General features: G+C 63.2%; 53 protein-coding genes and 1 riboswitch (2 of these 54 cut by a window edge). Of the genes, 19 read left to right on the top strand and 34 right to left on the bottom strand.

Annotated elements, in window-relative coordinates:
- Positions 1-733, bottom strand: the 5' portion of a protein-coding gene (locus LB513_RS07730; protein WP_224662867.1) for a citrate synthase/methylcitrate synthase. The gene continues 356 nt to the left of window position 1, outside the view; 733 of the gene's 1,089 nt are visible here — the first part of the coding sequence; the start codon lies at positions 731-733; the stop codon falls past the left edge of the window.
- Between the two features lie 79 nt (positions 734-812).
- On the opposite strand from LB513_RS07730, the gene LB513_RS07725 reads away from it, so the two are divergent.
- The gene (locus LB513_RS07725) at positions 813-1,949 is read left to right on the top strand and encodes a citrate synthase (protein ID WP_224662866.1); all 1,137 of its coding nucleotides are present in this window, start codon (positions 813-815) and stop codon (positions 1,947-1,949) included.
- A 50-nt stretch (positions 1,950-1,999) separates the two neighbouring features.
- On the opposite strand, the gene phaR is transcribed toward LB513_RS07725, so the two are convergent.
- Positions 2,000-2,608, bottom strand: a complete 609-nt coding sequence (gene phaR, locus LB513_RS07720) for a polyhydroxyalkanoate synthesis repressor PhaR (RefSeq protein WP_224662865.1) — start codon at positions 2,606-2,608, stop codon at positions 2,000-2,002.
- Between the two features lie 295 nt (positions 2,609-2,903).
- Between phaR and LB513_RS07715 the strand changes: the two genes are divergently transcribed.
- The 6 genes from LB513_RS07715 to LB513_RS07690 all read left to right on the top strand — a co-directional run bounded on the left by LB513_RS07715 (position 2,904) and on the right by LB513_RS07690 (position 10,891).
- The gene (locus LB513_RS07715) at positions 2,904-4,082 is read left to right on the top strand and encodes an acetyl-CoA C-acetyltransferase (RefSeq protein WP_224662864.1); all 1,179 of its coding nucleotides are present in this window, start codon (positions 2,904-2,906) and stop codon (positions 4,080-4,082) included.
- A gap of 117 nt (positions 4,083-4,199) precedes the next feature.
- Positions 4,200-4,925: an acetoacetyl-CoA reductase gene (gene phbB / locus LB513_RS07710; protein WP_224662863.1), complete on the top strand. Its 726-nt coding sequence runs from the start codon at positions 4,200-4,202 to the stop codon at positions 4,923-4,925.
- A 640-nt stretch (positions 4,926-5,565) separates the two neighbouring features.
- A complete protein-coding gene (locus LB513_RS07705) occupies positions 5,566-8,982 on the top strand; it encodes a helicase-related protein (protein ID WP_224662862.1) in 3,417 nt (1,138 codons plus the stop codon).
- A gap of 27 nt (positions 8,983-9,009) precedes the next feature.
- On the top strand, positions 9,010-9,396 hold the full coding sequence (locus LB513_RS07700) for an RNA-binding S4 domain-containing protein (protein WP_224662861.1): 387 nt from the start codon (positions 9,010-9,012) through the stop codon (positions 9,394-9,396).
- 206 nt (positions 9,397-9,602) lie between these two features.
- A complete protein-coding gene (gene fdxA, locus LB513_RS07695) occupies positions 9,603-9,941 on the top strand; it encodes a ferredoxin FdxA (protein WP_224662860.1) in 339 nt (112 codons plus the stop codon).
- Between the two features lie 368 nt (positions 9,942-10,309).
- Positions 10,310-10,891 (top strand): CarD family transcriptional regulator, encoded by a 582-nt coding sequence (locus tag LB513_RS07690; protein ID WP_224662859.1) that lies wholly within the window; start codon positions 10,310-10,312, stop codon positions 10,889-10,891.
- Between the two features lie 79 nt (positions 10,892-10,970).
- On the opposite strand, the gene LB513_RS07685 is transcribed toward LB513_RS07690, so the two are convergent.
- The 3 genes from LB513_RS07685 to LB513_RS07675 form a co-directional block, all read right to left on the bottom strand.
- A complete protein-coding gene (locus LB513_RS07685; RefSeq protein ID WP_224662858.1) occupies positions 10,971-11,744 on the bottom strand; it encodes an amino acid ABC transporter ATP-binding protein in 774 nt (257 codons plus the stop codon).
- A complete protein-coding gene (locus LB513_RS07680) occupies positions 11,741-12,421 on the bottom strand; it encodes an amino acid ABC transporter permease (protein ID WP_224662857.1) in 681 nt (226 codons plus the stop codon). The genes LB513_RS07685 and LB513_RS07680 overlap by 4 nt, the downstream gene beginning before the upstream one ends.
- A gap of 140 nt (positions 12,422-12,561) precedes the next feature.
- A complete protein-coding gene (locus LB513_RS07675) occupies positions 12,562-13,335 on the bottom strand; it encodes an amino acid ABC transporter substrate-binding protein (RefSeq protein ID WP_224662856.1) in 774 nt (257 codons plus the stop codon).
- Between the two features lie 311 nt (positions 13,336-13,646).
- Here LB513_RS07675 and LB513_RS07670 point away from each other — a divergent pair, with 311 nt between their 5' ends.
- Positions 13,647-14,510 (top strand): RNA polymerase factor sigma-32, encoded by an 864-nt coding sequence (locus LB513_RS07670; RefSeq protein ID WP_224662855.1) that lies wholly within the window; start codon positions 13,647-13,649, stop codon positions 14,508-14,510.
- A gap of 7 nt (positions 14,511-14,517) precedes the next feature.
- On the opposite strand, the gene LB513_RS07665 is transcribed toward LB513_RS07670, so the two are convergent.
- From LB513_RS07665 to thiB, 4 genes are all read right to left on the bottom strand, one after another.
- Positions 14,518-15,987, bottom strand: a complete 1,470-nt coding sequence (locus LB513_RS07665; RefSeq protein WP_224662902.1) for a M48 family metalloprotease — start codon at positions 15,985-15,987, stop codon at positions 14,518-14,520.
- 253 nt (positions 15,988-16,240) lie between these two features.
- Positions 16,241-17,017 carry a thiamine ABC transporter ATP-binding protein gene (gene thiQ / locus LB513_RS07660; RefSeq protein WP_224662854.1) on the bottom strand — a complete coding sequence of 259 codons (777 nt, stop codon included), beginning with the start codon at positions 17,015-17,017 and terminating at the stop codon, positions 16,241-16,243.
- Positions 17,007-18,632: a thiamine/thiamine pyrophosphate ABC transporter permease gene (gene thiP / locus LB513_RS07655; protein WP_224662853.1), complete on the bottom strand. Its 1,626-nt coding sequence runs from the start codon at positions 18,630-18,632 to the stop codon at positions 17,007-17,009. Before thiP ends, thiQ begins: the two co-directional genes overlap by 11 nt.
- A 246-nt stretch (positions 18,633-18,878) precedes the next feature.
- Complete coding sequence (gene thiB, locus LB513_RS07650; RefSeq protein WP_224662852.1) at positions 18,879-19,877, bottom strand: thiamine ABC transporter substrate binding subunit; 999 nt, start codon at positions 19,875-19,877, stop codon at positions 18,879-18,881.
- Between the two features lie 43 nt (positions 19,878-19,920).
- Positions 19,921-20,035: riboswitch (TPP riboswitch) on the bottom strand.
- Between the two features lie 88 nt (positions 20,036-20,123).
- On the opposite strand from thiB, the gene LB513_RS07645 reads away from it, so the two are divergent.
- The 4 genes from LB513_RS07645 to LB513_RS07630 are packed head-to-tail and all read left to right on the top strand — an operon-like array spanning position 20,124 to position 23,188.
- Positions 20,124-20,768: a thiamine diphosphokinase gene (locus tag LB513_RS07645; RefSeq protein ID WP_224662851.1), complete on the top strand. Its 645-nt coding sequence runs from the start codon at positions 20,124-20,126 to the stop codon at positions 20,766-20,768.
- Position 20,769: 1 nt separating this feature from the next.
- A complete protein-coding gene (locus tag LB513_RS07640; protein WP_224662850.1) occupies positions 20,770-22,590 on the top strand; it encodes an ABC-F family ATP-binding cassette domain-containing protein in 1,821 nt (606 codons plus the stop codon).
- A 59-nt stretch (positions 22,591-22,649) separates the two neighbouring features.
- Positions 22,650-22,889, top strand: a complete 240-nt coding sequence (locus LB513_RS07635; RefSeq protein WP_263481994.1) for a type II toxin-antitoxin system CcdA family antitoxin — start codon at positions 22,650-22,652, stop codon at positions 22,887-22,889.
- A complete protein-coding gene (locus tag LB513_RS07630) occupies positions 22,889-23,188 on the top strand; it encodes a CcdB family protein (RefSeq protein WP_224662849.1) in 300 nt (99 codons plus the stop codon). Before LB513_RS07635 ends, LB513_RS07630 begins: the two co-directional genes overlap by 1 nt.
- A gap of 27 nt (positions 23,189-23,215) precedes the next feature.
- On the opposite strand, the gene LB513_RS07625 is transcribed toward LB513_RS07630, so the two are convergent.
- Together LB513_RS07625 and LB513_RS07620 are read right to left on the bottom strand one after the other, a co-directional pair.
- Positions 23,216-24,913: a hypothetical protein gene (locus tag LB513_RS07625; RefSeq protein ID WP_224662848.1), complete on the bottom strand. Its 1,698-nt coding sequence runs from the start codon at positions 24,911-24,913 to the stop codon at positions 23,216-23,218.
- 75 nt (positions 24,914-24,988) lie between these two features.
- Positions 24,989-26,287 (bottom strand): adenylosuccinate synthase, encoded by a 1,299-nt coding sequence (locus LB513_RS07620; RefSeq protein WP_224662847.1) that lies wholly within the window; start codon positions 26,285-26,287, stop codon positions 24,989-24,991.
- A 214-nt stretch (positions 26,288-26,501) separates the two neighbouring features.
- Between LB513_RS07620 and LB513_RS07615 the strand changes: the two genes are divergently transcribed.
- Positions 26,502-27,413, top strand: a complete 912-nt coding sequence (locus LB513_RS07615) for a DMT family transporter (protein WP_224662846.1) — start codon at positions 26,502-26,504, stop codon at positions 27,411-27,413.
- A 51-nt stretch (positions 27,414-27,464) separates the two neighbouring features.
- Here the strand turns inward: LB513_RS07615 and serA are convergent, their stop codons facing one another.
- From serA to glmM, 5 genes are all read right to left on the bottom strand, one after another.
- The gene (gene serA / locus LB513_RS07610) at positions 27,465-29,066 is read right to left on the bottom strand and encodes a phosphoglycerate dehydrogenase (RefSeq protein WP_224662845.1); all 1,602 of its coding nucleotides are present in this window, start codon (positions 29,064-29,066) and stop codon (positions 27,465-27,467) included.
- Between the two features lie 63 nt (positions 29,067-29,129).
- Positions 29,130-30,305, bottom strand: coding sequence for a phosphoserine transaminase (locus LB513_RS07605; protein WP_224662844.1), 1,176 nt, complete (start codon positions 30,303-30,305; stop codon positions 29,130-29,132).
- Positions 30,306-30,464: 159 nt separating this feature from the next.
- Positions 30,465-31,229: an outer membrane protein gene (locus tag LB513_RS07600; protein ID WP_224662843.1), complete on the bottom strand. Its 765-nt coding sequence runs from the start codon at positions 31,227-31,229 to the stop codon at positions 30,465-30,467.
- Between the two features lie 206 nt (positions 31,230-31,435).
- Positions 31,436-32,254: an outer membrane protein gene (locus LB513_RS07595; protein WP_224662842.1), complete on the bottom strand. Its 819-nt coding sequence runs from the start codon at positions 32,252-32,254 to the stop codon at positions 31,436-31,438.
- A 229-nt stretch (positions 32,255-32,483) separates the two neighbouring features.
- A complete protein-coding gene (glmM, locus tag LB513_RS07590; protein WP_224662841.1) occupies positions 32,484-33,836 on the bottom strand; it encodes a phosphoglucosamine mutase in 1,353 nt (450 codons plus the stop codon).
- Positions 33,837-34,196: 360 nt separating this feature from the next.
- Between glmM and LB513_RS07585 the strand changes: the two genes are divergently transcribed.
- Positions 34,197-35,069, top strand: coding sequence for a hypothetical protein (locus LB513_RS07585; protein ID WP_224662840.1), 873 nt, complete (start codon positions 34,197-34,199; stop codon positions 35,067-35,069).
- Between the two features lie 507 nt (positions 35,070-35,576).
- On the opposite strand, the gene ftsH is transcribed toward LB513_RS07585, so the two are convergent.
- From ftsH to ybgC, 9 genes are all read right to left on the bottom strand, one after another.
- Complete coding sequence (ftsH, locus tag LB513_RS07580) at positions 35,577-37,502, bottom strand: ATP-dependent zinc metalloprotease FtsH (protein ID WP_224662839.1); 1,926 nt, start codon at positions 37,500-37,502, stop codon at positions 35,577-35,579.
- A 104-nt stretch (positions 37,503-37,606) separates the two neighbouring features.
- Positions 37,607-39,019 (bottom strand): tRNA lysidine(34) synthetase TilS, encoded by a 1,413-nt coding sequence (gene tilS, locus LB513_RS07575; protein ID WP_224662838.1) that lies wholly within the window; start codon positions 39,017-39,019, stop codon positions 37,607-37,609.
- Between the two features lie 43 nt (positions 39,020-39,062).
- Positions 39,063-40,136 (bottom strand): tol-pal system protein YbgF, encoded by a 1,074-nt coding sequence (gene ybgF, locus LB513_RS07570; RefSeq protein ID WP_224662837.1) that lies wholly within the window; start codon positions 40,134-40,136, stop codon positions 39,063-39,065.
- 225 nt (positions 40,137-40,361) lie between these two features.
- Positions 40,362-40,868 carry a peptidoglycan-associated lipoprotein Pal gene (gene pal / locus LB513_RS07565; protein WP_224662836.1) on the bottom strand — a complete coding sequence of 169 codons (507 nt, stop codon included), beginning with the start codon at positions 40,866-40,868 and terminating at the stop codon, positions 40,362-40,364.
- Positions 40,869-41,103: 235 nt separating this feature from the next.
- Entirely contained in the window at positions 41,104-42,408 is a 1,305-nt protein-coding gene (gene tolB, locus LB513_RS07560; RefSeq protein ID WP_224662835.1) for a Tol-Pal system beta propeller repeat protein TolB, read from the bottom strand.
- A gap of 40 nt (positions 42,409-42,448) precedes the next feature.
- The gene (locus LB513_RS07555) at positions 42,449-43,600 is read right to left on the bottom strand and encodes an energy transducer TonB (RefSeq protein ID WP_224662834.1); all 1,152 of its coding nucleotides are present in this window, start codon (positions 43,598-43,600) and stop codon (positions 42,449-42,451) included.
- 7 nt (positions 43,601-43,607) lie between these two features.
- Complete coding sequence (gene tolR, locus LB513_RS07550) at positions 43,608-44,060, bottom strand: protein TolR (protein WP_224662833.1); 453 nt, start codon at positions 44,058-44,060, stop codon at positions 43,608-43,610.
- A gap of 11 nt (positions 44,061-44,071) precedes the next feature.
- Positions 44,072-44,782, bottom strand: a complete 711-nt coding sequence (gene tolQ, locus LB513_RS07545; protein ID WP_224662832.1) for a protein TolQ — start codon at positions 44,780-44,782, stop codon at positions 44,072-44,074.
- 339 nt (positions 44,783-45,121) lie between these two features.
- Positions 45,122-45,589: a tol-pal system-associated acyl-CoA thioesterase gene (ybgC, locus tag LB513_RS07540; RefSeq protein WP_224662831.1), complete on the bottom strand. Its 468-nt coding sequence runs from the start codon at positions 45,587-45,589 to the stop codon at positions 45,122-45,124.
- A gap of 132 nt (positions 45,590-45,721) precedes the next feature.
- Between ybgC and LB513_RS07535 the strand changes: the two genes are divergently transcribed.
- Positions 45,722-46,972 carry a glycoside hydrolase family 5 protein gene (locus tag LB513_RS07535; protein ID WP_224662900.1) on the top strand — a complete coding sequence of 417 codons (1,251 nt, stop codon included), beginning with the start codon at positions 45,722-45,724 and terminating at the stop codon, positions 46,970-46,972.
- A 16-nt stretch (positions 46,973-46,988) separates the two neighbouring features.
- On the opposite strand, the gene LB513_RS07530 is transcribed toward LB513_RS07535, so the two are convergent.
- From LB513_RS07530 to LB513_RS07495, 8 genes are all read right to left on the bottom strand, one after another.
- Positions 46,989-47,888: a metallophosphoesterase gene (locus LB513_RS07530; protein WP_224662830.1), complete on the bottom strand. Its 900-nt coding sequence runs from the start codon at positions 47,886-47,888 to the stop codon at positions 46,989-46,991.
- A gap of 143 nt (positions 47,889-48,031) precedes the next feature.
- Positions 48,032-49,069: a Holliday junction branch migration DNA helicase RuvB gene (gene ruvB, locus LB513_RS07525; protein WP_224662829.1), complete on the bottom strand. Its 1,038-nt coding sequence runs from the start codon at positions 49,067-49,069 to the stop codon at positions 48,032-48,034.
- Between the two features lie 43 nt (positions 49,070-49,112).
- On the bottom strand, positions 49,113-49,733 hold the full coding sequence (gene ruvA / locus LB513_RS07520; protein ID WP_224662828.1) for a Holliday junction branch migration protein RuvA: 621 nt from the start codon (positions 49,731-49,733) through the stop codon (positions 49,113-49,115).
- Between the two features lie 27 nt (positions 49,734-49,760).
- Positions 49,761-50,180 (bottom strand): type II toxin-antitoxin system VapC family toxin, encoded by a 420-nt coding sequence (locus tag LB513_RS07515; protein WP_224662827.1) that lies wholly within the window; start codon positions 50,178-50,180, stop codon positions 49,761-49,763.
- The gene (locus LB513_RS07510; protein ID WP_224662826.1) at positions 50,158-50,427 is read right to left on the bottom strand and encodes an AbrB/MazE/SpoVT family DNA-binding domain-containing protein; all 270 of its coding nucleotides are present in this window, start codon (positions 50,425-50,427) and stop codon (positions 50,158-50,160) included. The genes LB513_RS07515 and LB513_RS07510 overlap by 23 nt, the downstream gene beginning before the upstream one ends.
- 56 nt (positions 50,428-50,483) lie before the next feature.
- A complete protein-coding gene (ruvC, locus tag LB513_RS07505; RefSeq protein ID WP_224662825.1) occupies positions 50,484-50,993 on the bottom strand; it encodes a crossover junction endodeoxyribonuclease RuvC in 510 nt (169 codons plus the stop codon).
- Positions 50,994-51,067: 74 nt separating this feature from the next.
- Complete coding sequence (locus tag LB513_RS07500; protein WP_224662824.1) at positions 51,068-51,601, bottom strand: DUF1465 family protein; 534 nt, start codon at positions 51,599-51,601, stop codon at positions 51,068-51,070.
- Positions 51,602-52,017: 416 nt separating this feature from the next.
- Positions 52,018-52,398, bottom strand: coding sequence for a hypothetical protein (locus tag LB513_RS07495; RefSeq protein WP_224662823.1), 381 nt, complete (start codon positions 52,396-52,398; stop codon positions 52,018-52,020).
- A gap of 328 nt (positions 52,399-52,726) precedes the next feature.
- On the opposite strand from LB513_RS07495, the gene LB513_RS07490 reads away from it, so the two are divergent.
- The gene (locus LB513_RS07490) at positions 52,727-53,278 is read left to right on the top strand and encodes a hypothetical protein (RefSeq protein ID WP_224662822.1); all 552 of its coding nucleotides are present in this window, start codon (positions 52,727-52,729) and stop codon (positions 53,276-53,278) included.
- 29 nt (positions 53,279-53,307) lie between these two features.
- Here the strand turns inward: LB513_RS07490 and LB513_RS07485 are convergent, their stop codons facing one another.
- Entirely contained in the window at positions 53,308-54,078 is a 771-nt protein-coding gene (locus tag LB513_RS07485) for a sulfite exporter TauE/SafE family protein (protein ID WP_224662821.1), read from the bottom strand.
- 223 nt (positions 54,079-54,301) lie between these two features.
- Here LB513_RS07485 and LB513_RS07480 point away from each other — a divergent pair, with 223 nt between their 5' ends.
- The 3 genes from LB513_RS07480 to efp form a co-directional block, all read left to right on the top strand.
- Positions 54,302-54,949: a thiamine phosphate synthase gene (locus LB513_RS07480; RefSeq protein WP_224662820.1), complete on the top strand. Its 648-nt coding sequence runs from the start codon at positions 54,302-54,304 to the stop codon at positions 54,947-54,949.
- Between the two features lies 1 nt (position 54,950).
- Positions 54,951-55,994, top strand: coding sequence for a tetratricopeptide repeat protein (locus LB513_RS07475; protein WP_224662819.1), 1,044 nt, complete (start codon positions 54,951-54,953; stop codon positions 55,992-55,994).
- Positions 55,995-56,133: 139 nt separating this feature from the next.
- On the top strand, positions 56,134-56,497 hold the 5' portion of the coding sequence (gene efp, locus LB513_RS07470) for an elongation factor P (protein ID WP_224662818.1). 203 nt of this gene lie beyond the right edge of the window; only the first 364 of its 567 coding nucleotides appear in the window; the start codon lies at positions 56,134-56,136; the stop codon falls past the right edge of the window.

Here is a 56,497-nt window from a genome sequence, read left to right as displayed (position 1 = left end):
CGAACCCCATGATGCGTTCGCCACGCGCGAGCTCGGCGCGCAGCCAGCCGGCGGCATCGCCGTGCGCCTCGATCGCATCCAGCATCTCGATCACCGGGCCGGGCGCGCCGCCATGCAGCGGCCCTTTGAGCGCGCCGAGCCCGGCCAGCACGCAGGATGCCAGGCCGGCCTGCGTCGAAGCGACCACGCGGGTGGCGAAGGTCGACGCGTTGAGGCCGTGATCGGCAACGGTCACCAGATAGGTATCGAGCGCACGCGCCAGCGCCGGCGACGCAACCGCGCCCTCAAGCATCCGCAACATGTCGGCGGCATGATCGGCCCGGCCCTCCGGCGCGAGCGGCCGCTCGTCGCGCCGTTGCCGGAGCAAGGCCGGGGTCAGCACGGCGGGTGCCGCGATCAGCCGCAGTCCATCCGTCAGCGTGTCGCCGTCCGGCAGCATCGCCATGCCGGCGCGCATGGCACTGTAGATATCGAGCGGCGCCAGCAGGGGCAGCGACGGCAGAAGCCGCTCGAACACCTCTTCGCGCGCCGCGCCAAGTGCCTGCTTCAGCTCCGCTTCGCCGGGAAGGTCATCGAAGAACCCATCGAGCAGCAGCCGAACCACCCGCGCGAAGGTCCAGCGGCCAGCCAGTTCCGAGAGCGCATGGCCGCGGATCGTCAACCGACCGCCAAGGCCATCGACATCCGACAGGACGGTCTCGGCTGCCACCACATCGTCGAGCCCATTCGCCATTGCCTGTCTCCTTGAACCGCTTCCGGATGCGAGATAAGGCTTGATGGAATGCTCATCAATCTTGATCAAGTGAATCAATATGTCGGAATGGCTTTCCCGGGAAGAAGCGTTGGAGCGGCTGAAGGTACGGGCACAGACGCTGTACGCCTATGTCAGCCGTGGACGCATCGCCATGCGGCCCGACCGGGCGGACCCGAGACGAAGCCAGTACCGCGCCGATGACATCGCCGCTCTGGCGGTCCGCCGGGCACGGGGACGCAGCCCCTCAGCCATCGCCGAAAGCGCCATTGCCTGGGGCGAGCCGTCGATCGTCACAGCAATCTCGACCGTATCGCACGGACGTCTCATCTATCGTGGCCAGGATGCCGTCGAGCTGTGCGAGCATGCCACGCTGGAAGACACGGCCGCCGTTCTCTGGGACTTGCCTGAACCGCCGGCTTTCGACGTGCCGTCGCCGGATGAAGCGCTCGCAGACGGCCGCGCCTTAGCCTTCGCGCGGCTTGCTGCGCTGGCGGGCCAGGGGCGTCCATCGCTGGGGCGCGGCGCCGCCGCCTTGCATGCCGATGCGGCACAGGCGGTGGGCGTGCTGGCTGGAGCGGTGGGCGCATCGGGACCAGGGCGCGTTCATGAGCGATTGGCGCACGGTTGGTCGGTGGACGCGCGTGGCGCCGAAGAGATCCGCCATGCGCTCGTGCTGCTTGCCGACCACGAACTGAACGCATCGACATTCGCCGCCCGCGTCGCTGCTTCGACAGGCGCATCGCTGGCCGCCTGTCTCCTCGCCGGCCTCGCCACATTGTCGGGGCCGCGCCATGGCGGCGCCGGCGAGGCGGTGATGCGACTGGCCGACGATGCGGCTAGGCAAGGCGCGGATGCAACGATCGGCCTTTGGCTCGATCATGACCGTCCCTTGCCCGGGTTTGGCCATCCGCTTTACCCTGAAGGCGATCCACGGGCAGCGGCGCTGCTGAGCGGTGTCGAGGTCGATGACACGATGTCATTACTGCGCGACGCTGCCCTTGCCGCGACCGGGGAGCGCCCGAACGTAGACTTTGCGCTGGCCGCCCTGACGCGCAGGCTGAACCTGCCGCCCGATGCGCCCTTCCGGCTGTTCGCACTCGGCCGCAGCGTCGGCTGGGCCGCGCATGCCGTGGAGCAGATAACGAGCGGAAGTCTCATCAGGCCGCGCGGTCGCTATGCGGGGCCGCTACCCTAGATCACAGTGAACAAGGCGAGGCTGGCTGTCGGATCATTGGATCCGGAACGTCACGACATTGTGTCGAGCTTCCGCTGCATGGCGGCGATCTGCTCTTTGAGTTCCTGCAAATCATCAGGCTTTTCCGGCGCATCCTTCCGCGCCGGCTCGGCCTGGGCGGCGGCAGGCGCGGCGCCCCCGGGCGGAAACGGGGTGAACAGCCGCATCGCATTCTGGAACATCTCCATATTGCGGCGCGTCTGCTCCTCCAGCGCCTTGATCGGCGTGGTGATCTTCATCATGTCGAGCGGCGACTTGCCGATCGCGCCCTTCATCTGCTCGCGAAAGCGCTCCTGCTCCTTGGAGAAAGCGAGCATGGACTGTTCGAGGAAGCTCGGCACGATCATCTGCATCTGGTCGCCATAATAGGCAATCAACTGGCGCAGGAACGGGATCGGCAGCATGTTCTGCCCATCCTTGTTCTCGAGTTCGAAGATGATCTGGGTCAGAACCGGATGCGTGATGTCGTCGCCGGTCTTGGCGTCCTGAACGGTGAAGTCCTCGCCCTTCTTGACCATCTCGGCCAGGTCTTCGAGGGTCACATAGGTGCTGGTACCGGTATTGTAGAGGCGGCGATTGGCGTATTTCTTGATGATGATCGGATCGTCTTTCGCGGCCATCTGTATCCTCCCGGGACACCGGCGCGCCTGTTGTAAGGTGCCGGTAACGATTGTGCCTTTTTTGAGGATATGCCCAAAACCCGCGCAATTCCAAGCGGTTTGTGCAGTGCGGGATCATTAAATGCTGCACGGCGGCCAAAATTTGCTGCGCAGCATTGGACTGGCTGCTGCGATCGCGTCCCCCGCCCTGCCCGCAGCACACGGGACCCATGCCCAATTCAGGTTTGACTCGGGTTCTGGAAAGGGCAAGAAAAGTCCTTACACGCAGCTAACAGCCTGAAGTCTGGAGAAGAACATGTCCGCTTCCATCGTTATTGCCAGTGCCGCGCGCACGCCGGTCGGATCCTTCAACGGAGCGTTCGCGGCCACCCCGGCGCATGAACTCGGCGCCGTCGTCATCAGGGAGTTGCTGTCGCGCGCCGGTGTGGAAGCCGCCGAGGTCGACGAGGTCATTTTGGGCCAGGTGTTGACCGCCGCGCAGGGCCAGAACCCGGCCCGGCAGGCATCGATCAATGCCGGCCTGCCGAAGGAAACCACAGCCTGGGGCCTCAACCAGGTCTGCGGCTCGGGCTTGCGCGCGATTGCGCTCGGCATGCAGCAGATCGCCGGCGGCGACGCCAAGGTGATTATCGCCGGCGGACAGGAATCGATGTCGCTTTCAGCGCACGCCCAGCACCTGCGCGCCGGCGTCAAGATGGGCGACTTCAAGCTGATCGACACCATGATCAAGGACGGATTGTGGGATGCCTTCAACGGCTATCACATGGGCAACACGGCCGAGAATGTCGCCCGCCAGTTCCAGATCACCCGCGATGACCAGGACCAGTTCGCGCTCGCTTCCCAGAACAAGGCCGAGGCAGCGCAGAAGGCCGGCAAATTCAACGACGAGATCGTCGCCGTCACGCTCAAGGGCAAGAAAGGCGACACCATTGTCGACCAGGACGAGTATATCCGCCATGGCGCGACCCTCGACGCCATGACCAGGCTCAAGCCGGCCTTCGACAAGGACGGCACGGTAACCGCCGCCAACGCATCGGGCATCAATGACGGGGCCGCCGGCGTGGTGCTCATGAGCGAAGCGGAGACGCAGCGGCGCGGCATCACGCCGCTGGCGCGCATTGCCTCCTGGGCGACCGCCGGCGTCGATCCGGCGATTATGGGAACAGGACCCATTCCAGCGTCGCGCAAGGCTTTGGAAAAGGCGGGCTGGTCGGTAGGCGATCTTGACCTCATCGAGGCCAACGAAGCCTTTGCCGCCCAAGCCTGCGCCGTCAATAAGGACATGGGTTGGGATCCCGCGATCGTCAATGTCAATGGCGGCGCCATCGCAATCGGCCATCCGATCGGCGCGTCGGGCGCCCGCATCTTCAACACGCTGGTCTACGAAATGCGCCGTCGTGGGGCGAAGAAGGGCCTCGCCACACTGTGCATCGGCGGCGGCATGGGTGTCGCCATGTGCGTCGAGGCGCTCTGAGATGGAAGTGAACAGGGGGTAGCGAACGGGGAAGAACTGCGTCGGCGAAGGGACATTGGATCCCGACCTGCTATTCGCTACTCCCTGTTCGCGCCCCAACCAAAGGGAGGGAGCACTATGACCAAGGTTGCAATCGTCACAGGCGGGTCGCGCGGTATCGGCGCGGCGATATCGATGGCGCTGAAGAACGCCGGCTATTCGGTTGCCGCGAACTATGCCGGCAACGATGAGGCGGCGGCCAAGTTCAAGGATGTCACCGGCATTCCGGTCTACAAATGGTCGGTCGCCGACTATGATGCCTGCGCCACCGGCATCAAACAGGTCGAGGCCGATCTAGGCCCGGTCTCGGTGCTGGTCAACAATGCCGGCATCACCCGCGACGCCATGTTCCACAAGATCACCCGCGACCAGTGGAAAGAGGTCATCGACACCAACCTTTCCGGCGTATTTAACATGACGCATCCGCTGTGGGCCGGCATGCGCGAGCGCAAGTTCGGCCGCGTCATCACCATTTCGTCGATCAACGGCCAGAAGGGCCAGGCCGGCCAGGTCAACTATTCCGCCGCCAAAGCCGGCGACATCGGCTTTACCAAGGCGCTTGCCCAGGAGGGTGCGCGCGCCGGTATCACCGTCAATGTCATCTGCCCCGGCTACATCGCCACCGAAATGGTAAAGGCGATCGACGAGAAGGTCCTCAACGAGCGGATTATCCCGCAGATTCCGGTGGGTCGCATGGGCGAACCGGAAGAGATCGCCCGCTGCGTCGTTTTCCTGGCCTCCGAGGATGCCGGCTTTATAACGGGCTCAACGCTGACCGCCAATGGCGGCCAGTATATAGCCTGAAAATATTGCCGGAGTTTCGCGCAGTTTCGATACCGGCCGGTCTGCCGACCGGCCGATAGCGGCATCCGTGCCGGCTGTGCGAAACTTCGCTGCAACTTTGTGGGTTGCCGGTGGACAAGCTGTGGACAACACGAGATGTCGGGGTGGACAACACGCGGAGACACCAACATCGCCGACAGTCGCAGATTGGTTCGAGCTTTGGCTGAAACGTAAATCACGGCCGCTGGAATGTGGCTTCGCAGCCGTGATGCGACGAGCAAAGATCAACAATTCCATAAGCTTGCGCCGCGGCAATACGTTGGTGTGATCGCCGGCGGCAAAGGTTAATGCAGTTTGGGTCTCAGCATGAAACGGGCCACGTCGCCGATTCATCATGTGGTGAGTCTCACGACCGCGAATTCCACATATAGCCGTGAACAAAAGCTGAATCCGCAGGAGTCACTGATTCGTCGCCGATTCGTTCCAGACTCGTTCCATCCGTTAATCGCCAGCGCTCGAGACGTCCCACATGCCTCTCAAAGCAGTCGGTTGAACATTCCGCTTTCGCTTGGCGCTCTAAATCCCTATGTGTCGGCTGTCATACGCGCCATCCAGGGGCCGGTCCCGACAAACAGAGGCCAGAAGCCTTATTTCCAGGTCGATGAACATCCAGCCGAAACCCGCCGAGCCGCTGATCCTGTCGGGCCGCGACGTGACCGCCGTGCTTGGGCCAACCAACACCGGCAAGACCCATCTCGCCATCGAGCGCATGGTCGCGCATGAGAGCGGCATCATCGGCCTGCCGCTCAGGCTGCTGGCGCGGGAGGTTTACAGCCGCGTCTGCGAGAAGGTCGGAGCGCACAAGGTCTCGCTCATTACCGGCGAAGAGAAGATCCAGCCGGCCGGCGCGAAATATTCCGTCTGCACGGTCGAGGCCATGCCCCGAACGACCGAGGCTGCGTTCGTCGCCATCGACGAGGTGCAGCTGGCCGGCGACCTCGAGCGCGGCCACATCTTCACCGATCGCATCCTGCATCTTCGCGGTCGCCAGGAAACCCTGCTGCTGGGTGCGGCCACCATGCAGGGCATCCTCCAGCGCCTGCTGAGGGGCGTCTCAGTGGTGACGCGGCCGAGGCTGTCGCATCTGGCCTATGCCGGATCGAAGAAGCTGACCCGCCTGCCGCGGCGCACGGCGATCGTCGCCTTCTCCGCCGACGAGGTCTATGCCATCGCCGAACTGATCCGCCGCCAACAGGGCGGGGCGGCGGTCGTGCTTGGCGCGCTCAGCCCGCGCACCCGCAACGCCCAGGTCGCGCTATTCCAATCGGGCGATGTCGACTATCTCATTGCCACCGACGCCATCGGCATGGGCCTCAACCTCGATCTCGACCATGTCGCCTTTGCCCAGAACCGCAAGTTCGACGGGTTCCAGTACCGCAATCTGACCGCGGCGGAGCTTGGCCAGATCGCCGGACGCGCCGGCCGCCATCTGCGTGACGGCACTTTTGGCGTGACCGGCCAGGTCGACCCCCTGGACGAGGAGTTGATCACGAAGATCGAGGGCCATGATTTCGAGCCGGTGAAGGTGCTGCAATGGCGCACCGCGCAGTTCGACTTCGCCAGCCTCGACGCGCTGAAACGTTCTATCGAAACCAACGCCCCGGTCGAAGGCTTGACCCGCGCGCTGCCGGCGGTGGACGCCCAGGCCCTCGAATATTTATCGCGCGACGAGGACATCCGCGCGCTGGCCACCAACGCCAAACGCGTCGCGCTGCTTTGGGAGGCCTGTGCGCTGCCGGACTATCGCAAGATCGCGCCGGCCCAGCATGCGGATCTCATCGCGTCCATCTATACGGACCTCGCCCGGCATGGCCATGTCGACGAGAACTATATGGCCGAGCAGGTGCGCCGCGCCGACACCACGGAGGGCGACATCGATACACTGTCGCACCGCATCGCTCAGATCCGTACCTGGACGTTCGTGTCGAACCGGCCCGGCTGGCTGGCCGATCAGGCACACTGGCAGGAAAAGACGCGCGAAATCGAAGACAGATTGTCCGATGCGCTGCATGAGCGGTTGACGAAACGCTTCGTAGACCGCAGGACTTCCGTCCTCATGCGGCGCCTTAGAGAAAATACCATGCCTGAAGCCGAAATCAGCCCTACCGGAACCGTCCTCGTCGAAGGCCACCATGTCGGCGAACTGCAGGGGTTCCGTTTCACCGCCGACCAGAGCGCCGGCGGCGAAGACGCCAAGGCGGTGCGCACCGCAGCGCAGAAGGCGCTGGCCGCGGAATTCGAGGCGCGCGCCGAACGCTTCGGCGCCAGCGCCAATGCCGACATCGCGCTCGGCTCGGACGGCACGCTGCGCTGGATCGGCGCGCCGATCGGCACGCTGGTTTCGGGCGAAGACGCGCTGAGGCCGCGCCTGGTGTTGCTGGCCGATGAGCAACTGACCGGCCCGGCGCGTGACAAGGTCGCAGCGCGGGCGGAGCGTTTCGTCAATTTCCAGATCGAGTCGCTCTTGAAGCCGCTGGTCGACCTGAAGAACGCCGACCAGATCTCCGGCATCGGCCGTGGCATAGCCTTCCAGCTGGTCGAGAATTTCGGCCTCATCAACCGCCGCGATATTGCCGAGGAGATGAAGTCGCTCGACCAGGAAGGCCGCGCGGCACTTCGCCGGCTCGGCGTGCGTTTCGGCGCCTACCACGTCTTCGTGCCTGCCTTGATCAAGCCGGCGCCCGCCGGTCTGGTGACCTTGCTTTGGGCGCTGAAGAATGACGGCAAGGACAAGCCGGGCTTCGGCGATGTGGTCCATGCGCTCGCCTCCGGGCGCACCTCGGTGGTTATCGATCCGGCCTTCGACAAGGCCTTCTACAAGCTTGCCGGCTACCGCAATCTCGGCCGTCGCGCCGTGCGCATCGATATATTGGAGCGGCTGGCGGACCTGATCCGTCCGGCGACCAACTGGAAACCGGGTCTCGGCCAGCGTCCGGACGGCGCCTATGACGGCCAGGCCTTCATGGTGACGCCGCCCATGATGTCGATCCTCGGCGCCACCGCCGACGACATGGAAGAGATCCTGAAGGGCCTCGGCTATCGTGCCGAACCGAGACCGGCCGCCGAGGTCAAGGCCCGCCTGGAAGCCCAAGACAATGCCGCCCGCGAAGCGGCAGCGGCCAAGTTCGCAGCGGAAGAGGCCGCGCGTGCCGAGCAGGCCAAGGCCGCGGAGGCTGCCGCAACAGATGCGGCTCCTGAGGCAGCAGTTGAGGGTTCGGAACCGGCTGCCGCCGAGGCTGCGGTCGAAGCACCGGCCGAGGTCGCCGCGGAAACAGCAGCCGAGCCTGCCGCGCAAGAGCAACCCGAAGCTCCGGCCGAAGTCACGGAAGAGAGTCCGCTCGCTGCGGAAGCCATTTCTAACGTCACCGCCGTCGAAGGCGACAACGCTCTCACCTCTCCCTCGATGGGAGAGGTCGCGGCGCAAAGCGACGCGGGCGATGGCTCTGTCTCCGCAAGTGATGCTGGCGAAACCAGTGATGTGGTGGATGCTGACGGTGCCGTCGCTGCTCCCACCCCGGCGCTACGCGCCGACGCTCCCCACGAGGGGGAAAGTGAAGTGGCCGAAGCACCCAAGCCTATCCTGCTGTGGCGCCAGGGCCGTTTCGAACAGCGCCCGCGTCATCACGAAGGCCGCAACAATCGCCAGCGCAGCGGGCAGGCGCGCGGACGCGGCAATGCACCGGCTGCCGATGGCGCCGCACCGGCGGCTGCCGCGCCCGGCGAACGTCCGGCCCATGAGGGTCGGCGCGAGGGCCCGGGCAAGCCCCGCTTCGACCGTTCGAAGTTCAAGCCCAAGCCGCAGGCCGAAGGCGAACAGCGCCGTGACGTCCGCCCGCAGGGCGAGCGGCCCGACTGGAAGGGCGGCAGGCCGGAAGGCAAGGGCGGGCGGCCCGATCACGTCAAGGGCGGGGCAAAGCCGGCCTTCCAGGCCAAGCCGCGCGAGGAACGCCCTGTCCGCTTCGATCCGGACTCGCCCTTCGCCAAGCTCGCCGCCTTGCGCGACCAGCTGAAGAAATAGCCCGGCTCCGCTCCGATGGTTGCGCCGATGGCCGCCAGGGACCGACAGCGCATCGACAAATGGCTGTTCTTCGCGCGCGCCGTGAAGTCGCGTTCGCTGGCGGCGAAACTTGTGGTTGCCGGCCGGGTCCGCATCAATCGCGACAAAGCATCGCAGGCTTCCGACCAGGTCAAGCCTGGCGATGTCCTGACCATCACGCTCGAGCGGCGCATCTTCGTCTGGAAAGTGCTGAACTCGGGGGTACGGCGCGGCCCCTCCGAGGAGGCGCGGACCCTTTACGAGGACATGTCGCCGCCGCCGGTTCCCAAGGGCGACGAACCGCCCGACGCCATCCCGGCGCTGCGCGAGGCGGGCAGCGGTCGGCCAACCAAACGCGAGCGCCGCCAGACCGACCGCTTGATCGGCGAGGACTGACGGGATCGCACGGCCGACGCGCGCCTTCGGGAAGCTCTACCGCAACGGGTGACGGCCCTGCACTAACCGGCTGGCGTCATGACCCTCGTTGGGAATTCCATTCCGCAATGCCGGCGCAACCGGCGAAGGCCGCCCTTGCAAGCGCTGGCCAAAGACGTTACCTCACGCCAAAAGCCCAGCAAAACGGGACGTCCCGGAGTCGACCGATGACCTATGTCGTGACCGATAATTGCATCAAGTGCAAATACATGGACTGCATAGAGGTGTGTCCGGTCGACTGTTTCTATGAAGGCGAAAACATGCTCGTCATCCATCCCGACGAGTGCATCGACTGCGGCGTCTGCGAGCCGGAGTGCCCGGCTGACGCGATCAAGCCCGACACCGAGCCGGGCCTCGACAAATGGCTGCAGATCAACACAGAATATGCCGACAAATGGCCCAACATTACCGCCAAGAAAGACCCGCCCGCCGACGCCAAATCCTTTGACGGCGAGGCGGGCAAGTTCGAGAAATACTTCTCGGCGGAGCCCGGCCAAGGCGATTGAAAGCACGGCCGGCGAGGCCGCGTGACGTAGCGTAAGAGGTATGTTTTGCAAACCGTCTTGACAGGCGGTGCGAAGCCATGACCTTCGCGAATGCAGCAAAACCTTGATTCTTCCGACTTTTTGTGTTACATCAGCGAAACATGCCGGTGACACAACGTCGATTTATGGCGCAGACGCCCCAAATCACTGAAAGGTGAAAATCCCATCCCGGACCAGAGCTATCTGGGCCAGGCGGTCGCAATCATGCGGTTGGCCGGTCCCGGCCTTGCGGGTGGGTTCATCTGTTGTGCGGCTAACGATCGGTTTCCCCGATCGCACGAGTTCGGACCGGCAGGACGCCGGTACCACAACAAGGAGTTCAGGGCGTAATGGCAACGATCACCCCGCAAAAGAAGTCCACCGCTGGGCGTCATGGTTTCAAGACCGGCGAGTACATCGTCTACCCGGCGCACGGTGTCGGCCAGATCGTCTCGATCGATGAGCAGGAAGTTGCTGGACACAAGCTGGAACTGTTCGTCATCGACTTCCAGAAGGACAAGATGCGCCTGAAAGTGCCGGTCGCAAAGGCGACCTCCATCGGCATGCGCAAGCTGTCTGAAGAGGATTACGTCGAGCGCGCCCTCAAGGTCGTGCAGGGCCGTGCCCGCGTGAAGCGCACCATGTGGTCGCGCCGCGCCCAGGAATATGATGCGAAGATCAATTCCGGCGACCTGATTTCGATCTCGGAAGTCGTGCGAGACCTCTACCGCGCCGACAACCAGCCGGAGCAGTCCTATTCCGAACGCCAGCTTTACGAGGCTGCCCTCGACCGCATGGCCCGTGAAATCGCGGCGGTCAACCGCATGTCGGAGACCGAAGCCGTTCGCCTGATCGAGGTTAACCTCAACAAGGGCCCGAAGCGCGGCGCCAAGGCTGACAATGAGGAAGCCGAGCAGGAAGAAGCCGCCTAAGCTCCCGCCCCTGAATTCGATAAAAACCCGGCCTCGCGCCGGGTTTTTTGTTTTTTGGAAAGACGGGGTAAGGCGGCGCCTATGCCTCGCCGCCACCTTCCTTCTCCGCCTCCTGCTTCAGTGTCGCGATGAAGCGCCTGGTGCGTTCCTGTTGCGGCCTGTCGAACAGCACGGCGGACGGCCCCTTCTCGACGACGACTCCCGCATCGAGGAATACCACTTCCTGTGCGATCTTGGACGCCAGGCGCAGATCATGCGTCGCCATCACCATGGTCGTGCCTTCGCTCGCGAGCGTGCCCAGCACGTCGACCACCTCCTGCGCCAGCTCCGGGTCGAGCGCCGAGGTCGGTTCGTCGCACAGCAGCACCTTGGGCGATGGCGCAAGCGCCCGGGCGATCGCCACGCGCTGCTGCTGGCCACCCGACAGCGTTGCCGGCCAGGCGTCCGCCTTGTGCGCCATGCCAACCTTTTCCAGCAGGGCGAGCGCCCGCTCGCGGGCCTTCTCCGCCGGCCATCTCAGCACCGTAACCAGCCCTTCCATGACATTCTCGATTGCAGTGCGGTGCGGGAACAGCTGGAAGTTCTGGAACACCATGCCGGTCTGCAGGCGCAGACGCTGGATGTCCCTGGCCGAGACCCGGCCGCCCGGACGGAATTGGAGCGCCTCGTCGCCGATGCGAACCGTGCCCGAAGTCGGTATCTCCAGCAGGTTGATACAGCGCAGCAGCGTGCTCTTGCCGCCGCCCGAAGGGCCGACCAGCGCGGTGACGCTGCCTTCGGCGATGGTCACGGTGACGCCCTTCAGGACCAGATTGTCGCCAAAGCGCTTTTCTATATTGCCGAGGCTGATCATGAGCGCGCCTCCAGGAAACCGCCATAGCGGTTAAGCCGCCTCTCGAGCCGCGCCTGCAAGGCCGACAGTACCGAGCTCAGCGCCAGATAGAGGATCGCCGCCTCGACATAGAGGATCAACGGCTCGTAGGTGGTGGCAACGATGCGTTGCGCCGCCTGGAACATTTCCGGCACCGTGATGGCCGCCGCCAGCGACGTATCCTTGACCAGCGAGATGAAGGTGTTGGAGAGCGGCGGCACGGCGACCCGGCCGGCTTGCGGCAGGATGGTACGCCGCATGGCCTGGCTCCACGTCATGCCGATGGAATAAGCGGCTTCCCATTGCCCCTTCGGCACCGAACCGATGGCCGCGCGGATGATTTCCGACGTATAGGCGCCGACATTGAGGGTGAAGCCGATCAAGGCGGCGGTGAAGGCATCGAGCAGGATGCCGACGGAAGGCAGGCCGTAGAAGATAAGGAAAAGCTGCACCAGCAGTGGTGTGCCGCGAAAGATCCAGACATAGAAGCGCACGAGCGCGGCCACCGGCCTCGGGCCGAACAGCCGGCCGAGCGCTGCGCCGAGGCCGACGGTCAGGCCAAGCACGAAAGACAGGAGCGTCAGCGGCACGGTGAAGATCAGCGCCGCCCACAGAAGCGAAGGCAGCGACTCCAGCATCAGTTGCAGCCAGTGCGGCACGAACGGTCCTCCAGACTGATTGGCGACGCTCTTTCAAAGCGGCGCTACGGCGCCATATCACGACAAAAGCGGCGGCCCGTCAAAGACGGTCCGCCGCTGGTCGGAAATGTACGAACCGTCCTCGGTCCGCGCTCGGATCGCTATTTCGAGACGTCCTGGCCGAAATAGGTGTCCGCGATCTTCTTGTAGGTGCCGTCGGCCTTGATGTCGGCCAGCGCCTTGTTGATCGCGGCGACCAATTCCGGGTCGCCCTTGCGAACGATGACGCCGGAATAGTCGGCGTTCTCCTCCTGCGCGGCGATCTTCACATTGGCGTCCGGCTTGTGCTTCTTGAAGTCGAGGAACGACAGGCTGTCATTGATGGTGGCGTCCGCACGGCCGGTCAACAGCAGCTGGATCGACTGGTCGAAGCCATCGGTGCCGACGAGTTCGGCGCCATTCGCCTCGGCCAGCTTGCCGAAGTTCGAGGTCAAGGATTGCGCCGACTTCTTGCCCTTGAGGTCGGCGAAGGTCTTGATGTCGGTGTTGTCGCCGCGCACGATCAGCACAGCCTTGGAAGCGATATACGGATCGGAGAAGTCGTACTTGGCCTTGCGCGCGTCGGTGATGCCGACCTGGTTGATGACCGCATCATACCGGCTGACGTCGAGACCCGCGATCAGCCCGTCCCATTTGCCTTCCAGGAACTCGGCCTTGACGCCAAGCTTCTCGGCGATCGCCTTGGCGATCTCGACATCGAAACCGACAAGGGCTCCGGAGGCGTCATGATAGGTGAACGGCGCATAGGTGCCTTCCGTGCCGACCTTGAAGACCCCAGCCTGCTTGATCTGATCCAGATTGGCGCCGGCATGGCCCGATGTGATGGCCAGGGCTTGCAGTGTTGCGGCGGCGATGAGCGACTTGAGCCATTTCATTTTGCGTGATCCCGTAATTTGGCCTGTACTCAGGCTTAGCGTTAGGGCTGGAAACTGCCAGATGCCGATCGAAATAATAAGGAACAGATTTTCAAAAACGCGCTGTTTGAGAAACCACATACTCCATCTGCCGCTCAAAACGACTTTGACGCCGACCAAGCCGCGCAGCTTCTCGGGCAAGCCAAGCAACAGCTTCGCGACGCCGGAACCATGTCGCGCATGACACGTTTGGCAGTTCTAGGGCGGAGCGTCGCCATTTCAACCCGGCGCAGCCAGATCGACAGGTCGTCCGCTGAGCAAGGGAGCGTCGCATGATGGAAGACACTGCAGGACGGACGATGGTCCGCGCGGCGATGCGGGCCCCCTATCTCGAGCGCGACGAAGAGCATCGGCTCGCGATGCGCTGGAAAGACGACAACGACCAGAATGCTCTGCACAGCATCACGGTGGCGCATATGCGGCTCGTCATCTCCATGGCCTCGAAGTTCCGTCACTATGGCCTGCCGCTTGGCGACCTGATCCAGGAAGGGCATGTCGGCCTGCTCGAAGCCGCCGCCCGTTTCGAGCCGGAACGCGAGGTGCGATTTTCGACCTATGCGACATGGTGGATCCGCGCTTCGATGCAGGACTACATCCTTCGCAACTGGTCTATCGTGCGCGGCGGTACGAGCTCAGCGCAAAAGGCGCTGTTCTTCAATCTCCGGCGTCTTCGCGCTCGCTTGGCCAATGGTCCGGAACCCCTATCAAACGCCACGCTCTATCGGCAGGTCTCTGAGGCATTGGGCGTATCCGAGGCCGATGTCGCCATGATGGATTCGCGGCTGTCGGCGCCTGACTCCTCGCTCAACATGCCGATTGCCGACGACGCGGGTTCGACCGAACGGATGGATTTCCTGGTTTCGGATGATCCGCTGCCAGATGAGGTCGTGGGCGACACGATCGACGTCGAGCGACGCTCTGGGTGGCTGAAGGCGGCGCTTCACGCGCTCAATGCTCGCGAGCTGCGTATCATCGAGGAACGCCGGCTAAGCGACGAAGGGGCGACACTTGAGGCGCTCGGCGAAACGCTGGGCATCTCCAAGGAACGCGTCCGCCAGATCGAGGCACGCGCTATGGAAAAGCTGAAGATCGCCTTGGTGAAGCAGAACCCGGAATTTCGGGCGAACGCCGCCTGACACCGGCTCACTTGTCGGTGACGATCTTCACCTTGTCGCCGGCCGAAACCGCGGCACCCGGCGAAAGCGCGTTAAGGACGCGGAACAGGTCGAGCTTGCGGTCCACGCCGACCATTTGAGCGGCGAGCGTTCCCATTGTCTGACCGGGCTGCACGGTGAGCACGCGAATGTGCAGAGGCTTCAAGGCCGCCTTCTCTGCATCGCTGAGGATACGGAATGAGCCGCTGACCGATCGTGCCACGCCGTCCAGCGCGGTGCTGGCCGACGGCGCCGCCGTCAACAGCCTGTAGACCTGACCGCCGGCACGGATCACCGCAATGTCGAATTGCCAACCCTCGGCGCCGGCATGCGCGGTGGCCGCCTCATTGCCGTTGATGGTTTCCTGCCTGACTGTGCTTTCGTCGAGACCCGCCACCCAGCCGCTGCGGATATAGTCGGTCAGCGCACGGCTCTTATCGATCGACACGCCGTCGAAGCGAATGGCCATGTCGCCCGGTCCGGTGGCCGTCACGGCCGCGGCCGAATTGTCGATGATGAAGCCCTCGGGCACCGAGAACGAGACGCCGAGACCCGGATGCAGGAAGGTTTCGCCCCGAACATAGCCTTCCTCGGGCGTGTCGCCGTAAAGCAGGCCGTCTATACCGGCAAGGAAGGAATCGCGGTCGCGCGTACCCACGCCTGGCGCTCCGAACTGGCGGGCATGGCGCTGCGCCAGATCGATGCGCTGCGGCGTGTTGGGATGCGTGGCCAGGAAATCCAGGCTGGCATCGGTGGCGCCGCTTATCGAACGGAAGTCGGTGTAAGCCGACATCGATTGCAGGAAGCGGCCGGCGGCGAAAGGATCATAGCCGGCTTCGCCAATCGATTTGATTCCGATTGCATCGGCCTCAAGCTCCTGGTTGCGCGAGAATTGAGCAAGCCTGAGCTTGCCCCGGATCAGCGCTGCCTTGGCGGTCGGGCTATCGCCGAGCACGTCGGAGACGACCTTGGTCGCCAGGCCTTCCTCGGCCTCGAGCTGCTGGCGTTGCAAGCCATGGTTTGCGGTAACGTGGCCCATCTCATGCGCGATGACCGCGGCCAGCTCGGCCGAATCATTGGCCAGCGCCAGCAGGCCCCGTGTTATGTAGAGATAGCCGCCAGGCAAAGCGAAGGCATTCACATTGGGCGAATTGAGGATGGTGATGCGATAGGTCTGCGTCGGATTGGCAGACACCACGGTCAGATTGCCGACCACTTTGGCGACCATGCGCTCGAGCCTGGGATCGGAATACTCGCCGCCATAGGTCGCCAGGATTCGCGGATGCTGCGCCTTGGCCAGTTCGGCGAGCTTGTTGTTGGCGCCGACATTGTCGACGGTGATCGGCTTATCGGAAGGTTGGAACCCGGATTCCTGCACGTCCGGAGGCGTGAACATCTGGCAGCTTGCCAATGCCACGGCAAAACCGGCCAGTGCGAGGAAGCGCGCCAGCGGGTTTATTCGAGTTCTGTCAACGCCGATCGCCAGAACGGCTTCCTTTCAAGTCTGCGTATGACGGCGAAGATGCATCGATCTTCGCGCCCTTCATGCACTGCTTCCAAACTGCCACGGCATCCGTCGCGCGTCCCTCGGGACGGGCGGCGGATGCCGTGGGAAATCACGGCCCATGCCTGACCGATAGGCCGGACCTAGCCACACTAAGCCGGTCATGGCAAGCAAGCGTCTTAGCGCCTGCAATCGGTTTGACCGTAAATTATGTCCGCTTCCGGGCAATATCGCGTGATACGGCGCCCCCGGTGTTCGCGCCGATATAGCGTCGAAATACATCCGGACCAGCCCCCGCAAAGAATTCATCCGCCGTGCCCGTGGCCGCGACGGCTCCATTGTCCAGGAACACCACATGCTCGGCGATGCGTTCCGCGTCTTCGGGCTGGTGGGTGACGAACAGCACCGTCATGCGGCGTTCAGCGTGCACGGCCGCAACGAGATCGAGCATGTCGTCGCGCAGGGCCGGCCCAAGCGAGGCGAAGGGCTCGTCAAGCAGCAGGACCGGCCGGTCGCGCACCAGCACGCGGGCCAAGGCGACGCGCTGGCGCTCGCCGCCGGAGAGTTCGCGCGGCAGCCGCTTCTCCTTGCCGGCAAGGCCGGTGCGAGCAAGCGCATCGGCGACGGCCGCGCGGTCGCCCTCCGTCAACCGCAGCGACGGCGAACGGCCGAGCCCGGCGTTCTGCTCGACTGTGAGGTGGGCAAAGAGGTTGTTTTCCTGGAATACCATCGATACCGGCCGCGCGGAGGGCGGTTCGGCGCTCACATCGGTTTCCCCGATCAGGACGCGGCCGGATATCGGCCTCTCGAACCCCGCCACAAGGTTGAGCAGCGTCGACTTGCCTGAACCGCTCGGTCCCATGATGGCGGTGATCTTCGCGGCAGGGAACGCAACGTCGAAGACAAGCGGCGCCTCCCCATAGCTGAAGGACACCTTTTCCAACCGCACCACGGCGCCCTTTTCCGGCATCCCTTCAGGCGTCATGGCTTCTCCCCTTCCCAAGCCGGTCGGCCATAAGCACGAGGGCCAGACAGACGAAACCAAGCAGCAATGCCAGACCAGCGGCGTCCTGTGTTCGGTAACTGCCCATGCGCGCCAGGATCAGGTAGGGCAAGGTCCGCACGGAATCGCTGCCGAACAGCGCGATGACGCCGAGGTCCCCAAGCGACAGCGCCATGGCAAAGGCAAAGGCGGTGGCGAGCGGTCGCCGCAACGACGGCCAGTCGACCAGGATGAACCTGTTCCAGCCGGAGATTCCGAGTTGCGCGCAAAGCCGCTCATGCCGCTCGCTCGCCGCATCGTATGCTGGGCGCACGGCGCGCAACGCGAAAGGCATCGCCATCACCGCATTGACGGTGACGACCATGATCGGGGCGATGGCAAAGGCATCGCCGGCATGGCGCAGCAGCAGGAACCAGCCGGCGCCGACGACGATCGGCGGCACGACAAGGACGAAGCCGGCGCCCGTATCCGTGGCGTATTCCAGCATTGTCCGGGGGCCGGCTCTGCGGTTCACCGCCAGGGCCCGCCGCGCCATGGTCAGCGCCACCGAGAGCATGACCGAGAGCACCGCCGACAGAAACGCCAGCCCGACACTCGTCAGCGTCGCCTGCCGCACGGCGGTTTCGCCGGACAACCGCCCAAGATCGGCGCCGAGTCCCGCTGTAACCGTCGCCGCCATGGGTCCGACGACGAACAGCAATGCAAGCAGGATCAGCACGGCGTTCAGCCAGGTCTCGATGCTCGTGACGGACAGATGCCGGCGCTGCGCCACCGGCAGATTGGTGTCGCCGACAATATTGGCGCCGAGCCGCGTCAACGCCAGCACCACGGTAAAGGTCAGCGCGATCTGCAGCAATGTCAGCATGACCGCCCTTGCCGGATCGAAATCGAAGCGAAGGGCCTGATAGATGCCGACCTCCAATGTCGTCGCCGCCGGCCCGCCGCCAAGGATCAGCACGATCGTGAAGGAGGTGATGCACAGCATGAAGACAAGCCCGGCAATCCCGGGCAAGGCGGCGCGCAGCGTTGGCCATTCGATCAGCCGGAATGCCGGCCCCGCCCCGATGCCAAGTTGGCTCGCCAGACGCCACTGATCGTCCGGTATGGTCCGCAGCGCTTCGACGAACAGGCGCACGCTGAGCGGCAGATTGAAGAAGACATGGGCGACTAGTATCCCGGACAGGCCGTAGATACCCGGCCAGCCCTCGCCGCCGGCCGCGCTGAACAGACCGGCGAAATAGCCGGCGCGGCCATAGAGCGCCAGGATGCCGAGGGCCGCCACGATGGCCGGCAGCGCCAATGGTACGGCAAAGAGCTGCAGGATGAAGGCGCGCCCAAAAAAGCGTGGATGCCGCGACAGCGCGCGCGCCACGAACAGCGCCGGGACGACCGACAGCAGCATGGAGAGAGCCGCCTGCCACAGCGTGAAGCGCACGACGCGCAGCAGATAAGGATCGAAAGCCGCCCATGCGCCGGACAAGTCATGGATGCCTTCGAGAATGAGGCCGGTAAACGCGCCGCCGATCAGCACCCCGATCGCGGCAAGCGCGACGATGCCGGCGGTGACACGGGGGTCTGCCGGATAGCTCGTACGCATCTTGCTATCCACTGCGGGTGGTGATCGAGGGAAATGCTTGGCGAAGGTCCCGTTCGCGCCCACCCCCCTCCGTCCTACCGGACATTTCCCCCACAAGGGGGGAGATTGGCAACTTCCACGCCTCGCTCATTTCTGCGTGGTTGAAGATTGGCGAAAGCCGCAGCGCGCTCAATCTCAACCCTTGCGGGGGAGGTGGCCGGCAGACCAGAGGGGGGTGCCTTGGCGCAATCATATTAGGCCTGGACTTTACTTGCTCATCACCGCCAGCCATTCGTCGACCCAGGCCTTGCGGTTGGCTGCGACCTCCTCGGGGCTGAACATCAAGGTCTTGGTCGGTTTGACCAGCTTGTCAAAGGCCGGGTTGAGCGGCTTGTCGGTCCTGCCGGCCGGGAACATCCAGTTGGTTTCTGGAATGGCGTCCTGGAATTTCGGTCCGGTCATGAACGTCAGGAATTTGGCCGCCAGCGGATTCTTTGCCCCTGTCGTAGTGATGCCGGCAACCTCGATCTGCAGATACTCGCCCTCTTCGAACGACGCCGCCTGGTAGCGTTGGGTGTTTTCCGCGACCATGTGGTAGGCCGGCGAAGTTGTGTAGGACAGAACCATCGGCGCCTCGCCCTTGGTGAACAGGCCATAGGCCTCGCTCCAGCCCGGCGTCACGGTCAGCACCTTTTGCTTGAGTTTCGCCCAGGCTTCCGGCGCCTTGTCGCCATAGACCGATTTGACCCACAGAAGCAGGCCGAGGCCCGGCGTCGAGGTGCGCGGATCCTGGATGACGATCTTGTCGCCGGCGCGTCCTTCGACCAGTTCCTTCAGGCTCTTGGGCGGGGTCTTCAGCTTTTCGGTATCGTAGACGACGGCGAAATATCCATAGTCGAAGGGCACGAACACGTCGTCCTTCCAACCGCCCGGCACATCGACAGCGCCGACCGCGCCGTGCGGTGCGAAAAGGTTGGAAGCCTTGGCATCGGCGGTGAGGTTGGTGTCGAGGCCGAGCACGATGTCGGCCTTGGTCGATGCTCCCTCGAGCTTGACGCGGTTGAGCAACGCCACCCCGTCGGCGACCGAGACGAACTCGACTTCGCAGCCGCATTCGGCCTCGAATTCTTTCTCCACTAAGGGACCGGGCCCCCAGTCGGCGGTGAAGCTCTCATAAGTATAGACGGTGAGCTTGTCTTTGGCCAAAGCCGGTCCGGACGCCGCCAGGACGAGGGCTGAGATTACAGAGTAGAAAAGCGTGCGCATCGGCGCCTCCTTCGTTCGAATTGAAAGGAATTGAGGCGTCGGAAAGTCCGAAACGTCTAATCCCTCCGCCGGTACAAACCGGATCAGGTTCAGCGGGTTGGCGAGACTGCCTCTCAGCCGGTCCGCGAAGATCGCGTCCGGCACCCCGTTAGAGCGCTTCGAGACATAGGCCCGCCGGATCAACCGCGCAAGGGGGGAGTTTGCCGCCTTCCGTTTCCGGTGCCGGGCTGGTAAGGGCCTCAGCATATGAGCACATTCACCATCCTGCTTGGCGGCGACCTCATCGGCACGCCACGGCTCGACCGTCAGGTCGAGGGCTCTCGGACCATCGCGGCCGATGCCGGCATCGGCCATGCGCGACTGTTGGGGCTGGTGCCGGAACTGTGGGTGGGAGATTTCGATTCCGTGCCGGCCGATTTGCCGGATGAGCTCGCCTCCGTCCCCCGCCGAACCTTTCCGGCGGAAAAAGACAAGACCGACGGTGAACTGGCCATCGCGGCCGCACTTGAGCGCGGCGCAACCCATCTTGTGCTCGCCGGCGCCTTCGGCGGCAAGCGCGCTGACCACGCCTTCCTCCATCTGGCGCTGGCGCTGCGGCTTGCCGAGGCGGGAACGCAAGTGCTTCTGACCAGCGGCGCCCAGGAAGGCGTCCCGCTGCTGCCCGGAAAAGCCGGCTTCGACCATGCCGATGGCACGCTGTTTTCGATCCTCGGTTTTTCCGAGCTCGCCGGCCTGACTGTCACGGGTGCCAAATGGCCGCTCGATCACGTCAAGGTTGCGTTCGGATCGTCGCTGACAATTTCCAATGAGGTCAGCGGTCGCCTCGCAATCGAGCTCGGCCACGGCCGCGCGCTGTTGCTTACTCATCCCTATCCCCTGGCTGAAAGCTGACATGGCTCCACCTCTTCTCAATCTCGACAGGATAAAGCTGACCTTCGGCGGCACGCCGCTGCTCGACGGCGCCGCGCTGGTCGCATCGGCCGGCGACAAGATCGCCCTGGTCGGCCGAAACGGGTCGGGCAAGTCGACGCTTTTGAAGATTGCCGCGGGCCTGATCGAGCCGCAGGACGGCGAGGTGTTCCGCCAGCCTTCGGCGACGATCCGCTATTTGCCGCAAATGCCCGACATGGAGGGATTCTCGACCGTCCGCGCCTATGTCGAGGCGGGGCTTGGGCCTGCCGATGATCCCTATCGCGCCAGCTACCTGATGGAGCATCTCGGCCTGTCGGGCGAGGAGCGGCCGAACGATCTTTCCGGCGGTGAGGCTAGACGGGCAGCGCTTGCCCGCGTCATGGCGCCGGAGCCCGACATCCTGCTTCTCGATGAACCGACCAACCATCTCGATCTCGCGGTGATCGAATGGCTGGAGGACGAACTCGTCCGAACATCTTCGGCTCTCATCGTCATCTCGCACGACCGCCGCTTCCTTGAACGCGTGTCGCGCGCCACCGTGTGGCTGGACCGCGGCCAGACACGCAGGCTGGACAAGGGCTTCAGCCATTTCGAGGAATGGCGCGACCTGGTGCTGGAAGAAGAAGAGCGCGAACAGCACAAGCTCGGCCGCCAGATCGTGCGCGAGGAGCACTGGCTGCGCTATGGCATGACGGCGCGACGCAAGCGCAACATGCGACGGCTTGGTGAACTGCAGACCATGCGCAAGAACTTTCGCGGCCATCGCGGCGCCGAGGGTTCGGCGACCATGGTGGCCAGCGACGCGGCCGAATCCGGCAAGCTGGTGATCGAAGCGAAGAACATCGAGAAGAGCTTCGGCGACCTGACCGTCGTCAAGGGCTTCTCGACCCGTATCCAGCGCGGCGACCGCGTCGGCCTCGTGGGACCGAACGGCGCCGGCAAGACGACGCTTTTGAAGATGCTGACCGGCGAATTGCAGCCCGATGCCGGCTCGGTTCGGCTCGGCACCAATCTGGAGATCGCCACGCTGGACCAGAAGCGCGAGGCGGTCGATCCGCAGGAGACGCTGGCGCAATATCTCACCGACGGGCGCGGTGAGAACCTCGTCATCAATGGCGAGCAGCGTCATGTCGTGTCCTACATGAAGGATTTCCTGTTCAAGGCCGAGCAGGCCCGCACGCCGGTGCGCGAGCTTTCCGGCGGCGAGCGGGCGCGGCTGATATTGGGGCGCGTGCTGGCACGGCCGGCGAACCTCCTGGTTCTCGACGAACCGACCAACGATCTCGACATGGAAACGCTTGAACTGCTGCAGGAACTGGTCGCCGGCTTTGCCGGCACCGTCATCCTGGTCAGCCACGACCGCGATTTCCTCGACCGCACGGTGACCAGCATCATCGCACCCGATGGCGACGGCCGCTGGATCGAATATGCCGGCGGCTATTCAGACATGCTGGCGCAGCGTGGCGGCACCAGGCTGGAAGACCGCAAGGCCCGCGCCAGGGCCGAAGCCGGCGATGCGCCGGCGTCCGGCAAGAGCGCCGCCGTCACGCCAAAAGGGCCGGTGAAGAAGCTGTCGTTCAAGCAGAAGTTCGCGCTGGAATCGCTGCCCAAGAAGATGGAGGCGGTGACGGCGTCGATCTCACGGCTGGAGAACAATATCGCCGATCCCGCCTATTACGAGCGCGATCCCGCCTCGTTCCAGAAAACCATCGCCGCCCTCGACAAGGAACGCGCGACGCTGGCGGCGCTGGAGGAGGAATGGCTAGAGCTTGAAATGCTGCGGGAGGAGATGGAGGGGTGAAGGTTGCATGCAGCCTTTTATGCGCGTAAACTATGCGCATAAGATGAGGCCACCCCACGTTGCAATCTATACGCAAAACTCAGAGAACGTCGGTCAATACGTCCATTGATGCTGCGCTGATCAACGACGCCAAAGCGTTGGGCATCAACATATCACGCGCGGCGGAAGCAGGTATTGCGAAAGCAATCGCGGTGGAAAGAACCCGTCGATGGCAAGAAGAAAACAAGCAAGCCATCGAAAGCTCCAATGAATATGTCAGACGCAATGGACTGCCATTGGCCAAGTACCGGCTGTTTTGATGGCGCGTTACGACCTCTATCGGCGTGCCGAAAGCAGCGGTTATCTTCTCAACGTTCAATCGGACCTTCTTGAGGGGCTGAGCACGAGGGTCATCGTTCCATTGATGCCACCCAACATCGCCCCGGTCCCGGGCCGTCGGCTAAACCCGACCTTCGTTATAGACGGCAAAGATCATGTGATGGTCACACAGTACATATCAGCCTTGACGGTCTCTGAGCTGCCGAATGTCGAGGGAAATCTCTCCAGATATCACGACGACATCATCGCCGCGCTCGACATGCTTTTTCAAGGCTTCTGAACACGACGACAGCGAGCAAAACTCTCCTCAGCCCGCCGTCTTCGCCTGCCAGGCCTTGATCGCCTCGTCGAACACCTTCTCGCCGGGAATGCCCTTTTCCATAGTCAGCAGCGCCCGCCGCCCCGTCTTGTAGACCACCGGCACGTCGATCCAGTCCTGACCGCGCAGCAAGGTCAGATTGGCGTCCTCATCGGCCTTGGTATCGTTGAGCGCGACCAGGAAGAAGCCGTCGGCGATCTTGGCCGGAATTCCGATCAGCGGACTGCCGGCATCCTGTTCGGAACTTTTCATGGCGACGCGCAGGATGTTGTCGACACTGCCACCCTCGAAGCCGTCCGGCGTCAGGAAGATCATTTCAATGATATGGCTCGCCGGCAGCGTCTGGTCGGTGTTGCGGCGGATCGTCATGCGCAGCTGGATGTCCTTGCCGGGGATGGTCGCCTCGGCGCGGATCGCCGGCTCGGGCGGCAGGTCGCCCCCCGGCGATTCCTGCACCAGGGACCACACGATGCTGCCGGGTTCAGCCGAACCTTGCGCCGTGCTGGTCCGCTCCTCGTAGAAAATAGCCTTCTGGCCGACCGGCAATGAAGTTTCCGTAGCCGCGGGGGCCGGCGTGGCGCCTGCTGGCGCCGGCGGCGTGGCAGTCGCATTGGCGGGCGCCGCGGGTGCGGTTCCATTGGCGGGCGGCGTCGCGGGTGCAGGGTCTGTCGCCGGTGGCGTGGTCGCGGCCGGCGCGGCCGCTGTGGGCGTGCCTGCGGCCGGGACGGACGGCGCGGAAAAGGCCGGCGCGTTCGTCCCGTTCGGCGGCGTCGTAAGAGCGGCAACGGATTCGCCTTCCCCGATCCCGGCCTGCCCACCGGCCGGGCCCGGATCGACTTCGCCGCCCTGCGGCGTCAGCCGCTGCGTGAACTTGGTGCTGTCGGGCTCAACGGCCGGTGCCGCGGGCGCCGGCGTTGGCGCTGTATTGGCTGCCGGCTCGACCGGCGCCGGCTTAACCGGTTCGGTATTCGCCACCTTAGTTCCGTCGAGCCCCAGCATCTTGCCGAACGCATCCTTGTTCAGCCAGATGCCATAGCCGCCGCCGGCCACGACGAGCAGCGCGATGAGGGCGGCAATCATCCCGCCATAGCCGCGTTTGCGTTCGGCAGGACGCAGCCGCTCGAACGTATCGGACACCGGCTGCTCGTTGCTGTCGAACAGGTCGACTTCGTCGTCCGCACGGTTTGCGTCCATGCCTGCGAGCGCGGCTTCGGGCCGAACCGGAGTGGAAGGTGCCGGCGTCGGCTTTTGCCAGTTCGGCTCGAACTTGGCTGCGGGTGGAGGAGCGGGTCGGTAGGCGTCCGGCTTCGCGGCGGGTGGGGGCACCGGCCGGTAAGGCTCCGGCTTGGCGGGCGGCGCAGACCATGCCGGTTCCGCCTTTGCCGATTGGCGCGTGTGACTCGGCTGGTTCTTGTTTCGATCGATCGAGGAGAAGATATTCTCCAGTTCCGCGAGAGGGTCAGTCTCGGGGACGCTCTTGGTATAGTCCTGCTCCACGTTGGCGATGGCATCCTCAAGCAATCGCTTCTGATTGCTGATGGCTTCAGCTGGCATCGGAGGCGTCTTTTCAGCCAGCTTCTTTCCCAGCATGGCACGAACGCTGGCATAGATGCGCGTACGCTTTTCAGGCGTATCGTCGCCATGCTTGGCCAGCGCCTGCTTCAGAATAGGAACGAAATCTACCATGCTTCGGTCGACCTGTATTTTGCTTCCGCGCCGGCCCCCGCAAATCGGCCGAGATGCCCGGAAAGGCTTCAGAAACTAGTCTTGAAAAGGATCGGTCACAAGTATCGTGTCATCCCGTTCCGGGCTCGTGGAAAGGAGGGCAACCGGCGCGCCGATCAGCTCCTCGATATACCTGACATATTTGACGGCCTGGGCCGGAAGGTCGTTCCAGCTGCGCGCGCCGGCGGTGGTGCCTTTCCACCCCTCCAGCGTCTCGTAGACCGGTTCGACACGCGCCTGGGCGCCCTGGCTGGCGGGCAGGTAGTCGATCATCTCGCCGTCGAGACGGTAGCCGGTGCAGACCTTGATCTCGTCCAGTCCGTCGAGCACGTCGAGCTTGGTCAGCGCAATGCCCTTGATGCCATTGACGGCGACGGCCTGGCGCACCAGCACCGCGTCGAACCAGCCGCAGCGGCGCTTGCGGCCGGTGACGACGCCGAACTCGTGCCCGCGCGTGCCGAGGAATTCGCCGATCTCGTTCTTCTGCTCGGTGGGGAAAGGGCCTTCGCCGACACGCGTCGTATAGGCCTTGGTGATGCCGAGTACATAGCCGATGGCACCCGGGCCGACCCCGGATCCGGCGGCCGCCTGGCCGGCGACGGTGTTGGATGAGGTGACGAATGGATAGGTGCCATGGTCGATATCCAGCAGGGTGCCTTGCGCACCCTCGAACAGGATGCGCTCGCCGGCCCGGCGCTTGTCGTCGAGGATCTTCCACACCCGATCCATATAGGGCAGGATCTGGTCGGCGACCGAAGTTAGTTCCTGCAGGATCGCGTCATGCGTGACCTCGGCATGGCCAAGCCCGCGACGCAACGCATTGTGGTGCGTCAGCAGCCTGTCGACCTTCAAGGGCAGCGTTTCCAAATCCGCCAAATCCATCACCCGGACCGCGCGACGGCCCACCTTGTCTTCGTAGGCGGGGCCGATGCCGCGGCGGGTCGTGCCAATCTTCGTTCCGGAATTGGAGGCCGCGTCCTCGCGGAATCCATCCAGCTCCCGGTGCAGTGACAGGATAAGCGCTGTGTTTTCGGCTATTTTCAGGCGGTCGGGCGTGACTTCGACGCCTTGAGCCTGAAGCTTCGCCACTTCGGCGACGAAAGCGTGGGGATCGAAGACCACGCCATTGCCGATGACGGACAGTTTGCCCTGCCGCACGACGCCCGACGGCAACAGGGACAGCTTGTAGACCTTGCCGTCAACGACCAGCGTGTGACCGGCATTGTGACCGCCCTGGAAGCGCACCACGACATCGGCACGCTCAGACAGCCAGTCGACGATCTTGCCCTTGCCTTCGTCGCCCCATTGCGAGCCGACGACCACCACATTGGCCATGTTTCTTTTCCCTTGAGACGCCGCCTGGCGGCTGGAAGACTGTTCAAAACGACAGGCCTCTATAACGTCAAGACCACGTCAGCGCGACCTTTCTTTGCCGTCGAAAATACCCCCAGGCACAACAATTTTCGGCTTTGACATCATTTACTTGCGCCGGTCGGGGCAATAGGCCCCGGCTAACAACGCGGTTTGCCGCCGCACCCTGGATCCAGCGATGCGTCGAAATGCCTATCTATTCCTGCTGCTCACCACCTTGCTGTGGGGCGGCAACTCGGTGGCCGGCAAGCTTGCCGTCGATCATGTATCGCCGATGACGCTTGTCTTCTTGCGCTGGGCGCTGGCCGTCCTCATCATGCTGCCGATCGGCTGGCGCACGATAAAGACCGACTGGCCGGTGGTCCGCAGGCACTGGTTTGTCCTGGCAGCCCTTGGCGCCAGCGGCTTCACGCTGTTCAACACGATCTTCTACACGGCGCTGAACTACACGACGGCGATCAACGTCTCCATCGAACAGGCGGCAATGCCGATCCTGATCATGACAGCCAATTTCGTCTTCTTCCGCCTGCGCGTGAACTGGGCCCAGATTGCCGGCGTGGTGCTGACCATCGCCGGGGTCATCCTGACAGCCTGTCACGGCGACCCGCGCCGGCTTCTGACGCTGGAACTCAATTTCGGCGACGCCATCATGCTGGTCGCGGTCGTTTTCTACAGCGGCTATTCGGTCGGTCTGCGGCTGAAACCGTCGATGCATTGGCAGAGCCTGATGCTGTCCCTGTCGGTAGCGGCACTAGTCACCTCGCTGCCGTTTTTCCTGTGGGAGGTCGCTGCCGGCAAGGTGATCGTTCCCGACACGCACGGCTGGGCGGTCATCCTCTATACGGCGATCGGCGCTTCGATCATCTCGCAGATTTCCTATATCAGGGGCAACGAACTGATCGGCGCCAACCGCGCCGGCCTGTTCATCAACCTGGTACCGATCTTCGGCACGTTGCTTTCGGTGATGATCGTCGGCGAGACGTTCCAACTCTACCAGGGGTTGGCGCTTGTGCTGGTGCTGGGGGGTATCGGCCTTGCGGAATATAGCGGGCGCAAGATTGCGAAGTCGTCTTCAGCCGCGACACCCTGACCAGGAAGGCGGGGACTCGGTCCCCGCCTTCCTGGTCGACGCAGTCCAGGCTCACATCGAGCTGATATCGAACTGCAAGCGTTTGGCCGAGTCGATCGACTTGTGCGCCTTGACCTTTTCCAGCACGGTCTCCGGGAACGGCGCGTCGAGATAGAGCAGCGCGATGGCATCGCCTCCCGGCCGGTTTCGGCCGAGCTGGAAGTTGGCGATGTTGACGCCATTCTCGCCGCACACCGTGCCGAGCAGGCCGATGATGCCCGGCGCGTCGGCATTGGTGGTGTAGAGCATGTGCTGGCCGACCTCGGCGTCGAGGTTGATGCCCTTGATCTGGATGAAGCGCGGCTTTCCGTCGGAAAAGCAGGTGCCGGCGATCGAGCGCGTCATATGCTCGGTCTTGACGGTGAGCTTGATGTAGCCGTCGAACACGCCCGATTTGTCGCGCTTGACCTCGGCGACGATGATGCCGCGCTCCTTCACCATGATCGGTGCCGACACCATGTTGACGTCGGCGACCTGTGGCCGGATCAGTCCGGCAAGCGCCGCGCTGATCAGCGCTCGGGTGTTCATGGTCGCGGTCGACCCGTCGAACAGGATCTCGACTTCCTTGATCGGATCCTCGGTGACCTGGCCGACAAAGGCGCCGAGCACCTCGGCGAGCTTGACGAACGGCTTCAGCCGCGGCGCTTCCTCGGCTGTGATCGACGGCATGTTGATGGCGTTGGAGACGGCGCCCTTGATCAAATAATCGGACATCTGCTCGGCCACCTGCAGCGCGACATTCTCCTGCGCCTCCGCCGTGGAGGCGCCAAGATGCGGCGTCGCCACGACATTCTCCATGCCGAACAGCTCGTTCTGTTCGGCTGGCTCGACCTCGAACACATCGACGCCGGCGCCCGCCACCTTGCCGCTTTTCAACCCGGCGACCAGGTCGGCCTCGACGATCAGCCCGCCGCGTGCGCAATTGATGATGCGCACGCCTTTCTTCATCTTCGCGATCGCCGCCGCATCGATGATGTTGCGCGTCTTGTCGGTCAGCGGCGTGTGCAGCGTAATGAAGTCCGCGCGGGCAAAGAGTTCGTCCAATTCCACCTTGTCGACGCCGAGTTCCTCGGCGCGCTTGTCCGACAGGAACGGATCGAAGGCGATGACATGCATCTTCAGACCGACGCCCCGCGTCGCGACGATCGAGCCGATATTGCCGCAGCCTATGACGCCCAGGGTCTTGCCGGTGATCTCGACACCCATGAAGCGGTTCTTCTCCCACTTGCCGGCATGCGTCGAGGCGTTGGCTTCCGGGATCTGGCGGGCGAGCGCGAAGATCATTGCGACAGCGTGTTCGGCCGTCGTGATCGAATTGCCGAACGGCGTGTTCATCACGATGATGCCCTTCCGGCTCGCCGCAGGGATGTCGACATTGTCGACACCGATGCCGGCGCGGCCGATGACCTTGAGTCTGGTCGCCGCGTTGATCAGCTTCTCCGTGACCTTCGTCGCCGAGCGGATGGCGAGCCCATCATACTGGCCGATCACTTCGAGCAGCTTTTCCTTGTCCTTGCCGAGGTCCGGCAGATAGTCGACCTCGACGCCGCGATCCTTGAAGATTTGCACGGCGGTGGGAGAGAGTTTGTCAGAGACGAGAACACGGGGCGCCATGGCGGCCTCCTTGAAATGGAATTGATCAGGGAAATGGGCGGCCCGAAAGCCGCCAGTCTGATCTCAGGCAGCCGCCTTCAGCGACGCCTTCTGCGCGGCGAAGGCCCAGTCCAGCCAGGGCAGCAACGCTTCGAGATCGGAAGTTTCGACTGTCGCACCGCACCAGATGCGCAGGCCGGGCGGTGCGTCGCGATAGGAGCCGATGTCATAGGCGACGCCTTCCTTGTCGAGCGCCGAGACCAGGCCCTTGGCGAAAGCCGCCTGTCCGTCGACGTCCAGCGCGCACACGTCCGGATCGGTGAACGACAGGCAGACCGAAGTGTTCGACCTTGTCTCCTCCTGGACGGCGAGATGACCGAGCCAGGATGACGTGCCGACGAAGCGATCGAGCACCGCGGCATTGGCGTCCGCCCGCGCGATCAGTGTTTCGAGCCCACCGACCGACTTCGCCCAGTTGAGCGCGTCGAGATAGTCCTCGACGCACAGCATCGACGGCGTGTTGATGGTCTCGCCCTTGAAGATGCCTTCGATCAGCTTGCCGCCCGAGGTCAGGCGGAAGATCTTCGGCAGCGGCCAGGCCGGCTTGTAGGTTTCCAGCCGCTCGACCGCCCGCGGCGACAGGATGAGCATGCCATGTGCGCCTTCGCCGCCCAGCACTTTCTGCCAGGAGAAAGTGACGACATCGAGCTTTTCGAAGTCGAGCCTCTGCGCAAAGGCGGCCGAGGTCGCGTCGCAGATGGTCAGGCCCTTGCGGTCCGCCGGGATGAAATCTCCGTCTGGCACGCGCACGCCCGACGTGGTGCCGTTCCAGGTGAAGACGACGTCGCGGTCGAAATCGATCTTGGTCAGGTCGGGCAATTCGCCATAACCGGCCTCGATCTTGCGCATGTCGGCAAGTTTCAATTGCTTGGCCACGTCGGTCACCCAACCCGAGCCGAAGCTCTCCCAGGCGACCATGTCGACCCCGCGCTCGCCGAGCAGCGACCACAGCGCCATCTCGACGGCGCCGGTATCCGACGCCGGCACGATGCCGATGCGGTAATCGGCCGGAACCTTGAGGATTTCGCGCGTCAGCGCGATCGCCTGTTCGAGCTTGGACTTGCCGATCTTGGCGCGATGGGAACGGCCAAGCGCAGCCGCTTTCAGCGCCTCGACCGACCAGCCGGGGCGTTTGGCGCAGGGACCTGAAGAAAAATTGGGATTTGCCGGACGGAGTCCGGGCTTCGTATGAGTCGTCATCGTGGTCTATCCTTCCAGATAGTGGCCCCTCGTTGGGGAGGGGTGGCCCACGGACGGCGATATGCGTTCAGGCTTCAGGCGTCAAGAGCAAAGTTTTTGTCGCTGACGGGACACCCGTTTAGCGTGAACGGGAAGCCCGTCCTGATTGATCCTCGGCGCCTACCAGAGATCGTAGCGCAGACCGAGCTTGACCTGATGATTGCTAATCCCCTTGTGGACGGGGTAGGTGTCCAGGTTTGCGGTGGAGACATATTCGGCGTCGGGCGCCGAAAAATACTGATAGCCGAGATCGACGGAAACGTTTTTCGTGAGCTGGTAGGCAAGGCCTGCGTTCAGCGTATAGGCGAGCGAATATTTGGTCTTCTCGTCGCTCAATACGAAATCGTCGGTCGGGTCATCATTGTTGGTGAAATAGCTCGCCGAAAGGCTGCGCTTGCTCTGGACGACGCCGACACCGGCGCCGACATATGGGGTGATGCCGACATAGGTTCCGAGATCGACATAGCCATTGAGCATGAGCGAGTAGGCATAGTTCTTCAGGGATGCCGATGCCGCTGTCCCCGCCGGCGGGTCCACGATACCTGTGTCGTCATAGCTCATGCCGACCTTGTTGCCAGGCAAATAGCCGAGATTGAGATCGGCACGCAGATAGTCGTTGAAATGGTAGCCGAAGCCGATGCTGGCGAAGACCGGATCTTCCTTCTCGCTGAAACTGGCGGGCGTGAAGGCAAAATTGTCGTCCTTGAAGCTCTTCTGCGCCAGATAGGAGACGTCCCCGCGCAGATACCAGCCCGAGCCGACCTCGACCGGCACATAGTCCGGCGCCTGGTCGACATAGATGGGCGGATCATAATCGGCCGCGTGCACCGGCGTCAGCGGCGCCAGAGCGACTGCGGCAAGCGCCATGCGCATAATGAGTTTCATGTCCCCGACTCCCGGATTTGGTGCCTCCGAAATATCGGAGGCTGCCATCGTTTCTGGGAGCATTGTTAACCATAGTGGTTAAGTGGCGGTTAAGGCTAACAGAGCGTTATCGGATTCATTTCGCAAGGGCATCGTTTGCCCCGGACCCCAACGAAAACCGCCCGGCTTGCGCCGGGCGGTTACCGATTTAGGATATTTCGAACCGGTTACTTGGTGTAGACCGGCTCCGGCTCGGGCGCATAGGCCTGCTGCGGCGGGGCGCAGTCCGACTTGCCGAACTGGTAGCGAAGGCCACCGCGTACCTCATGAGTGTCGAACCCGTGGTCGAAGCCGGGCCCGGCGCTGGTGGCATCAAACTCGAACATGCGGCCGCCCTGAATGTGGCTGTAGCGATAGCCGACGTCGAGCTTGACGCGATCGGTCATGCAGTACGATGCGCCGGCCATCAGAGCATAGGCAAAACGCCAGTTGGACGATCCCGGGTTGAATTCGGTGGTGTTGGGGTCGCTGATGGAGTCCCATTTGACATGCGCGCCGCCAATGCCGGCGCCGACGTAAGGTGTGACGCCATGCCATGTACCGAGATCGGCATAGGCATTTGCCATCAACAGCAGCGCCGAAAAGTGGCCGACTTCCGTCGAGAAGCAGGAGCCGCACGACGTGCTGCCGTTGAATTTGGATTTGAACCAGTAGTCGCCCGTGAAGTCGGCCCGGAAATGGTTGGTGATCTGATAACCGACACCAGCGCCGGCCGAAAACCCGCCCTTGAGCGATCCGGTGTCGAAGCTGCCGGTACCGCCCGCAGGCGTTCCATAAGTTATGTAGTCCGCGCCGCGGAACCTCGACTTGTGATAGTCGATGTCGCCGCGAATGTACCAGCCGCCGACATCGGCCGGCTGTTCATAGACCGGCTCCGGAGGCGCCTGTTCGACCACCGGAGGCTCCACGAAATCGGCTGCGAACGCCGATCCTGCCATGCCGGCGAACAGCGCCGCGCACAAGGCCTTTCTTACTGTATTGAACATGCTTGTCACCCCTGGAAGGTCGGAACGGCGATCGTGTCCGAATGCGATTGTCTTTCAGTCGTGGATAATGAATCCCAAAGGTTAAAAGGCATTTAACCCTGTTGCTTAACCACGAATATTTACAATTAAGACAAGGGAGGGTTCTGAGGGCTGGGCCGGTCGACGCTGACGGCAACAAAAAGCCCGCCGTGAGGCGGGCTTTGAAATTCCAGCCGTGACGCGCGCTTGGTCAGGCGGCGCTGCGGTTCTCCGAAATGACGCCGATAATGTCGTTCACGACAGCTTCGACCAGTGCCGGGTCGTCGCCTTCGGCCATGACGCGGATGAGCGGTTCGGTGCCCGAAGGCCGGATGACCAGACGACCGGCCTTGCCGAGGCGACTGCGGGCGTCTTCGATAGCTGCCTTCACCGGAGCTTCCTCGAGCGGCTTGCCGCCTGAAATGGTGACGTTCTTGAGAAGTTGCGGCACCGGTTCGAACTTCCTCGACAGTTCGCTGACCGGCCGCCCCTGGCGCTTGATGCAGGCCAATACCTGCAACGCCGAGACCAAGCCGTCGCCCGTGGTCGAGAAATCCGACAGCACGATATGGCCGGATTGTTCGCCGCCGACATTGAGCCCATGCGCCCGCATATGCTCGACGACATACCGGTCCCCGACCTTGGTTCGGTGCAATTGCAGCTTCATGTCGCCAAGGAAGCGCTCGAGCCCGAGATTGGACATCACGGTGGAAACGACGCCCCCTCCGGCAAGCCGTCCGCTCTGGTGCCAGGACTCGGCGATCATTGCCATGATCTGGTCGCCGTCGACGATCGCTCCGTTCTCATCGACGATGACGACACGGTCGGCGTCCCCATCGAGCGCGATGCCGATATCGGCGCGCACTTCGTGTACTTTCTTCTGCAGGCCGGCGGGATGGGTAGAGCCGCACTCCTTGTTGATGTTGAAGCCGTTGGGCTCGACATTGATGGCCACCACTTCGGCGCCGAGTTCCCACAGCGCCTCTGGAGCCACCTTATAGGCGGCGCCGTTGGCGCAATCGATGACGATCCTGAGGCCCGAAAGCGACATCGAACGCGGCAGTGTGCGCTTGGCGAATTCGATGTAACGGTCATGCACGCCATCGACGCGCTTGGCGCGCCCTAGCCCGTCGGAATCGGCGAGCGACAGTTCGATATCCTTGTCGAGCATGGCCTCGATGCGCTCCTCGATCTCATCGGAGAGCTTGTAGCCATCGGGGCCGAACAGCTTGATGCCATTGTCGTAGTAGGGATTGTGCGAGGCCGAGATCATCACGCCGATATCGGCGCGCAACGACCGCACCAGCATGGCGACCGCCGGTGTCGGGATCGGTCCGAGCAGGAACACGTCCATGCCGGCGGCGCAGAGCCCGGCAACCATCGCGTTCTCGATCATGTAGCCGGACAGCCGCGTATCCTTGCCCAGCACGACGCGATGACGATGGCTTCCGCGCTGAAAAGAGAGGCCGGCGGCCATGCCCACTCGCATGGCGATTTCCGCAGTCATCGGAAATTTGTTGGCCCGCCCGCGAATGCCGTCCGTGCCGAAATAAGTCCCTGCCATTTCAGTCGAATCCCCTGACGCTTCCCGGGCAACGTCCTGCCACAATCGATGGGCGTACTTTTATCACATTGTGTGATTATATGTTACCAAGTCCTTTGCGTGGATGCACTGCAAAGTATGGGCGTGGCGCCCCGGAATGCGCCTTCGCACCCGGGGAATACGCGCTATGCGAGCAAATTGACGCAGGTGCACCCGGCTGAAAGGCCCGCTTCGCCCCGACATCGCACAATGATTTCATCACCTTATTGAGAGACGGGCACTTTTGCCCAAATTTACGCCACTTGCCATCTGGCGCAACCGACCGTTGAGCGCTATTGATTTGCAGGGACGTATCATGGGCTGCCGCAACGGAGAAACGCTATGCTCATCCACCGACTTGTTACTTTGACCGGCCTTGCCGTGGCGACGTTGTACTTGGCTTCGCCAGCCAGCGCGTTGACGATGGCCGAATGCAGCACGAAGTATAACGCGGCCAAGGACGCGGGCACACTTGCCGGCGCGACCTGGAACCAGTTCCGAAAGGCGCAGTGCGGCACCGACGCAGCCGCCGCGACCGATACCAAGCCGGCAGCCGCCAAGCCCGAGACGGCTAAGCCCGCGGCTTCCAAGGCTGCCGAAACGAAACCGGCTGAAGCGAAGCCTGCCAAAGCCGCGGCCGAGGATACCGCCAAAGGCCTGACGTCCAAGGAATGCAGCGCCAAGTATCAAGCCGCGAAGGCAGCGGGTACGCTGAACGGCATGAAGTGGAACGACTTCCGCAAGGCCGAATGCGCAGCCGGCGCTTCCGCCGCCGCCGAGACCAAGCCCGCTGCCACGAAGGCCGCAACCACGACAGCCGCGGCCGACGCTTCGGGCAAGAGCCTGACCATGGCCGAGTGCAGCACCAAGTATCAATCCGCCAAGACGGCCAATACCCTGAACGGCATGAAGTGGAACGACTTCCGCAAGGCCGAGTGCGGCGCCAGCGCTGCTGAAGACGAGACCGTTCCGGCTCCGAGCGAAGCCAAGTACAAGAGCGAGCCGGCTAAGCCAACGGCTCCGGCACCGCAGGGCGTTACCTTCCCGACTGCCATCTCGCCGAAATTCGCCAGCGAGACCCCGGCCAAGGGCCGCATGCATACCTGCCTCGAACAGTACTACCTCAACAAGGACGCCAACACGCTCGGCGGCCTGAAGTGGATCCAGAAGGGTGGCGGCTTCTACAGCCTGTGCAATGCCAAGCTGAAGAGCTGATCGACACCCGCATCTGAGAAAACAAGGCCCGCGAGCCCCAAGGCTCGCGGGCTTTTTTATCGGCGGTCTCAGACGGGGCTCTCCAGTGCTTTGAGGAGCGCCGCCGTTGGCGACGTTGCCAACTGCGTGACGCCCGGCAGGGGGGCGTGAAGGACCGCAGCTCCCAACGATATCGCAATTCCAGGAGAGGAGCGAAAGCGCCTAGGGCAATTCCAGGAAAAGTGTGAAGCGGGTTTCCGTACGGAATTGCGTAAAGACAAAAGTTAGAGCGCTCTGCCGTTACCATGAAACGGTGAACCGCCCTAACGGCTTTCCTTGAGGAAGCGGTTCGACGGCTCCATAAAGCGATGAACGGCTCCAGAAAAGTCGCCGGGCCAGCGCCCAGCCTGGTCCCGCCGGACATCTTCCCCACGAGGGGGAGATTGGCTGACTTGCGGTTTTCGCCCTCTCAAAACAAGAACGCCGCGGTCAGGCCGCGGCGTTCGCTCAAATCGACTATTCCCAGGCTTAGCTGGTCGGCTGCGGTTCCATTCCGCCTTCAGGCTCGGGGCCCTTCTTGCGCCGTCCGGATTTCGGCACAGCCGAGCCGCGGCTTGGCGGTGAATCGTCGCCCAGGTCGCGCGAAGGCTTGTGGCCGGCGATCAACTGCTTGATCTCCTCGCCGGAAAGCGTCTCATACTCGAGCAAACCCTGCGCGATGGCCTCGAAATCCTTGGCGTGCTTCTTGATCAGATTGCGCGCCGTGGTCTCGCCATCCTCGATCAGCATGCGCACCTCATCGTCGATGATCTTGGCTGTTTCGTCAGACATATGCGTCGACTGCGCCACCGAATGGCCGAGGAAAACCTCCTGCTGGTTCGACTTGTAACGAACACGCCCGAGCTTCTCGCTCATGCCCCATTCCATGACCATGGCGCGGGCAAGGTTGGTTGCCATCTGGATGTCGCCGGAGGCACCGCTCGTCACTTTTGCCGGGCCGAACTTGTAGATTTCGGCTTCCCGCCCGCCAAACAACATGGCCAGCTGAGCCACCGCCTTTTCCCGCGAGAACGACACGCGATCGTTTTCTGGCAGGGTCATCACCATGCCCAGAGCGCGGCCGCGGGGAATGATCGTCGCCTTGTGGATCGGGTCGATGCCGGCGACCTTGACGGCGATCAGCGCATGGCCTGCCTCATGATAGGCCGTGTTCTTCTTCTCATCGTCCGTCATCGCCAATGTACGGCGCTCGGCGCCCATCATGATTTTGTCCTTGGCGTCTTCGAATTCGGCCATGGTGACAAGGCGCTTGTTTCGCCGAGCGGCAAGAAGAGCGCTCTCATTGACAAGGTTGGCAAGGTCGGCGCCGGAGAAGCCAGGCGTCCCTCGGGCAATCACTTTGAGATCGACATTCGGAGCCAAAGGAACGTTGCGCACATGCACCTTGAGGATCTTCTCACGGCCGGCAATGTCCGGATTCGGCACCGTCACCTGACGGTCGAAGCGGCCCGGACGCAGCAAAGCCGGGTCGAGCACGTCCGGACGGTTGGTGGCCGCGATCAGGATGATGCTCTCATTGGATTCGAAGCCGTCCATCTCGACCAGCAGCTGGTTGAGCGTCTGTTCGCGCTCGTCATTGCCGCCGCCAAGGCCTGCCCCACGATGGCGGCCGACCGCGTCGATTTCATCAATGAAGATGATGCAGGGCGCATTCTTCTTGGCCTGGTCAAACATGTCGCGCACGCGGCTGGCGCCGACGCCGACGAACATCTCGACGAAGTCCGAACCGGAAATGGTGAAGAACGGCACATTGGCCTCGCCGGCAACCGAACGCGCGAGCAGCGTCTTGCCGGTTCCGGGAGGACCGACGAGCAGCACGCCGCGCGGGATCTTGCCGCCAAGCCGCTGGAACTTCTGCGGATCGCGCAGGAATTCGACAATCTCTTCTAGGTCTTCCTTGGCCTCGTCGACGCCGGCGACATCCTGGAAAGTGATGCGCCCATGCGCCTCGGTGAGCAGCTTGGCCTTCGACTTGCCGAAGCCCATGGCTCGTCCGGAGCCGGACTGCATCTGCCGCATGAAGAATATCCACACGCCGAGGATGAGGATCATCGGCAGCCACGAAATAAGATAGCCGAACAGCGTGTTGGAGCCGTCGGTCTCGGGCCGCGCATTGATGGTGACGTTCTTGTCCTGCAGCCGCGAAACCAGCGCCGGATCGCCTGGCGAATAGGTCTGGAAGCCGCTGGCATTGTCCGTGTAGGTGCCGCTGATCCGGGCGCCGGCGATGGTCACGGTCTTGACCCGGCCCGCCGCGACGTCCTGCAGGAACTGCGAGTAAGGCACGTCGCTCGATGCCCCGCGTGTCTGCGGCGTCTGGAACAGATTGAACAGCGCAATGAGCAGGACTGCTATGATCGCCCAGAGCGCGAGGTTGCGATAGTTCGGATTCATCAATTGTCCCGTTGGCGTCCGCCAGGCGGACACATCATGAGAGGAAACTTGCGCCTAACATAGGGAGAGCGCCTTGCCTTGCCAAGCAGAACAGCACGTCTGGGTTAAGCTTTCGCGCCCCGTCGCTCGGTACCGTCGCCTCTGAGAGGCGAAGCCGGGAACGGCGCCGCGCCGATCAACCGGCCAACGGCCCGTGCCGGCGCCAGATCGAAGGACGGCAGGAACCGGGCGAAGGGCGCGACGAGCGGCTCCGACACGCCCGGCAATGCAAGGACCTCACTGGCTTTCCACAGAGCAGGCTCCGTCGCCAGGGCGGCACGCGCCAGGCTCGGCGGGATTTCCCCCTCGTCGACGACCAGACGCTTAGCTTCAGCCTGACCCAACGGCGCGATCAACATTGTGCGATGGACGTCGTCCAATGTGATCTGGCGGCGGCCATCCCAGACCATAGTGCCCATGGCCGTGGCGGCTGGCGGCAAGCCGCGCGCCTCGCGGCGCAGGAAGATCCCAGCACGGCGGAAATCGACCACGGTCCGCGACAATGTGGCGCAAAGAAATCCAGTCTTCAGCCGGCCGAAAAGCGCCTCGCCACGGGCCAGATCGGGGAGGAACCCGACCCCGCCGAGCGTGGCCAGCAGGATGCGCAATGCATAGATGGCCGCCGGTTCGTCGCCACAGGTCAGCAAAGCCGGGTCGAGGCGGATGAGCCCGGCGGCGGGCCGGGCGGCGAAGCGGACGATCAAATCCGCCGCGGCGCCACCAAGCCGGCAGCGTGCCGCCGCTTCTCGTTCGGCCAGCGCCAGCGCATCGTTCACAAGCCGTCCGCCGCCCTCCTCGGCAAGAGCCGTTCGCATGCGAGGCCTTTCGAAAGCACTGTCCGTGTTGGTCGGATCCTCCGCCCATCCGATCTGCCGTCGCCGCAGAAAATCGCGCAGCGCCGAACGCCGCGTGCCGAGCAGGGGCCGCACGATCCAGTCGCGGCAGTCGTGGAGGGTAGCCGGCGCCATGCCCGCAAGCCCCCGGCCCGTGATGTCGGCGTGGTCTCGGCCCGTCATATCGACGTGGCCCCGGCCCTCATCGCGTCCTAGGCCTTCCTGGCGTGCCTGTCGCATCAGCACCGTCTCCGCCTGGTCGTCGGCGGTATGTCCGGTCAGGATCAGGCCCATGCCTTCGGCGCGCGCGGCCTGGGCCAATAGCCGGTAGCGCGCTTCGCGTGCGGCCGCGGGCAGGCCTGTCGAGGGCTTGGGCCCAGACCAGGACAGGACCCGGTGGGGGATTGCATATGCGGTGCATAGCATCGCTACCGCCCGCGCTTCCGCCGCCGAGCCGGGCCGCAATCTATGATCGATCGTCACCGCCAGCAATTTCGTTGCCGGTGCGGTTCGATCGAGATGTTCTTTGAGAAGGAGGAGCAGGGCAGTCGAGTCGCTGCCGCCGGATACCGCCACGACAGCGCCGCTGGCAAAGTCGATATGGGAAAAAAGAGAGTGAGAAAGATCAGGCTCGGTGTCGAGCATCAATGCCCGTCGCGCGATCGGACGGCGGCATGCAAGTGTGGGCTCAGCACGCCGCGAGCGCCTTCTCCTGCTTGATGCGCTCCTTGAGCGCGCCGGAAATATCGGGATAGCGCTTGCCGACTTCGCTGAAAGTGGCGCACGCCACGTCATGCTGCTTGAGCCCGACCAGCGAAACGCCGAGCTTCAGCAGCATGTCGGGAGCTTTCTTGGCCTTGGGGTAATCCTTGCTGGCGGCAAGGAAGGTCTCGGCGGCGTCGCGGTATTTCTGCTGGCCAAGCAGCGATTCTCCCAGCCAGTAATGCGCGTCGGCGGCCTTCGCATTCTTCGGGAAGCGGGAGATGTGGTCGCGAAAGCCTTTTTCCGCCGTGCTGTAATCGCCCGACAGGATGAACTGATAGGAGTTGCGATAGAGTTCCTCCGGATCATTGGTGGCGGGCAGAGCCGCCACCACCGTGCCGTCGGACTTGCCGGCCTTGGCCGGGGCCTGCGGGGCCGGAGCGCTGTCCTGGGCCGGCGCGGCCGCCTGGGTGTTGCCGCCTGCATCGATCACGTTGCCGTTCTTGTCGACCGTGATGGTCCCGAACGTCTTTTCCGGCGCTCCGGCGCCGGGGATCAATTTGCCGGGATCGCCAACGGGTGATTCGACGATGACGTCCTCGACCGTCTTCCCCCCGCTGGAGGCTGCATCGGCCGGCGCCTGGCTTGGCGGTGCCGCGGCGACATCGGTATTGGTGTCGGTGGTGGCGTCCGACTTCTTCTGCGGCTGGCCGCCCTGCGTGCCGCCTTCGAGCTGCTGGAAGCGGAACTCGTTGTCTTCCTGCTGCTTGCGGATCTGTTCCTGCATCTGCAGGACCTGGAAATTGAGTTCCTCGATCTTGCCGTTCATCTGCCGCAGTTGCTCTTCCAGGCTGGTGACGGCGGCGCCGTCGGACTGTGCCATCTGAAGCTGGTCCGGCTTCTTCTTCTCACCGAAAATCCCGGGCAACTCCAAACCTGGCAGATGGAAGGAAAACCCGCTCTTTGCCGGGGTGCCCGTCGCCGAACCGCTAGCCAAGGCGGTGACGCCTGATAGGAGCAGCAGCGCAAGGGTGCCGCTCAGAACCGATCTCAAATGCATGTGCCTCTCGCCGTGATTTCGTTTGCCTGTCCACGCCTTCCAATCAAATGCGACCAGCCAAGCGCCCTCGGCTCATAGCAGGAGCCGAGACTTCGGCCAAATTTTGTTTCAAGCGTCCAGACAGGAAAAAGGCGGCCCGAAGGCCGCCTTTCAGGCAGGTGTGTTGCATTTTTGCCGCTGCCGGCCAGCGCGCGGTCTCCGCGCGCCAGTCGGAGGTCGAGAGCCTCAGGAACCAGCGCCGCTCAGCGTGGTGACCGCCCGGCGGTTCTGCGACCAGCAGGAAATGTCGTCGCATACCGCGACAGGCCGTTCCTTGCCGTAGGAAATCGTCTTGAGGCGGCTGGAAGAGACGCCCTTCGAGACGAGGAAGTCGCGGGTGGCGGCGGCGCGACGAGCGCCAAGCGCCAGATTGTATTCGCGCGTGCCGCGCTCATCGGCGTGGCCCTCAACGACGATGGCGTACTGCTTGTACTGGTTGAGCCATTGGGCCTGGCGGGAGAGCGTCGTCTGCGCGTCGGCACGGATCGAGGTCGAGTCGGTGTCGAAGAAGATGCGGTCGCCGATATTGACGGTGAAGTCCTGCGCCGAGCCGGGCGTGGCGGCGCCGGCGCCGTTGAGGCCAAGATCGGCCGCGCTGTTCGGCGTCTTCTTCGAGGCGCAACCTGTGATGGCGAGCATCGCCACCAGCGCGATCATGACCGGGTTTCTGGTAAGTGCTGCGATACGGCCCATGCCGCCTCTCCTTCATATTTTGAGTGATCGTATTCGAGTGATTTCGTTGATCACCCAGTAACCACGTTTGGGTTAACCTGCATTCAACAAACACGGTTAATATTTGGTTATTCACCTTGAAACCAAGGCCACATTTGGCGCGGACCCTAGGCGGAAATACGGCCAAAACGCGACCGCGGCATGGAAAAGGGGCCGAAACGGCCCCTTTTAAGTCGGTGTGGCAATTCAGCCGAAACTACTCCAGCAACGGCGACCAAGCAGGGTCGGAAGCAAAGTTCGAAGTCGGGATCGGCTGTTCGTTGCGGCCAGTCAGATCGACGGATACCAGCTTGGGGCCGCCTGCCGAATCGCGGAAGAACATCAGCACGCGACCATTGGGCGCCCAGGTCGGCCCCTCCTGCTGGAAGCCGGAGGACAGGATCCGTTCACCCGACCCATCGGTCTTCATGACGCCGATCTGGAATTCGCCGCCGCTCTGTTTGGTGAAGGCGATAAGGTCGCCGCGTGGCGACCAGACCGGAGTCGAATAGACGCCGTCGCCGAAGGAAATGCGGGTCTGGCCCGAGCCGTCGGCGCCCATGACATAGATCTGCGCGCGGCCGCCCCGGTCGGAGGTGAACACTACCTTGCTGCCGTCTGGCGAGTACGAGGGCGAAGTGTCGATGGCGGTCGAGTTGGTCAAGCGCGTCGTCGAGCGGCTTCTGAGGTCCATGGCGAAGATGTTGGAATTACCGTCGTCACGCAGCAGGCTCATGATCACCTTCTGGCCGTCCGGCGAGAAGCGCGGGGCAAATGTCATGCCGGGGAAATTGCCCACAAGTTCGCGCTGGCCGGTCTCGATCTGCAGCAGGTAGACCCGCGGCTGACCGCTTTCATAGGACATATAGGTGATTTCCTGCCGGTTCGGTGAGAAGCGCGGCGTCAGCACGATCGACTTTCCGTCGGAGAGATAGCGCACATTGGCGCCGTCCTGGTCCATGATTGCGAGGCGCTTCTTGCGGGCATTCTTGGCGCCGGATTCATCGATGAAGACGACGCGCGTGTCGAAATAGCCCTTCTCGCCGGTTATCCGTTCATAGATGGCGTCGGCGATGATGTGCGCGACGCGGCGCTGATTGGCGTCGTTGGCGAAGAACTGCTCGCCGGCCATCTGCTGACCGGCAAAGGTATCCCAAAGCCGGTATTGAGCACGAATGCGGCCATCCGCTTCCTTGCCGACGCTTCCGGTCACCAACGCCTGCGCGTTGATCACCTTCCAGTCGTCGAAGCGAGGCTGCGCATCCGGATTGGCGATCTTCTCGATGAAGGCGCCCTTGTCGATCGGCGCGAACAGGCCAGACCGTTTCAGATCGGCTGTGACGATTGCCGATATCTGCGCGCCAAGCGCGCCCTGAAAATCCGTGATGGCTATCGGCAGCGGCTCAATGTTGCCTCCGGTAACCTTGAGCTCAACTTTGGCCAGAGCTGGAACAGCAGAACCTGCCGTTATGCCCAGCGTCACCGCTAAAAGCACCAGGAGCGGATTGAGGAAAGATCTCATGTGTTCTCGCTTTTCTTCTTCGACTGTTCCAGCTCTCGGCCTAGAGGCCAAGCATCTCTCTTGGATCGAAAGTGACCTCGACATCATTCCAGATGTCATGCTTGCCGGCAGGGACTTGCAGACCCGCCATGTCGCATTTCTGGACGGCGCGTACGGCGCTTTCGTCGAACTGGCGATTGCCGCTCGACGTCGCCACGGTCGGGCGACCGTCAAGCTTGCCGGAAACATTTAGATTGAACTGAATCACAACCACAAAATTTTCCGCACCTTCCAGGCCCGCTGGGATGGACCAGCAACCCTTCAGCTGATCCTCCAAAGCGCCTTGCTCGGACTTCGACAGCTTCTGTCCCTGATCCTTTTCGCCGCCGAGCGACGCCTGCTGGGTCGACCGCTTGGCGCCGCCCCCTGATGGCTTCTGCTTGTTGAGAAGCGCCGAAATCTCGCCCTCATTAAATTGCTTTTCGTCCGACTTCGGCTTCGACGACGCCTCCTTGACTGGCTTGTCGGCATCTTTGCGGTCCGGCGCCTTGGCGCTTTCCGCCTGGGCCGGCTTCGGCCGTGCCTCGGGCGCGGGCGCCGAATTCGGCAGTTGCGTCTCTTCGGGCGGTGGCGGCTGGTCGATGGCCTCGGCGATCGCGTCAGGCTTGACCTCGGGCTTCGGTTCGATTGCGGCGGTCTTGTCCTGCGGCGGCGTCGGCGTCGGCACCTTTGCCGGAGTCGGCTTAGGGTCAACCTGCTTGACCGGCTCGGGCTTGACCTCTTCCTTGGGCGTGGGCACCGGCGCCACTTCCGTCGCCGGCGTTGGCTTCGGCTCTGCCTTCGGCTTGGGTGAGTCTTCGGACTTGGGTTTCTCGGTTGGGGTCGGCGCCGGCGGGGCTGCCGCCGACTTCTCGACCGGCTTGGGCTTTGCTTGGGGCGTGACCGGCTTGTCGGTGTCGACGCTGTTTTCCCCTACCTTCTGCGCATCCGGCACAACGTCAGGGCGCTGAGTCGGCAATGGCGCGGGTTTTTCGTGCATCACCGCTTTTTTGTCGCCTTGCAGCGTCTGCGCAACGTCCTCCATCGGAACGATATCGACGGCGACCGACTCGACATCGGCAGATGGCAGGGGGGCCGGCGCCGACAGCGTCAATAGGCCGAAGGCCAGCGCTACCGTGTGCAGGATCACCGATGTGGTGAGGCCGGTCTTCATCTCGCGTCTATTGACCCTGTTGTGGCAGCGAAAGCAGGGCGATGTTCTTGTAACCCGCACTTGTGATAAGGCCCATGACCACCATGGCGTCCCCGTAATTGGTGGTCTTGTCGCCTCGAATGAGGATGCGCTCTTCATAGCCGGTCTTTGAAATCGCCTGCAGCTTGGCGACCAGTTCGTCCTCGGGAATCTCAGTCTCCTGCAGGAAGATCTTGCCTGTTCCGTCGATCGTAATGGCGATCGGCTGCGTATCGGCGTTCAGCGCGCTGGCCTTGGTCTCGGGCAGATCGACCGGCACGCCCACCGTCAGCATCGGTGCGGCGACCATGAAGATGATCAAGAGCACCAGCATCACGTCGACCATAGGCGTGACGTTGATTTCCGACATCAGCCCATGATGACGGCCGCGCCGCCTGTGGCCGCGCCCGCCGCGCCCGCCCATGCCTACGGACATACCCATCTCGTTGCTCCTTAGGCCTTCGGCGCGACTTTTTCATCGATTTGGCGCGAGAGTATGGCGGAGAACTCGTCGGAGAACCCTTCCATGCGAACCGCGATCTTGCTCGCGTCGGAGGACAGCTTGTTGTAGGCGATGACCGCCGGGATGGCGGCGAGCAGGCCGATGGCCGTTGCCAGCAGCGCCTCCGCGATGCCGGGCGCCACAACCGCGAGGCTCGTGTTCTTCGAACCGGCAATTGCCTGGAACGAGGTCATGATGCCGATGACGGTGCCGAACAGGCCGATGAACGGCGCGGCGGCACCCGTGGTGGCGAGGAAGCCGAGGCGTCCCTCCAGCTTTTCCATCTCGCGGGTCAGCGCCAGATCCATCGCCTTGTCGATGCGGGTCTGCAGTCCAAGCGGCGTCTTTGCGCCCTTCTCGAAGCTCTTCTTCCATTCGCGCATCGCGGCAACGAAGATCGCGCCCATGCCTGATGTCTTGCGGTCGGCGAGCGTCCGATAGAGCTCTTCCAGCGACTGCCCGGACCAGAACACCTGTTCGAACCGGTTGAGCGCCAGCCGCATGCGGGCATAGGTCACCAGCTTGTCGACAATGATCGCCCAGGTCCAAACCGAGGCGCAGAGCAGCCCGATCATGACCAGCTTGACCACCCAGCTGGCCTGCATGAACAGCGACCAAATCGACAATTGCGCGCCCGGTTCGGCGAGTGCGATAGTTTCCATCGTGACGTCCTTAAGATTTTCCGGGCAAAGCTGGCGGCTGGCCCCTGGCATCCCTGTGGTCGGTTCGCGCGTAGCAACCATAACAACCCCAACCGTGCCGTTAGCGGCCTTTTCGGGGCAAATATTGGTGAAAGGAAGGCGTGCGACTCCGCCAATCTTCACCGAACTCTTCATGAACTGTTATGGTTAAGGATGGGTTAGTGAGTTCGGCGCGGCGCATTGCCGCGCCCGCTCCTACAATGCCGCCATCCAACGCGACGCCCCGGGTGGGTGAGCGCGTATACGTGGGCATTGGGAGCGCAGCGAGCTGCGGCGTGCGTGCCCGGCAACACCGGAATGTCAGAGCAGCTTGGGCATGAAAGCCGCCACCCATTCCTTGGGAAACCGCCTTGGCCGGCCGTTCTCGCCGATGATCGCGGCCTCGACCTTGGCCTCGACCAGCACCTCTTCGCCGCGCTTGAGCTGCTGCGCCATGAAGATGCGGGCGCCCGAAATTTCCTCGGTCCGTGTGTCGATGGTCAGAATGTCGTCGATACGGGCGGAGCCGCGGAAGTCGATCTCCATGCGGCGCACCACCCAGACTATTCTCTCGCCATGCTTGCCGCCGGCGAGTTCCGTGTGGTGCACGCCTGTCAACCTGAGATAGTCTGAGCGGCCGCGCTCGAAGAACTCGAGATAGCGAGCATGGTAGACGACGCCGGAGAAGTCGGTGTCGGCGTAGTAGACCCGCGCCATCAGCCTATGCCCAAAGGCGGTTACAGCGCCGGAAAGCCCCGCCATCAAAGCCGATTCACCATGATCGCCCATTGCGCTTCCTTTTTCAGTCCCGTCGAGGCACCTCTAGCCGACCGCGCTCCAGGCAATTGTCTCGTGCAAGTCGTTGTTTTGAAACCGCTGCACGCCTGTGGGCGACACACACTGGCTTGGCGCATGAACCCGATGGCACTGTTGACGGCGATGATCAAGACCTTGGCGGCCGCACTGTTGGGGTTGGCGGCTTTGGGAACGCCCGGCCAGGCGGCGACCTTTTCGATGAAGCGCGGCCTCAATCTCGACCAATGGGTCACGTGGCCCGGCGAGGATCGATGGGGTGACGCCAAGGCCATCCTGCCCTATCCGGAATGGCGCAAGTTCCTCAGGGATACCGACCTCAAGGCACTAAAGGATGCCGGCTTCGATTTCCTGCGCATGCCGGTGGACCCCTCGCCCTTTCTGTCAGACAAGACCATGGACCTGCGCGACGACCTCTACGCCAGCGTGCTGGACTCCGTGCGCATGATCAATCGGGCCGGGCTGAAGGTGATCGTCGACATGCACCTGATCCCGGCCGGCGGCAGTCGCAAGATCGGCGTGGCGCAGGTGATGGACGACCCGCGAACCTTCGACCTCTATGTCGAGGCTGTGCGCAGGATGGGCCGGACGCTGGCCGGCGAGGACCCGCTAAAGGTCGCCTTCGAATTGATGAACGAACCGATCGTCGACTGCGACAGCGACGGCACCAGCCTCTGGCCGGACCGTCAGCGCAAATTGTTCGCCGCCGCACGCTCCTCCGCCACGAAACTGACTCTGATCTTGACCGGCGCCTGCTATTCCGCGGCATCGTCGCTCGCAAAGATCGATGCCAAGGCGATCCCGGATGACAATATTATCTGGACCTTCCACTCCTACGATCCGTTCCTGCTCACCCATCAGGGCGCCACATGGGCAGGCGATTTTATTCCCTATGTTACGGGACTGCCTTACCCGCTGACCGCCGTTCCAAAGGCGCAACTCGACATGACGCTCGACAGAATCCGCGCCAGGATCAGGGCCGAGGCGCCGCAGGCCCGGCAGGGCGGCTTGCTCGCCTATCTCGACGAACAGGTCGCCAGCATGGACAGCCCCGACAAACTGCTGGGACTAATGGATGCGCCCTTCATTAAGGTCGAGGCGTGGGCGAAGGCCAATGGCGTCAGGCCGGAAAACATCACGCTTGGCGAGTTCGGCATGATCCGCCAGGAATATGGCAATGCCTATGTCGTGCCTCCCCGGTACCGGGCCGCCTATGTCAGGGACATGATCGCGCGTGCCGAGGCGTACGGCTTCTCCTGGTCGGCGTGGAGCTATGGCGGCGCCTTTGGGATCGTCGATGCCTTCGGCGGCGACAAGGCCGAGCCCGAAGTGATGGACGTGATCAGGTCGCTGCATTGAGCCGGGACATAGTGCATTATCCCAGATCTATAGACAGGATCTCTGGACGCATCCCGAAACGGACCGGCAATATGCTGAAGCCGAGCCCGCCCGAGACGATCAGATTGCGGCCGTTTTCGACGACATGGCCATAGGCGTAGCGATTCCCGAAACGTGACGGAACGACCGGTGAATAGCCGAACAGCCGCACCTGCCCGCCATGGGTGTGGCCGAACAGAGTGAGCGAAACCCGCCATGGCACGGTGGGGAAAATGTCTGGCTCGTGGGCGAGCAGGATGATCGGCGAGCGGTGGTCGCTGATCTTGGCCAGCGTGCCCTTAAGGTCATCCAGTCCTTTGAACCTAGTACGGCCCCAGCTCGGCCGCAACGCCAGTTGGTCGGCAAGCCCGGCGACCCAGAAGCCATGCCCGTCTTTTTCCAGGCGCACGACGTCGTTTTCCAGGACCGGAATGCCCGCTGCCTCCAGTGCCCTGCGTGCGATCGTCGGTCCGGCTCCAGCCGCCTGTGCACTCAGATCCTCCCACCAGTCATGATTGCCGAGGATCGCGACGGTGCCCAGCGGTGCCTTGAGACCTGACAGGGCCGGAGCCCATTCGGAGGCATTCACCCAGTCCCTCACCAGACGTGTGCCAGCCGCATAGTCGCCGAGCAGGACGATCAGGTCCGGCTCCAGGGCGTTAGCCTGATTTACCAGTGATCGGATCCGCTCCGGCGTCATCCACGGCCGGCAGGCATGGATATCGGCGAGCGCGACGATGCGCAGCTTCAAGCCATCGGGCCAATGCGGCGGCGTCAGCGCATAGCGCTTCACATGCGTCAACAGCATCGGCTCGATGCCGACAGCATAGGTGCCGAAAGCGGCCGCGGCCAGGAGGGACCCGCCGACAAGGCGCAGGAATGCGCGTCTGGTTATCATAGCATGGCTCCGACACCTGGATCGCGGCGGCATGCCCCGAAGCGGTGCCTTCGATAAAACCCATAATTGCGCCGGCAGCCCGGCTAAGTTTAGGAGATCTTGCGCAGGTTCTCGATCGCCTCCTCGCGCAGGTGCGGCGGAATCTACTCTTCCTGGAAGAGGTTGATCTGCTGCTGTGCCAGGTCCTTCGGCGCGTCGAGGCCGAGGTGGCGCCAGGCATTGGCCGTCAGCACCCGGCCGCGCGGCGTTCGCTGGATGAAGCCCTGCTGGATCAGATAGGGCTCGATGATGTCCTCGATCGCGTCGCGCGGCTCCGAAAGGCCGGCGGCGATCGTCTCGATGCCGACCGGCCCGCCGCCGAAATTGCGCGCAATCATGCCGAGGTAACGGCGATCGAGCGCGTCGAGACCGAGCGCGTCGACTTCCAGCCGCGTCAGCGCCTCATCGGCGATCCGGCGATCGACATGGCCATCGCCGGCGACGGCCGCGAAATCGCGCACGCGGCGCAGCAGTCTTCCAGCGATCCGGGGCGTGCCGCGCGCGCGGCGCGCGATCTCCAGCGCGCCATCGTCGCCGAGCGGCATCCGCAGGATGCGCGCGCCGCGCCGCACGATGTGCTCCAGTTCCTCGACCGAATAGAAATTGAGCCGGACCGGAATGCCGAATCGGTCGCGCAGCGGGTTGGTAAGCAGGCCAAGCCGCGTCGTGGCAGCGACGAGGGTGAAGCGGGCAAGGTCAATCTTGACGGAGCGTGCCGCCGGCCCCTCGCCGATGATCAGGTCGAGCTGGAAATCCTCCATCGCCGGATAGAGGATTTCTTCCACCGCCGGGCTCAGCCGATGGATTTCGTCGATGAAGAGCACATCGCCTTCCTCGAGATTGGTGAGCAGGGCCGCGAGATCGCCGGCCTTGGCGATGACCGGGCCGGAGGTCGAGCGGAAATTGACGCCCAGTTCGCGCGCCATGATCTGTGCCAGCGTCGTCTTGCCGAGCCCCGGAGGTCCGACGAACAGCACATGGTCGAGCGCCTCGCTGCGTCCCTTGGCGGCCTCGATGAAGACTTTGAGATTGGCCCGGACCGCAGCCTGGCCGACGAAATCGTCGAGCGTCTGCGGGCGCAGGGTCTGATCGGCATCCTCGCCGCGTTTTTCCGGAGCGATCAGGCGGGGCGACAGGCTCATTCGGGCTTACTCGCACAGGACCCAGGACCGGACAAGCCAGCGCTCACCGCGCCAGTTCCTTCAGGCCGAAGCGGATCAGCTTCGGCGCGTCCGCGTCTTCGCCTGCCGTCTTCAGCGCCGCGGCAATCGCATTGGCTGCCGTGTCGCGCGAGTAGCCGAGATTGACTAGCGCCGAGACGGCGTCTGTGATCGGCGCTGAAGCGACGCCCTCGCCGAGCTCCTGCTTCAGGCCGATCGTGCCGGAGGCGGTCCCGGCATAGGCCGGCGCCTTGTTCTTCAATTCGGTGACGATCCGCTCGGCCACCTTCTTGCCGACGCCGGGCGCGCGCGAAACCATGGCGATGTCGCGCAGCGCAATGGCATTGGCGAGGTCCGCCGGCGCCAGCGTCGACAGGATGGCCAGCGCCACCTTGGCCCCGACGCCCTGTACATTGTTCATCAGCAGCCGGAACCACTCACGCTCGAGCTGAGACTGGAAGCCATAGAGCCTCAACATGTCCTCGCGCACATAGGTCTCGATGAACAGAACCACGGCTTCGCCAGGCGAAGGCAGCGCGGCCAGCGTACGCGCCGAGCAATAGGCGACATAGCCGACACCGTGGATGTCGACGACGCAATGATCATCATCGATCTCGTCCAGCGTGCCCTTGAGCTTGCCGATCATGCCTGATCCATCATGGACGATCAGCCCTCATGGGTGCGTTTCGGGAGAAATGATGTCGAGATTCGGAAAGTAATTGCGGTAGCGGGCGGCGTCTCGCGTCAAAAGGCGGTGTCCCGCCACGCTTGCATGGGCACCAATCAAGAAGTCCGGCAATGTCCTTTCCCGAACGCCGCCGGCCCGCCGATAGCGGGAGTGCGCGACGCCGGCTAGGAATGCCGCATCCCAAGGCAGGAACTCGCGCTCCATCGCGAGCATGTCGGCTGCTTTTCTAAGCGCTGCCTCTGTCCTAATCAGCGGCGCCAACTCCGACCAGACGATTGTGTTGAGCACCAGTCCCCCTTCGCAGCGGCAGGATGCGATTGCGGAGGATGACCATCCTGTCAGCGGACCGGCCGGACCCCAGACGTCGATCAGGATATTCGTGTCAATCAAAGTCGAGATCTTCACGCGGCCCCCTCAACCACTCCATGTACTCGTCCGTCGTCATACCGCCCAGATCCAACGTCCCCTCCATGCGGTCAAGCAAATCGGTGAACCTGCGCAATCTCTCCTCCTCGGAGATGTTCTCATTGACGGCAACCAGTCGGACGCCATCGTCGGTGGCCACGAATTCGACCTCAGATCCTGGACCGATGCCCAAGTGATCTCGTATCGGCTTGGGAATCGTAACCTGGCCCTTGGTGGTGATACGCATGGTAATACCTCTCAGGTATTACTTAGCCCCGAGGCGTGAACAAGTCAAGAACATCGCTAGCCGGCAAGCGCCATCCGGTAGGCCACGCTCTGCCGGTGATGCGCGTGGCAAATCGCTATGGCAAGCGCATCTGCGGCATGTTCGGTGTCGAATATCGCCTTCGGCAACAGCACCTTCACCATCATGTGGATCTGTTTCTTGTCGCCATGGCCAACGCCGATCACCGCCTTTTTGACGGCATTCGGCGCGTATTCGGCGACGACGAGGCCGGCCCGCGCCGGCACCAGCATGGCGATGCCGCGCGCCTGGCCGAGCTTCAGCGTCGCCACGGCGTCCTTGTTGACGAAAGTCTGCTCGACCGCAGCTTCGTGCGGCATTGCGCTGTGCAGGATCTCGGCGAGGCCGTCATGCAACTGGCATAGTCGCGTCGCCAGTGCCGCCTTGTCATCGGACCGGACGGTCCCTGAGGCAATGAAGCGCAACGAGTTGCCAAGGCTCTCGACGATGCCCCAGCCGGTGCGTCGGAGCCCCGGATCGATTCCGATGATGCGAATCGCTTCCGCCATCTGGCAAGTTTACCTCCGGCCGACAGCGATGCCAGCGAAATGTGAACAAACCGGAAACAGGGCGAGCGTTGATCTCAGCCGCGTGCAAAAGCCGTGTTAAGCAGGCTGATCTGGTCGGAAACCGGATTCGTGCGGCGACCGACGGGTTGCATGTCCAACATGGCGCTGGCGCCGTAGATCTCGTCATCCATGCGGCGCACCAGCGCCTGCAGGCGCAACGAGCGGGTGACAAGGTCCAGAAAATCCGCAGGCAGTTCGCCCCATCCGGCGGCATCATCGTGCGCGGAGGCCGTGTCCAGGCGCACTTTGGATTTTTCCGAGGCGACCTGATCGCGGGTCATCTCGCCCGAATTCGCCGCGCGCTGCAAAAGCAGCCACGACGCGACCTGCATTAGCCTGGTGGTCAGCCGCATCGATTCCGCCGCATAGAGGGTGGCTGCCAGGCGCGACAGTTTCTTCGCCTCGGCGCGGCCCTTGCCGTCGAGATACTCCGCCGCCTGTTCGACCAGGCCCATGCCTTCCTGATAGAGCGGCTTGAAGGATTGCGAAAACACCCGACGTTCCGCCAGCTTGACGGTTTTCGCACCGCCCTTCGAAGGCTCGTTCATCAATACGCCCCTGCAACTTGCAACCGGCCGAATCGGCTCTCACCGTCCGTCCAGCACCCTATAAACGGCTGAAGCTTGAAAATGCGCTTCGGCGGCTGCGAAGGCAAGCATATGTTTAACAGAAGGTTAACGGGCCCCCGCGCTTCGGCGGATGGATAAAAAAAGAGCCGCGAAAACGCGGCTCTCAGGAGTTTAACAGGGAGGCGTCAAACAAAGTGGCTCCGACCACTCGGTAAGAATCCAGATAACTGGATGAACATAGTAAACACCTGTAAAGCTTAATGAAGCCTTAATGGCGGGCCTGTTTTTTGCGCTACCGGCTCTCGCTGTTCCAAATCGGCACGGATTGGACGCTGGACTGCGGTTAGGGACGGCTGCCACCAAGTGTCGCCAGAGCGGCATGCACGAACTGAATCTCAGGGCTTTTCCCAGACTGCCGGCAACGCGATGAACGCGAACAGCAGCATGCCTGCGTAGAAACCGATCGAGGCTATTCCAAGCACCGGTTCTATCGCCGGATTGCCGGCAAGCATGACAAAAAGGCCGATCATGAGCCCAATGCCGCTGATCGCCGTCAGCCAGAAATGGACGAGGGCCAGCGTCGTCCGGCCGACCGCCGGAAAGAGGTGATAAAAGAAGGCGAAGACCGCCGACATCAGCCAGCCGGCCACCATTATATGGGCGTGGGTCGGCATCTGGCCGTGGTCTCCGCTCATTGCCATGTGGATGCCGAGCGCCATCCCACACAGCGAATAGATAATTGCCAAGGTAAAGAAGTTCCGCGCTACCCCTTGCATGTCTGTCCCCCCAAATTGCTTTTCCCGCCCGCGGGAATGATTGCTTGTCTACGGTTGCCGTCGCCAACGAGACTTCGGCTGACGGCGCATTAGCATCGCCGGTGTTTCCAGACGATGTCGCGCCCACCCTCCCGGCGCCTTCGATAATAACAGAAAACAGCCGCGCGTCCGCTGCCTTGTGGGCGTCATGCCCTGCTAAAATGCCGAAACACAGCCAGGTTTTTCGCGACATCGTTCCGAAACAGGCGACACGCTAGAGGCCCCGCTTCCCCGGCGGCTGGCGCGGATCCGCCCGCCGCGAACATCAGCATCCTCAAAGGAGCACCTCATGGATTTGTACTCCATCGTCAAATTCTTCCACATCGTCAGCGCCATCCTGTGGGTTGGCGGCGGCTTCGTCCTGTTCCTGCTCGGCATGCTTGCCGAGCGTGGCGGAAACATCGAGGACAAGCTCTGGGCGATACGCGCCAGCGGCCAGTTGGGAGGCCGCTTCTTCGCTCCATTGTCCATGCTGACGCTGCTTTTCGGCCTCGTCATGTGCGGCTTCTGGGTCGGCTTCTCGGAGCTGTGGATCGTCATCGGCCTGGCCGGCTACGCCACGACCTTCTCGATCGGCATGTTCATCTTCAAGCCCACGGGCGAGCGCATGGGCGCCATGATCGCCGCGGAAGGCATCACGCCGGCCGCCCTTGCCATGGCCCAGCGCATGATGAGCGTGGCGCGCTTCGACTATGCGGCAATGCTCGTGGTTATCGCCGACATGGTGCTCAAGCCGACCGTGCACGACATCGGCATCCTTGCCGGCATGCTGCTGGTCCTGGTGGCCGGCGCAACACTGGCTTTAGGCGGCAATCGCCGGCTCGAGGCAATCGCCGCCTGAAACACGAATGCGGCGGTCAATCCCGAAGGCTAGATGAGACCGGCGATGCCATCCCACAGCAGCTTGACCGCCACCACCGCCACGGTTGCGTAAGTGAAGGGATAGAAGGTCTCGGGACGCATGCGCCGCACCAGCCAGGCACCGAGGACGGTCGAAACAGGGGCCAGCGGCATCAGCACCGCCGACGCGGTCAGATTGGCGGTGTCGAACTGGCCGAGTGCGAAATAGGGCACCAGCTTCAGCGCATTGGTGGCGGCGAAGAAGATCGCGGCGGTGCCCGACAAGACCTTCGGATCGAGGCGGATCGGCAGAGCGTAGACCTGGAAGGGCGGCCCGCCGACATGCGCGACGAAGCTGGTGAAGCCGGCGACCGTTCCCCAGATCGCGGCTGCAACGCGGTTGGGCGCGACGGCATGGTCGGAGCCATGCCGAAACTGCAGGTAGAGCCATCGCAGGACGAAGATGATCGCCACAGCGCCGACGATCAGCCGCACCGCCTCTTCGGTGACCAGTGCGGCAGTCAGCCAGCCCAGCCCGATACCGACGACCGCCCCCGGCATCATGTCGACCAGCATCTTGCGGTCGTAAACACCCCACCACGTCCACACCGAGACGATATCCATCAGACACAGGATCGGCAGCAGGATGGCCGCCGCCTGCACCGGCGGCATGGTCAGCGCCATCAGCGGCACGCCGACGAAACCGACGGCACCCCCGAACCCGCCCTTGGACAGGCCGACCAGGATGACCGCCGGAATGGCGGCGGCATAGAACCAGGGATCGCTGAGCAGGCCTGACATGGGAAGTGTACTGTCCGAGGAGAGGAATCCGGCTGAGGGGACTGTCCGGAGGCGTATCGGGCCTGAATAGCTGAGAATTCAGAATGCGGCGACAGCAAATGTAATGCGGTCTGGAGCCGGACCAGCGACGCGGGCCGTCCGCCTGTTCAAAGCGACGACTTTGCTCTATGCCGCAATCCAACCATCTTCGCCCGCCATAGGCGAAAACCGGGATCGAAGAACCATGAATGACGCAACGCCACCCAATCGCTGCCGCATCGTGCTGATCGCGCCGAGCGGTGTGCCGGCCGCCCGCATCACGGCGGCGTTCGATGGCGGCGACGTCGCCTCGCTAATCCTGCCCGAGAACGGCATGGACGAGGCCTCCTTCCAGGCCTTTGCAGAGCAGATCGCGCCGATAGCGCAGGCCGCCGGCGTGGCGGTCGTCATCGCTGGCGATACCCGTATCGCAGGTCGCGTTCAGGCGGACGGCATCCATGTCGAGGTTTCCAAGGCCGAACTCGCCGAGACGATCGAACATTTCCAGCCAAGGATGATGGTCGGCGCCGGTGGCGCCAAGACGCGGGATGATGCGCTCGAGCTTGGCGAGACGCGGCCCGACTACATATTCTTCGGCCGCTTCGGCTACGACAACAAGCCGGAGCCCCACCCGCGCAACCTGGCGCTCGGCAAATGGTGGGCCGACATGATCCAGATCCCGTGCATCGTCATGGCCGGCTCGGACATCGCCTCGGTCGAGACGGTGGCCGCTACCGGAGCCGAGTTCGTCGCGCTCTCGAGCGCCGTTTTCGCCGAGGGTGTCAATGCTGAAAGGGCGATCGCCCGGGCCAACGCGCTGCTCGACGAAACCGCGCCCCGCTTCGAGGATTGACGTGACGCCGGCCAGGCTTCTCCTTCAGGCGCTGCTCGCGACGGTCCTGAGCCAGGCCTGTGCCGCCGAGACGATTCCCCTGCCGCAACCCAAGCCGGATACGGCCGGCGTTCATACCGACAAGCCGATCGAGACGCAGCTGCCGCAGCCCGCCACCACGACCGAACCAACGCCGCTGCCGTCGGCGGATGCCATCAATCCCGACCGTTTCGGCGCACGGCCGGCTGACGCCGCCTATGGCGCCTTTCAGCGCGGGCTCTACAAGACAGCCTATAATCTCGCCCTGATCCGCGCCCAGAACGGCGACCCGGCAGCGCAGACGCTGGTGGCCGAGATCCTGTCACGCGGCTTGGGCGTGCCGCTGAACTCCTCGGAAGCGGCGAAATGGTATGCGCTGGCCGCCGAACAGGGCGTGCCGGAAGCGCAGTTCCAGTACGCGCTGATGCTGCTCGACGGGCGGTACGTCAAGAAGGACGAGAAGGAGGCCTATGCCCTGATGCAGGCCGCAGCCGAGGCGGGCAACCGGCTGGCGCAGTTCAATTTCGCGCAAATGCTGGTGCGGCAGGATCCCGGCGACGCCGGCCTGGCCAAGGCCGTGTCCTATTATGAGCGCGCCGCCGCGACCGGACTAGCCGACGCGCAATACGCGATGTCGCAGATCTATGCCAATGGGGTCGGCGGCAAAAGGCGCGATGACGCGCAGGCGAGGCGCCTGCTGGCGCAAGCCGCCCGGCAAAACTACGACACGGCCCAGATCGACCTCGCCGCCTGGATGATCGAAGGACGCGGCGGCGCGCGCGACCTGAAGTCCGCCTTCGGGTGGACCAAGCAGGCGGCGGAGAGCGGCAATGTCGCCGCCCAGAACCGCCTGGCGAAACTCTATATGCAAGGCCTCGGCACCGAACCGGACCTGGTGCTCGCAGGCGCTTGGTACATCGTAGCCCGCCGCGCCGGCCTTATCGATCCGGAAATGGATGATTTCCTGCAAGGTCTGAGCGACGACCAGACCAAGGATGCCCTGCGCAAGGCGAACCGCCTGCCTTGAGCGCCCCTCGGGGCGCGGCGGCGACTTGGCGCTCCCTTGCCTCTTCGGTTGATTTGTGGTCTTGGGAGCCCGAAATCGCGTCCCAGCGAATATCCATACCAGCGGCCTAGCCATTGGTAGCATCCCGGATCACCTCATCATGGCCAAGATCAATGGCAACGAAATCCGTCCCGGTTACGTCATCGAGCATGATGGCGGCCTCTGGGTCGCCGTCAGGACCAACACGGTCAAGCCCGGCAAGGGCGGCGCCTACAACCAGGTCGAACTGAAGAACCTGATCAACGGCACCAAGCTCAACGAGCGCTTCCGTTCGGCCGAGACCGTCGAGCAGATCCGGCTCGACCTCAAGGATTTCTCGTTCCTCTACGAACAGGACGACGCGCTGGTGTTCATGGACACGCAGAGCTACGAGCAGCTGGAACTGAACAAGGAGTTCGTCGGCGACCGCGCAGCCTTCCTGCAGGACGGCATGATGGTGACGGTCCAGCTCTACGAGGACAGGC

Source organism: Mesorhizobium sp. ES1-1, from assembly GCF_020164785.1.
Taxonomy (GTDB): Bacteria; Pseudomonadota; Alphaproteobacteria; order Rhizobiales; family Rhizobiaceae; genus Mesorhizobium.
This window is presented reverse-complemented; position numbering and strand designations above follow the sequence as displayed.

Excerpts from the sequence above, each read along its gene's own strand:
- LB513_RS07530 (WP_224662830.1), bottom strand. The coding sequence starts at position 47,888 with ATGATAACCAGACGCGCATTCCTGCGCCTTGTCGGCGGGTCCCTCCTG.
- LB513_RS07670 (WP_224662855.1), top strand. The coding sequence starts at position 13,647 with ATGATGGAAGACACTGCAGGACGGACGATGGTCCGCGCGGCGATGCGG.
- LB513_RS07595 (WP_224662842.1), bottom strand. The coding sequence starts at position 32,254 with ATGTTCAATACAGTAAGAAAGGCCTTGTGCGCGGCGCTGTTCGCCGGC.
- ruvB (WP_224662829.1), bottom strand. The coding sequence starts at position 49,069 with ATGAGCCTGTCGCCCCGCCTGATCGCTCCGGAAAAACGCGGCGAGGAT.
- ruvA (WP_224662828.1), bottom strand. The coding sequence starts at position 49,733 with ATGATCGGCAAGCTCAAGGGCACGCTGGACGAGATCGATGATGATCAT.
- LB513_RS07675 (WP_224662856.1), bottom strand. The coding sequence starts at position 13,335 with ATGAAATGGCTCAAGTCGCTCATCGCCGCCGCAACACTGCAAGCCCTG.
- serA (WP_224662845.1), bottom strand. The coding sequence starts at position 29,066 with ATGGCGCCCCGTGTTCTCGTCTCTGACAAACTCTCTCCCACCGCCGTG.
- fdxA (WP_224662860.1), top strand. The coding sequence starts at position 9,603 with ATGACCTATGTCGTGACCGATAATTGCATCAAGTGCAAATACATGGAC.
- LB513_RS07700 (WP_224662861.1), top strand. The coding sequence starts at position 9,010 with ATGGCCGCCAGGGACCGACAGCGCATCGACAAATGGCTGTTCTTCGCG.
- LB513_RS07510 (WP_224662826.1), bottom strand. The coding sequence starts at position 50,427 with ATGCGTATCACCACCAAGGGCCAGGTTACGATTCCCAAGCCGATACGA.
- ybgF (WP_224662837.1), bottom strand. The coding sequence starts at position 40,136 with ATGCATTTGAGATCGGTTCTGAGCGGCACCCTTGCGCTGCTGCTCCTA.
- ruvC (WP_224662825.1), bottom strand. The coding sequence starts at position 50,993 with ATGGCGGAAGCGATTCGCATCATCGGAATCGATCCGGGGCTCCGACGC.
- thiP (WP_224662853.1), bottom strand. The coding sequence starts at position 18,632 with ATGCGTACGAGCTATCCGGCAGACCCCCGTGTCACCGCCGGCATCGTC.
- LB513_RS07615 (WP_224662846.1), top strand. The coding sequence starts at position 26,502 with ATGCGTCGAAATGCCTATCTATTCCTGCTGCTCACCACCTTGCTGTGG.
- LB513_RS07705 (WP_224662862.1), top strand. The coding sequence starts at position 5,566 with ATGAACATCCAGCCGAAACCCGCCGAGCCGCTGATCCTGTCGGGCCGC.
- LB513_RS07485 (WP_224662821.1), bottom strand. The coding sequence starts at position 54,078 with ATGTCAGGCCTGCTCAGCGATCCCTGGTTCTATGCCGCCGCCATTCCG.
- LB513_RS07725 (WP_224662866.1), top strand. The coding sequence starts at position 813 with ATGTCGGAATGGCTTTCCCGGGAAGAAGCGTTGGAGCGGCTGAAGGTA.
- LB513_RS07640 (WP_224662850.1), top strand. The coding sequence starts at position 20,770 with ATGGCTCCACCTCTTCTCAATCTCGACAGGATAAAGCTGACCTTCGGC.
- LB513_RS07500 (WP_224662824.1), bottom strand. The coding sequence starts at position 51,601 with ATGAACGAGCCTTCGAAGGGCGGTGCGAAAACCGTCAAGCTGGCGGAA.
- LB513_RS07690 (WP_224662859.1), top strand. The coding sequence starts at position 10,310 with ATGGCAACGATCACCCCGCAAAAGAAGTCCACCGCTGGGCGTCATGGT.
- LB513_RS07585 (WP_224662840.1), top strand. The coding sequence starts at position 34,197 with ATGCTCATCCACCGACTTGTTACTTTGACCGGCCTTGCCGTGGCGACG.
- ybgC (WP_224662831.1), bottom strand. The coding sequence starts at position 45,589 with ATGGGCGATCATGGTGAATCGGCTTTGATGGCGGGGCTTTCCGGCGCT.
- pal (WP_224662836.1), bottom strand. The coding sequence starts at position 40,868 with ATGGGCCGTATCGCAGCACTTACCAGAAACCCGGTCATGATCGCGCTG.
- tolR (WP_224662833.1), bottom strand. The coding sequence starts at position 44,060 with ATGGGTATGTCCGTAGGCATGGGCGGGCGCGGCGGGCGCGGCCACAGG.
- LB513_RS07715 (WP_224662864.1), top strand. The coding sequence starts at position 2,904 with ATGTCCGCTTCCATCGTTATTGCCAGTGCCGCGCGCACGCCGGTCGGA.
- LB513_RS07490 (WP_224662822.1), top strand. The coding sequence starts at position 52,727 with ATGGATTTGTACTCCATCGTCAAATTCTTCCACATCGTCAGCGCCATC.
- LB513_RS07625 (WP_224662848.1), bottom strand. The coding sequence starts at position 24,913 with ATGGTAGATTTCGTTCCTATTCTGAAGCAGGCGCTGGCCAAGCATGGC.
- LB513_RS07605 (WP_224662844.1), bottom strand. The coding sequence starts at position 30,305 with ATGACGACTCATACGAAGCCCGGACTCCGTCCGGCAAATCCCAATTTT.
- LB513_RS07685 (WP_224662858.1), bottom strand. The coding sequence starts at position 11,744 with ATGATCAGCCTCGGCAATATAGAAAAGCGCTTTGGCGACAATCTGGTC.
- LB513_RS07630 (WP_224662849.1), top strand. The coding sequence starts at position 22,889 with ATGGCGCGTTACGACCTCTATCGGCGTGCCGAAAGCAGCGGTTATCTT.
- LB513_RS07495 (WP_224662823.1), bottom strand. The coding sequence starts at position 52,398 with ATGCAAGGGGTAGCGCGGAACTTCTTTACCTTGGCAATTATCTATTCG.
- thiQ (WP_224662854.1), bottom strand. The coding sequence starts at position 17,017 with ATGACGCCTGAAGGGATGCCGGAAAAGGGCGCCGTGGTGCGGTTGGAA.
- LB513_RS07600 (WP_224662843.1), bottom strand. The coding sequence starts at position 31,229 with ATGAAACTCATTATGCGCATGGCGCTTGCCGCAGTCGCTCTGGCGCCG.
- phaR (WP_224662865.1), bottom strand. The coding sequence starts at position 2,608 with ATGGCCGCGAAAGACGATCCGATCATCATCAAGAAATACGCCAATCGC.
- LB513_RS07535 (WP_224662900.1), top strand. The coding sequence starts at position 45,722 with ATGGCACTGTTGACGGCGATGATCAAGACCTTGGCGGCCGCACTGTTG.
- LB513_RS07555 (WP_224662834.1), bottom strand. The coding sequence starts at position 43,600 with ATGAAGACCGGCCTCACCACATCGGTGATCCTGCACACGGTAGCGCTG.
- thiB (WP_224662852.1), bottom strand. The coding sequence starts at position 19,877 with ATGCGCACGCTTTTCTACTCTGTAATCTCAGCCCTCGTCCTGGCGGCG.
- LB513_RS07480 (WP_224662820.1), top strand. The coding sequence starts at position 54,302 with ATGAATGACGCAACGCCACCCAATCGCTGCCGCATCGTGCTGATCGCG.
- LB513_RS07620 (WP_224662847.1), bottom strand. The coding sequence starts at position 26,287 with ATGGCCAATGTGGTGGTCGTCGGCTCGCAATGGGGCGACGAAGGCAAG.
- phbB (WP_224662863.1), top strand. The coding sequence starts at position 4,200 with ATGACCAAGGTTGCAATCGTCACAGGCGGGTCGCGCGGTATCGGCGCG.
- ftsH (WP_224662839.1), bottom strand. The coding sequence starts at position 37,502 with ATGAATCCGAACTATCGCAACCTCGCGCTCTGGGCGATCATAGCAGTC.
- glmM (WP_224662841.1), bottom strand. The coding sequence starts at position 33,836 with ATGGCAGGGACTTATTTCGGCACGGACGGCATTCGCGGGCGGGCCAAC.
- tilS (WP_224662838.1), bottom strand. The coding sequence starts at position 39,019 with ATGCTCGACACCGAGCCTGATCTTTCTCACTCTCTTTTTTCCCATATC.
- tolQ (WP_224662832.1), bottom strand. The coding sequence starts at position 44,782 with ATGGAAACTATCGCACTCGCCGAACCGGGCGCGCAATTGTCGATTTGG.
- LB513_RS07645 (WP_224662851.1), top strand. The coding sequence starts at position 20,124 with ATGAGCACATTCACCATCCTGCTTGGCGGCGACCTCATCGGCACGCCA.
- tolB (WP_224662835.1), bottom strand. The coding sequence starts at position 42,408 with ATGAGATCTTTCCTCAATCCGCTCCTGGTGCTTTTAGCGGTGACGCTG.